Raw genomic sequence first — 57,671 nt, 5'->3', positions numbered from 1 at the left:
CGGATAGCTAAAACCAGTGTGGGTTATTCATTTCCATTGCAGGCGGATGCTTTCTCTCTGGAGTATAAGGCGACACCGGTGGCCAAAAGACGCAAACCGTGTTTTCGTTAATGAGAAGAAACCGATGAGCTCCTCAGTCTTACGACCATGTCGATGATAATTTGAAATTTGGATAACCGAAATAGGTCGGTGGTGTGTATGAGAGGTGTAGAAATTGCTACGCTTTTTAGTGCCTTGGCACTTTTACATAGGAAACCTCGGAGTGGCTCCTAGCTATGGTAGGATTTCTTCCATTTCGAAAGCCGATTTAACTAAAATCTTACCATTGTATGTTCTATGGTGAGATTTTCAGTTTCTATGGCAAGGTTCGCAACACCCAGGTGCGGAAAAGAAGAGAAATCTTACCATAGGAGTTTCTATGGTAAGATATTAGCCCAACATCTTGCACGGTACATAGCATAGGGAAATTGGAAGCCGTATACTCGTACTTTTGCTTGTTGAACATTTAAAATTCCAATCAACGGTTTTATGATGGGTTTTCTACATTTGCAGCGCCTAAGTTGACTCGAATCCCTGTGCGGAATGGACAGTCTAGTTCCAAAGATCCCCGATTGGAATCAGATTCGCTCAAATGAGACCGTTTTGCCACTTTCTGATTCCAATCGACCAGCATCTACTTCCAAACATCCGTTAATGGAACCAGATTGAGCCCTTTAAAGAAAATGAACGGCAATCTAGTTCCAAAGCCGCACCTCGCATTCGTCCACACCACACCGCCATGAAGATTGAGTCGCACGCCCTGCCCCGAACCCCGATTTGAAAACCCAAAATGCTGTCGGCGCGATTCGCGCGAACCGAAATCGGTCGTAAGGGGTTCGATGTAGTCCAAACTGCGTGCAAGTTTTACGAAATGATCACTTATAAAGAGCAAACTAGCGCGCACATTGCGAACCATGCCCTGCCCCAACCCGGTATAAACACGATTGGAGTTATCCCACTTTTGTCATAACGGTCCATTCGTATGAAATCACGATGGAACCTCTACATTCTTGTATCCAATAAATGTCTTCCGTTCATGCTATAACCTGTGAGGACTCGTCCCGCAGAAGGCACTTCCTTTCGTTCCGATCAGTCGGAATGGTCCACAATGACTTGCTCGCCAAAACGGTATATAGAAAGAACGTACATACAAAAATCGGAGTACAGATCATAAGCGATCTGTACTCCGATTTTACTTTAGAGGCTTTTGAGGCAGCCCCTTTTTCTCACATTATCGCTGTTCCTTCCCGACGACAGGAAGGACGGTTTTTGCGATTTGATCGTCAAGACTTTCATAGTCGTAGTATTGAATGGTCTCGTACAGATCTGCTCTCGTTTGCATCTCGTCTAAGTGGTCCTTTTGTGTGCCTTTTGCATAAATCTCAGCAAATACTCGTTCGTATGCTTTCGCGGCGACACGCATCGATGTGACCGGATAGATGACCATTGAAAAGCCGAGGTTTTCGAACTGGTCCGCTGTGAAATAGGGCGTCTTCCCGAATTCTGTCATATTGGCGAGCAACGGTACCGAAATATGATCCGCGTAATATTTGAAGTCCTCTTCGTTTACGAGGGCTTCAGGGAAGATGGCATCTGCGCCTGCATCGACGTATGCACGAATGCGTTCGAGTGCCTCTTCTTTTCCTTCAACAGCTTTTGCGTCCGTTCTAGCGACGACGATTAAGCTCGGTGCAATTTCTTTTAGTGTTTTGATTTTGGCTGCCATGTCTTCTACACTAACGAGTTGCTTGCCGTTTAAATGTCCACATTTCTTCGGCAACGCTTGGTCTTCGATTTGTACAGCAGCAACCCGAGCTTCGACCATTTCTTTAGCCGCTCTTGCTACGTTAATCACACCACCGTAGCCCGTATCAATATCAACCAATACTGGCAAATCGGTTGCGCGAACGAGCTCTTGTGCACGGTCGGCAATTTCATTTGAGTAGATGAAGCCCACGTCTGGGAGCCCTTGGCTCGCCGTGAAAGCTGCACCTGAAAGATAAAGTGCCTCGAACCCCGTCTTCTTCGCCATGAGCGCACTCATCCCGTCATGAGCGCCTGGCATTTGCAAAATCTTTTCCTGTTGGATGAGTGTCTGGAACCGTTCAGACAATTCTTGTTGACTACTATGATTGTTCACAACCCAACTCATGAAAATTCACTCCTATATCGTAAATTTCTCCATAAACTCATGCACGCCGAGCTTCTCAAACGAAGGATCTTGGAACAGTTGGAAAAGTTCATCCGCTTGCTTTTGTGGGAAGCGGGTGTGAAGTGTTTCTTTATATTTGCTCTCAAGGAACGGAATGCTCTCTTCCCGGCGACGACGATGACCGAGCGGATACTCAATCGCGATGTCTTCTGTTTTCGATCCGTCTTTGAAAATGACTTGAACGGCGTTTGCGATCGAACGTTTCTCTGGATCAAGATAGTCTTTGCTGTATTGTTCGTTTTCGACAGTATACATCTTCTCACGAAGTGCATCAATTTGTGGGTTCGCTGCCACATCATCTTCGTAGTGATCAGCGGTTAGCTCACCGTAAATGAGGCCGATCGCTGTAATGTACTGCAAAGAGTGGTCACGGTCAGCTGGGTTATGAAGTGGACCGGTTTTATCAATAATCCGGATCGCTGATTCGTGTGTTGTGATTTTCACTTCTTGAATGTCATCAATGCGATCTTTGATCTGAGGGTGAAGCTGTACTGCGGCTTCAGCAGACGTTTGCGCGTGAAACTCTGCTGGGAACGATACTTTAAACAAAATGTTCTCCATCACATAGCTCCCAAATGGACGAGCGATCGTTAATGAATTGCCGCTAAACAATACGTCTTGGAAGCCCCATTTTGGTGCGGTTAGCGCACTCGCATAACCCATTTCACCTTTCATCGTCATCAGTCCTAAACGAACGGCACGACTCGTCGCATCACCTGCTGCCATGATTTTCTAGAGCCGGCATTTGGTGCATGACGGTACGTACGTAAGCTGGAATTATCGACCCATGCTTGAGAAACCGCATCAGCAACTTGTGCTTCTGTACCACCGAGCATTGCCGTAGCGACAGCGGTAGACGCTACTTTTACGAGGAGCACGTGGTCCAACCCTTCACGGTTAAAGCTGTTCTCAAGTGCCAATACACCTTGAATTTCATGCGCTTTCACTGTCGCTATTAGCACATCCTCCATCGTAAGTGGCTCTTCGCCTTTTGCCACTCGCGCGCGGCTAATGTAATCCGCAACAGAAAGAATCGCACCTAAGTTATCCGATGGGTGTCCCCACTCCGCTGCTAGCCACGTATCGTTGTAATCAAGCCAACGAACCATCGTTCCAATGTTGAACGCGCCTTGAACTGGGTCTAACTCAAATTGCGTTCCTGGCACGCGAACCCCATTGGGTACTTGCGTTCCTTGAACGATCGGTCCAAGGTGCTTCGTCGCTTCTGGGTAGCGAAGGGAAAGAAACGCACATCCGAGAGAGTCCATGAGCACGAGCTTCGCCGTGTCCATCGCCTCTTCACTTGAAATCTCTCCGTTAACGGCATAATCTGCAATTTGTAACAATACTTCATCTACTAATGGCTTTTCGTTTAGTTTAATATCCATTGATTACTCATCCTTTCAACGATTATGGGTGTAAGTTTCTCGGACCTGTATATTTCACGCGCGGTCGGTATAAACGATTGTTGTCATGTTGCTCAATGACGTGCGCCCCTAAACCGACGGCACGTGCTGCAAAAAACACGGGTGTGTAGAGAGGAATTGGAATGTTAAGCAAATAATAGACAGGTGCTGCGTAATAATCCAAATTCGGGTATAACCCTTTTTCCTCACGCAAAATATCTTCCCCACGCTGACACATCTCAACGAGATCTTCGCGTCCTCGCTCTTTTGCAAGTCGTTTTAACGCTTTTTTCATGAGCGTCGCTCTCGGGTCCATCTTCTTCATATACACGCGATGCCCAAATCCCATGATCCGTTCTTTATTCTTTAATTTGTCATAGAGCAGTTTCTCAAAACCTTCCGTCGTATTGCCTTCAAGCAACATGTGCATGACCGCTTCGTTTGCTCCGCCGTGAAGACTTCCTTTAAGTGAAGCGACAGCGCCAGTAAACGCCCCATACATATCGGCTTGTGTTGAAGCAATCACCCGAGCTGTAAACGTGGAGTTCGGCATTTCATGCTCACTGTACACCATAAGAGACTGGTCAAACACTTCTGCCTCAAGCTTTGTCGGCTCTTTTCCGGTAATCATATACAAGAAGTTGCTGCTAAATGGCAAATTCTCTAACGGTTCCACCGGCTCATTTCCTTCTAGCTTGCGGTAACTATTCGCGACAATATTAGGAATCTTCGCGAGAAGACGAAGTGACTTCTCCTGGTTCGCATTTGTGGAGCGGTCTTCAAGCTTCTCTTCAAAACCGGCTAAAGCAGAAATTCCTGTACGAAGTGCATCCATTGCATTCGTTTCTTTCGGCAAGTACTCATACAATTTCAAGAAATTGTCAGGAAGTGCATACGACTCTTTTAAAGCGCTTTCAAACTCCAGCCGCTCTTGGTCTGTTGGCAACTTCCCGTTAAACAATAGGTACGCCAGTTCAACATACGTAAGCTTTTCTGATAGCTCAATAAGGTCATAGCCTTTAATGACAATCTCTTCTTGTTCTACATCAAGATAAGATACATCGGTTTCTGTTGCGATGACACCGTCTAAACCGGGAATCACTGTTTGTTCCTTCATCGTACTGCACCTCTTTCATCAGAATGAATGTGAAGATGAATTTGTTGCAATCGTCTCTTCAATCGTCTTCAAACTTCTTCGAATATGCGCACGCATGAGATCTTCGACTTCCTTACTGCTTTTCTCTTTAAGAAATTGCAGTATCTCGATGTGTTCTTCCAATGGAGTGTTCAATGCATATGCGGGGTTTTTGTACCCGCTGATGCGCCGATACCGGTCCACTTTATTCTCCAACTGTAGAAGAAAGCGTTTGGCCGTATCGTTATGACTACACTCTTGGATAATTCCATGAAACTCTTCGCTGTGTTTTAAGAAATCTTGCGAACGCGCTCTCTCTACCGCTCGTTTCATGAGTTCGATCGTATCTTCCAACCGATACAGATCATCTTGGCTCATCCGCTCCGATGCTTCCTTTGCGACGAGACCTTCCATCATCTCACGAACGACAAACACTTCTCTCGCCTCTTCAAGCGTAACAGGGGTCACAATCATCCGTCCATTTGCTTGTTTATTCACCAAACCTTCAAGCTCTAGTCGGTACAATGCCTGCCTTAACGGCGTTCTACTAATCTCTAGATCTTTCGCCAGTTGGTCTTCCAATAGATGCTCTGCTGGTTGATACTGGAGTTCAATAATTCGTTCTTTCAACACTTCATAAGCATAATCAGCAGCAGATAAACGCTTAGATGTTTTTTTCACAGCCGATGCTCCTTTGTGTACAACCACCTCAGTTCACTTGCTGAAGTATTATAATATAATTGTATACAAATTTAATTTTCTGTCAACATCTCTTTTCTTCTGTAAAGCACTACAAAAATTCGAGCTTTTCAGCTAAAATTGTACTAACCTTGTTTGTCGATGCTTCGTTACATGTTCAGAAAACTTCAACAACGAAAAGGCGTACATAACAAGAAATCCAATGAACAGACGTAGAAAGGATGTATCCTCATGAGTAAAGACAAAGATTTACGCATCCGCTCCCGCATTATTAGCGAAAGTCCGAATCGTGCGCCAAATCGCGCCATGCTAAGAGCGGTAGGATTCAAAGATGAAGACTTCAAAAAGCCGATGATTGGCGTAGCAAGCGCATGGAGTGAAGTCACTCCTTGTAATGTACATTTGGACAAACTCGCCATTTCTGCGAAGAGTGGTGCCGAGAATGGCGGTGCTCCGCTCATTTTCAATACGATTACAACATCTGATGGAATTGGCATGGGACACGAGGCATGTTCTTCTCCCTGCCAAGTCGTGAGGTAATTGCCGACTCCATTGAAACGGTCATGAATGCAGAGCGTCTAGACGGCCTCGTTGCCATTGGCAGCTGTGACAAAAACACCCCCGCTTGTTTAATGGCGATGGGTCGCATTAATGTCCCTTCCGTATACGTGTACGGTGGAACGATTCAACCTGGGAAGCTGCACGGTAAAGACGTGGATATTGTGTCTGCATTTGAAGCGGTCGGCCAACATCAAGTCGGCAAGATTACCGATGAAGAGTTGCATGAAGTCGAGTGCAGTGCGTGCCAGGTGCAGGTGCATGTGGTGGGATGTACACGGCGAACACGATGGCCTCAGCCGTTGAAGCGATGGGCATGTCCCTGCCTGGTTCTTCATCTACACCTGCGATAGCAGGAGCGAAAGAAGACGAAGCAAAACGCGCCGGCGAAGCGGTAAACTTGTTATTAGAAAAAGGCATTTACCCACGGGACATTATGACGAAAGAAGCGTTCGAAAATGCGATCACAGTCGTCATGGCACTCGGTGGTTCTACAAACGCCTTCCTTCATCTCATCGCGATGGCCCACGCGGTCGATGTGGACCTTGATTATGACGACTTTGAGCGTGTCCGTCAAAATGTCCCTCACATTGCCGATTTGAAACCGAGCGGTCGCTACGTGATGCAAGATTTGAATAACGTCGGCGGGGTTCCTGCGGTTATGAAGCTTTTGCTTGAAGCAGGTCTCTTGCACGGAGACTGCATGACCGTCACTGGAAAGACGTTGGCAGAAAACTTAGCCGAAGTCGAGGCACTGCATGACGGGCAAGACGTCATTATGCCACTCTCTAATCCGAAGAAGAAAACCGGTCCCCTCGTCGTATTAAAAGGAAACCTCGCACCCGAAGGTGCCGTTGCGAAAATGTCGGGGCAATCCATTACACGCTTCCAAGGTCCTGCCAAAGTCTTTAATAACGAAGACAAAGCGACAGAAGCGGTCATGAACAATGAAATCGAAGCTGGAGATGTACTCGTCATTCGTTACGTCGGTCCAAAAGGTGGTCCAGGAATGCCTGAAATGCTTTCCCTTACCGCTATGCTTGTTGGGAAAGGACTTGGTGGGAAAGTCGCTCTCCTTACCGATGGCCGTTTCTCCGGTGGTTCCCACGGCTTTGTGATTGGTCATGTGGCACCTGAAGCGCAAGTCGGTGGCCGATCGGGCTACTAGAAAACGGTGACACAATCACGATTGATAGTGATGAATACCTTTTGCAAATGGAAGTGGATGAAAAAGAACTAGAAACGAGAAGAAGGAATTGGAAAGCACCAGAACTTCGCTACAAAACAGGTGTACTCGCCAAATACGCTGCGCTCGTTTCCTCTGCTTCCAAAGGGGCAATTACTGACGACTTTTCAAAATAACCGATAGAGTAAAATGGCCAACTGGTCATTTTACTCTTTTTCTCTACACGATTTATTCATATTGATTATTGTTTGAATATATTATATTGTGAATATTATACTAGGAGGAGGGGTTCATATGTTTAAGAAATATGCATCAACTTTTGTACTTGCTAGTGCGGCGCTAATTGTAAGCGCTTGCGGGAATGGCGATGATTCTGCTGGCGGAGAAGTGGACGACCTATTCGTAACCATAGCAGCCGGCGGGACATCTGGTGTTTACTATCCAATTGCTGGAGCAATGGCAAGTGTTTATGAAACGCGGGGCACGATGTTTCCGTTCAAGCAACTGGAGCTTCTGTTGAAAATGTTAACTTATTGCAAAGTGATCAAGCGGAATTAGCAATCGTAATGGCCGACACCGTAGAACAGGCTTATGAGGGATTTGGGGCCTACGATGGTGAAGATCCACAAGACAACCTCGTCGCCATCGCTGGTTTGTACCCGAATGTTGTACAAGTCATCACGACGACAGATTCTGGCATTGATACGTTTGCTGACCTTGAAGGTCAACGAGTCGCTGTTGGCGATGCAAACTCCGGTGTGGAATTAAATGCGCGAATGATGTTTGAAGCACATGACATGACGTATGATGACATTTCTGCGGATTACTTGCCTTACGGTGAAGCCATTGATCAAATGCGTAATGGAATGCTTGACGCTGCTTTCGTCACAAGCGGTGTGCCAAACTCTGCAGCGATGGATCTTGCAAGTACCCATGACGTTACCGTCGTTCCAATTGAAGATGACGCCATGACTTACCTTCAAGACAACTACCCATTCTTTATTGAAGATACTGTGCCAGCAGGTACGTATGATAACGAAGAAGACATCCAAACACCTTCAATTACGAACTTACTTATTCCTAACCCTGAACTTTCAGAAGATGAAGTTTATGAATTGACACAACTTTTTTACGAAAATTTAGAACAAATTCAAAGTTCTCATGATGCAGCTCAAGATATTGAGATTGAAAACTTCCAAGAAGGGGTTAATATCCCATTACATCCAGGTGCAGAACGATACTTCCAAGAAGAAGGTTTGCTCGATTAACGTCAAACGTCCTCTTATCATCGTCTCGTTGGTCGTTGTACTTTTTAGTGGGGTCGGTATGTTTCTTTTCACAAATAATAGTACCCTCACTTTATATCACCCGCGTACCGATGAGGTGTTTATGGAAATTCCCGTTCAACCTGGAGACGAATTCACGTTACGTTGGATTCATTCCGTAGAGAAAACCCCATGGGAAGAAACATTGCTCATAAAAACGGATGGCTCCTTCTCATTAATCGAATCACGTTTTCAATCGTACGGTGCAGGCACGGCTGCATACGGTCGTGGTGATACGCGTGTTGAAGACGGATATATCGTGACAACCCATAATGAGGAGGATACGTACGAAACATACAATTGGTACCATTCTCACGATGCGCAATTTGCTTTGCACAAAAACGGTTCGTCCATTGTTCACTGGGCGGACCTTCCTCATCATGAACCGATTGAAATGGCAATCGAAGCTAAAGGAACGAGGTGACGTACGATTGACAAGCACTTTTAAAGAACAACCACTTGACGATCAGCAACAAGAAATTCTCGAAAAGTACGATAGTGAATCAAGATTTCGAAGTTTTAAGAATAAATGGCTCGTCTTAATCGTAACCATTATTGCTGTATCTTTCTCTCTCTATCACCTTATTACAGCTTTTACAGGCCCACCTGTATACGTACTTGTCCACCGTGCCCTACACGTTTCAGCGGTGCTCGTACTCATCTTTTTGTTATTTCCAGCAACAAAAAAAGCAAGTCGGCAAAGCTTACCGTGGTATGATTTGTTGCTCGCACTCTTGTCATTTCCATCGACCATTTATTTATTTGTGAACTACACCGAAATTGTAACAAGGGGCGGGCTTCCAACAACGCCAGATGTGATCTTTGGGACACTGTTAATCGTACTCGTCTTTGAAGCTGGCCGACGCGTTACCGGCTGGGCATTGCCTATTCTTGCCTTTCTATTTGTCCTGTACGCATTGTTCGGTAGAGATTTACCAGGGATATTCAGACATAGAGGGTATGATTGGGACGCGATTTCCAATCAGCTGTTTACGACGACCGAGGGCATACTCGGAACAGCAATTGGGGTTTCTGCTACTTATATTGTGCTGTTCATCTTGTTCGGCGCATTTCTAGCCAAGACAGGCATGGGACAGCTATTTAACGACTTGGCACTCGCACTTACTGGGCACGCAAAAGGAGGCCCGGCAAAAGTTTCTGTCGTTGCGAGTGGGTTTTTAGGTAGCATTAACGGCTCGGCGATTGCAAACGTCGTTACAACCGGGGCATTCACCATTCCCCTTATGAAGAAGATCGGCTATAACAAGAACTTTGCAGGTGCAGTCGAGTCTTCCGCATCGGTCGGCGGGCAAATTCTTCCTCCGGTTATGGGGGCTGCTGCCTTTATTATGGCCGAAACCCTTGGTGTACCGTACACCGATATCGTATTGATTGCCATATTACCAGCACTACTTTTTTATATCGGCATTCTCACACAAGTTCACATTCGGGCAACGAAGCTGAATTTATCAGGAATTCCTCGAAGTGAACTGCCGCGCGTCATCGACGTGCTAAAAGAGCGCGGTCATCTCTTACTGCCGATTGTCTTTTTAATCTACATGCTCTTCTTTAGCGGAACAACGGTTATCTTCTCAGCGGCGTGGACGATTATCGTCACAATTATTGTGAGCTTCTTTAGAAAATCGACGCGCATGAGTGTAAAAGACTTTATTGATGCGCTCGAAAACGGGGCACGCACCACAGTATCCGTTGCGATCGCTTGTGCTACGGTAGGAATTATTGTAGGAATTGCTACAATTACTGGGTTCGGTTTAAACCTTGCCAATGCCATTGTATCTATAGGCGGGGAAAGCCTATTCTTAACACTCCTTTTCACAATGGTCGCATGTATTGTGTTAGGGATGGGGATGCCAAGTATACCTGCGTATATTATTACCGCAACGATGGCAGCTCCAGCACTCGTACAACTAGGGATTCCTCCAATTGTTGCTCACATGTTCGTGTTCTACTTTGGAATTTTTGCAAACATTACACCACCAGTTGCCCTTGCCGCATTTGCAGCCGCCGGACTTTCTGGAGGCAGTCCGATGCGGACCGGATTTATGGCAATGAAACTCGCAATTGCAGGTTTATCGTTCCGTTCATGTTTGTGTATAACAATGAAATCCTCATGATCGGTACGACATTTATGGAATCATTCGGGGTCATTATTACATCCATTATCGGAGTGGTTATGCTTGGAATTGCAGCAGAAGGTTATATCTTTGGGCGTCTAAATATTGTGTTTCAAATTCTCATGGCAGGTGGATCGTTACTATTTTTACATCCAGCGCTTATAACAGACGCAATTGCTGTCACGATTCTCTTAGCCATCTTGCTTTTTCAATGGTTTATCAGATCAAAAAAGAAGCCACCGCACTCAGCAGAAGCATAAAAAATAAGCCCGCTGTCAAATTGACAGCGGGCTTATAATATCCGTCTTAGGATTCCGTATAATACGTAAAACCAATCGCACCTTCTCCAGTGTGTGTACTGATGACTGGAGTTGTCGTCTGAATCGAAACGGAATGCTCTTTTAATTTATCGCGTAGTTTATGGGCGAGTTCCAGACCGTTTGCATGTGAGATGCTAACGCCTTTTACCTTTTTGCCTTCGGTATCTTTGTTGAAATGAGAGAGTAACGTTTGTACAACTTGCGCTTGCGTTCTAGCCTTCGTCACTGGCGTATACACCCCGTCTTCTAATGCAGCGATAGGTTTTAATTTCAAGAGAGAGCCAATCCACGCTTTCCCTCTTCCAATTCTTCCGCCTTTTAAAAGATTCTCAAGAGTGCTTACAACAACGAATAATTTTGAGTTGTTTCTAATCTCTTCAATTCTAGCAACAATTTGTTGCATTGGTTTACCTTCTTTAGCAAGCTTCGCTGCCTCAACAACTTGAAACCCGAGTGCACTTGCAATATACGTCGAATCCACGACCTTTACATCAGCATTTGCCTGTTCGGCAGCCATGCTCGCTGCCCGGTACGTCCCACTCATGCCTGATGTCATATGAATCGACAAGATTTGACTGCCGTCTGCGGCTAGTTCTTCGTATTTGTTTATAAATTCACCGATGGACGGCTGTGAGGTTTTTGGTAACTGATCTGCTTTTGCCATCATCGGCAAAAAATCCTCTGGACTTAAATCTACCCCGTCAACAAAGGTTTGGTCATCAATATGAATGGTTAAAGGCACAACCGTAATCTCAAGCTCATCAATGATCTCTTTAGGAAGATCCGTTGTTGAGTCTGTCACAATTTTAATGTTTGTCATTCCTTCCACTCCTACCCTTTAGGACTACTTTCCTTAGTGTAACAGTAACAGGAGGATAGCGGAATATAAATGAGAAAAAAAAGACTTGAGAACATGCAGATGTTCTCAAGTCTTTTCCATTATTTAGTCTTCACAACGACCCTATCATCTTCCATCATGACGACAAGTTGGCTGTAATCTTCTGTGTTTAACATCAAGTCGGCAATACCGTCTTCGACATATTCCTCAATCACTCTTCGAAGAGGTCTTGCACCAAACGCCGGATCGTAGCCGATATTAACGATTTTTTCTTTTGCCTCTTCCATAACCTCTATACGAATCCCTTGTTCGCTTGCGGACTCAATAACATCTTCAAGCATCAAATCTACAATTGAAACGAGATCTTTCTTCTGAAGATCGTTAAATTGAACAATCGCATCAAAGCGGTTTAAGAACTCCGGTTTAAAATAATCTTTTAGGCCGTTGATTAACTGTTCATCGCCTTTCACATCATCTGCACCAAAGCCTACCGTCGTTGTTTTTACGCCGGTACCTGCATTTGTCGTCATAATAATGACCGTATCTTTAAAACTAACGGTTCTTCCCTTGGAATCGGTAAGACGACCATCTTCCATGATTTGAAGGAACATGTGCTGAATGTCTGGATGGGCCTTCTCAATCTCTCTAAGAGGATAATGCTGTATGGCTTTCTCCGCACGCGCTCTGTCAGCTGTCCAGCTTCCTCATAACCGACATAGCCAGGTGGCGAACCGATGAGTTTAGATGCGGCATGCTTCTCCATGTATTCACTCATATCAAAGCGAATCATCGCATCTTTTTCTCCAAACAACTCGACAGCAATTTGTTTCGTCAGCTCGGTTTTACCGACACCTGTCGGTCCCGCAAATAAGAATGAACCAATTGGACGTGTGCCTCGTCGTAAACCGGCTCGGTTTCGACGAATCGCTTTAGATACTTTGCTAACTGCTTGATCTTGCCCGATAACATTTGCGTTTAGCCTGTCCGGCAAATCTCTCATCTTCTGCTGTTCATCCGCTTGCAAGCGACGTACAGGGATGCCAGTTTTTGCTTCAATAAGCTGTTGAATGTCTTCGATATCAACAACTGCTTGTTGCCTAATATCCTCAGCTTTTGATTGTTGCTTATCAATCAGCTGCAATTCTTCAGTGCGAAGCTCTGCTGCACGCTCATAATTCTCATCCGCAGTTGCTTGCTCTTTTTCTTTACGAATTTCTTCGAGACGCTCGGTAATATCGTCTGTGCTTAACTCAGATGTTTTTAGGTTCATCTTCGCACCAGACTCATCCATCAAGTCAATCGCTTTGTCTGGCAGAAAACGATCTTGAATGTAGCGATCAGACAACATGACAGTAGCTTCAATTGCCTCCGGCGAATACGTGACTTCATGGTATTTTTCATAATAAGGCTTTAACCCGTTTAGAATTTTCAAGCTGTCTTCTCTTGTTGGCTCATCAACCATCACCGGCTGAAAACGTCGTTCAAGTGCAGCATCCTTTTCAATTTTGCGGTATTCATTAAGTGTCGTAGCGCCAATTAACTGCATTTCACCGCGAGCGAGCGCTGGCTTAAGGATGTTCCCTGCATCTGAAGAACCTTCTGCAGAACCTGCTCCAACGATTTGATGGATCTCGTCAATGAACAAAATGACGTCATCTCGATTTTTCATTTCTTGAATAAGCTGTTTCATCCGTTCTTCAAATTGTCCACGGACGCCTGTTCCAGCCACAAGCGATGTTACATCCAATAGATAGATCTGTTTGTTTTTTAGCTTTTTCGGAACATCTTCGTTAACGATTCGAAGGGCTAGACCTTCCGCAATCGCTGTTTTCCCTACGCCAGGTTCACCAATGAGTACTGGGTTGTTTTTATTTCTCCGATTTAATGTTTCAATGACTCGCTCGACCTCATAATCTCGGCCAATTACAGGATCAATCTGCCCATTTGAAGCGTCCGTGGTGAGATTTTTCCCTAATTCATCTAATAAACCGCCACCTTGTTTCTCGTCTGTTGTTTCAGAACGAACGTGGTGGTTAGTCGTATCACCATTCATGAAATTCATTGGAGAGGCACCTTGCCCTGAAGGTTGATGCATCTGGTTTCGCAAATCTTGATAACAAGATTGGCAAAGACTCATTTTTCGTTGATTTCCATTAATGTTCATGCGCAATTGTACACGCGCTTGATTCGTTTGACAGTGATCACATTTCATCATTATCCTTCACTCTCCTTTGTATATATCGGTAAGCAAATATTGACTTTGACTATATTTAACCTTTCCATACTTCTATTATAGTTTGACTATCTTTGACTTTCAAGTGTTTTTTTATTTTATTTTGGGAGATGAGCAATAATGAACTATACAGACGATTTATACAGCGGCAATTCTGCTTCAATAATGGATATAAAGCGCGGGAATAAGGAAGTTTCAATAGTACATAAAAAAAGTTGTTCCACGGGGATTAATCCTCGTGGAACAACTTTTAGTAATTATTCAGCGTCTTCTTCGTCTTCTTCAGAATCTTCATCTGCATCTTCTTCAGAATCTTCATCGTGCAACTCTTCTTCGTGCTCAGCACCTGATTCTACATCTTCATCGTTCTTCAAATCAGCATCTTCGTTTTGGAAGTTTCCTGCAAGAACATCGTCAAGATTAAGTTGTACGAGACGGTCATCGTTATCATGTCCGCTTGCGCGACCATCCGTGTTGTGAGTAAGGAGGTACATTGAATCATCTGTAATCATTACGTCACGTACACGATCAAAGCCTGATACGATTTGCGTGATCTCACCTGTTTCAATGTTGTATTCGTTAACACCTAAACCTGCAAGTGCAGTAAAGTACAAGTTCCCATCAAGATAATCTACACCAGATGGTGCCAAGTGTTTTTACCAGCGTGAGCGAGTGGTGATTCCATGCCTTCTTCTTCACCGTCACCCCAGATTACTGGCCAACCGTAGTTGTTTCCACCTTCAATGATGTTTAACTCATCGTGACCTGTTGGTCCATGTTCAGTCGCATACATCGTGCCATCTTCGCCCCAAGTTAGACCTTGTGGGTTACGGTGACCGTACGTATACACGTGAGAATCTTCTTCAAGGTTGCCTTCTGGTACTGAACCATCAAGTTCATACGAAGAATTGAACCAGCATAGCTGTCTTCGTCTTGAGCAATCATCGCGCCTTCAGTATCGCCTTCTTGACCGTGAATCTCATCGACGTCTCCAACACCTACGTAAAGAAGATCGTCTGGGCCAATAGCGATACGGCCACCACTGTGGATCCTGAATCCAGGGATCTCGTCAAGTAGTACGTCTTCTTCAGTCCATACGCCTTCTTCTTCATCAAAAGCGACGCGAGCAACTTTGTTGAAAGCCTCATCTTCATCACCATACGTGTAATAGATGAATGCTTCATTTGTTTCGTCAAAGTCTGGTGCTAGTGCCATACCCATGAGACCAGCTTCAATCTCTGTATATAGCTCATCGCTGAATTCAACAGGGTAGCTTTCCTGAGAATCTTCAGTGACGTGAACGATTTCACCAGTGCTTCTTTCAGTGATGTAGAAAGTACCGTCATTTTCTTCGATGTTCCAAGGTGTTTCTAGATCTTCAGCAAGAACCGTTACACCCTCGTCATTCTCATCTAAGACTGTGCTGCCTTCGTCATCATCGCCTTCGTCATCGTCCATGTCTTCTGTTTCTTCTACAGTGTCTTGATCACTGTCATCTTGTGGCTCATCAGCTGTACCTTCATCATCGGTACCACAAGCTGTGAGTAACAAAAGAAAGCTGCTTGCTACTAACCATTTCTTCATCGTGCTTTACCCCTTTTCTGTACGTCTATGTTGGATTAGCTCGACAATTAATGTACACAGATAGTACTCTATTTATGCGTGAAATTGTATGGTAAACGTCTGTTTAACTTAAAACTAAATACGCGAATTTTCGTCATCTGTTATGCACATTAAAACGTCGACCCAAGCATATATTGCCCGAACTTGAGTCGAAAGTCAATCATTTGTACCTGCCACTTTAATATAGCGAATTCAACTAATTATCTAATCATTTTTGCATATTCTCACTTTGTAAATTATCTTGACTTTAATTGTATTATAAACTCACTTTTATTCATTATATTAACGATTCTAATTTTAAAACTCATTCATTATTCGTTATTTTATGAGAAAACGTTTTTGCTCAGCTACTACGATAAACACCTTAACGATGCCACTTCCTGTCAAAACGAGACTCAAATAAATGGCTTGATAATCTACAGGAACGAACAATATTGGCAATAAAAAGAGTGCCGCTCCAACGAAAACAATCCCTACCTTGCGACTGATCACGCGAACATCTCGTTCTTTGATTATCGAGGCTCTCTTTGGCCAAGAATAATCACGATCGAGAATCGGAAGTAGGTTTCCGATCATCATATACAGCCAAGCAACAAGAACCCCTATGATCGCAACTGGACTTGTGATGATGGCATAGGCAAATAACGTGATGACGACTTGAACACCTACTATAAAAAATGCGATTTGGTTGAGAATATGCGTAAACATTTTCTCATGCTTCCCTTTTATTTGCTTTCTTATAATAATATTTAGAACACTTAAAACCGCAATGATTGTTGGAAAAATGACTGCAATACCGAACTGATGAATCCAAACAGGCTCACCAGTAAACATAATACCGACATGCTGTACACTTTCCCCAAATAGAACGACGACCGTCATGATTATGACTGAACTTGCTAGCCATAAAAAGCTCCACGTTGTATTCATTGTTCATCCCCTTTACTCATTTTTTGTAACCAAAGCATTGCTTCTTGCAACAACGTCATATTCAAGGAATAGATGACATACTGCCCCTTTTTCTCCCGATAGACGAGATTGGCTCCATGAAGAATGTTTAAGTGGTTTGTAATGCTTGGTTTGGACATGTTAAATACGGCTGCGAATTCTCCAGCAGAATGATTACGTTCTCTTAACATTTCGATCATTTGCCGTCTCGTATCGTCTGCCAAAGCTTTAAAAACTGCTGTTGGGTTCACTTTGCAACTCCGCCTTATTTAATTAGTTAATTATCTAATTATATATATCATAATCGTACATAATCAAAAAAGCAACAAAAAGACGCAGATTTCATTTAAAAGCGGATCTGCGCCTAGCCTTGTACATGTTTATTTATAATTCTTTAGCAAGTGCTCTAAACTATTCATCCAGTTTTCTTGAATTTGCTTAACAGCTACCGATTCATTCTTTTGTCGCATCGCTTCAATCATTCGTTCGTGCTCTTGATACGACTTTTCTTTTGGTGAATGATCATTAAAATAATGGTACTCAACCCGTACAATTTTATCTCTTAGCGGAGTTAAAATCTTAATTAATGTGTCGTTTTTTGCAAGGTGCACAATCTCGTTGTGAAATGCCAAGTCAGCTTCCAGCGCTTCGATGGATTGTTTACGCTGAAGTGCTCGCTCATACTCAGCATTTAAATCAACAAGCATTTTGATGTCTGTTTGGTTGCAATGCTTCACTGTTTCTCGAACAGCTAACGCTTCTAATGATGCAACGATCGTATAGGCTTCCCTCACTTCTTCAAGGTCAATCGGTGCAACCATTGTGTAACTATTTGGCTTGCTTACAATAAAAGCTTCATCTTCTAAGCGCAATATCGCTTCCCTCACAGGGGTGCGACTTATGCCGAGTAATTCTGAGAGCTCTGCGTCACGAACACGCCTTTCAGGTGCCAATTCTCCAGTGATAATTGCCTTTTTAATCATTTCATACGCATGCAAACGCATCGAGCTTCGTTCGATTTTTTTCATATGACCACCTTTACAGCACATATATTAATATGTAATATATCAATTATACTCTAAAAATTCAAGATTCCAGGTGATACGATGAGTGCAAAAACGATTAATGTGTTGCTGTTGTTCACAATTATTTGTATTTCATTGTCAGCTATTTTTGTACGGCTTTCTGATGCGCCTTCTACCGTGATGGTAATGTATCGGATGCTTCTCGGTAGCATGCTCATTATCCCGTTCGTCTTCAAAGAGCGGCACAGTTTCACAAAAATATCGGGCATGGACTGGTTGAGATTATCATTTGCCGGCCTGTTCCTTGCAGGTCACTTTGGTTTATGGTTTGAATCATTGAATCATACGACCGTAGCTAGTTCAACACTCATCTTATGTTTACAGCCTGCAATTGCCCTTATTGGTGGCCTCTTATTCTTTAAAGAACGGATCCATAAATCGACGATCGTTACATTAAGTATCGCCTTTATCGGCGTCATCATTGTCGCAGGTGGCAATGTAAACCTCGGACCTGGTGTGATGTACGGAAACTTGTTATCTTTCTTAAGTGTGTTTTCGGTCGTTTTGTATTTACTTATCGGACAACGAACGGTAAAATCCGTAAATCACTGGGTTTACAGCTTTATCGTCTTCATGTTTGCCGCACTGTTTATGGTTGGTTTTAACCTTGTACAAAATATTTCGTTTACCGGATATACGAGTCATGATTGGCTCATCTTTTTATTGCTCGCCATCTTTCCTACAGGTGCCCATTTAATCTACAATTTGTTACTAAACTACGTAAACACAACGACTGTGTCCATTAGCACACTCGGTGAGCCCATTGGTGCATCGACACTTGCCGCCATTTTCCTCGGCGAAATGTTCACTACCGTTGAGCTGATCGGGGGGATTCTAATCATCACCGGCATTTATCTCTTTCTACGAAGTCAGAGTAGCATGTACAAAATCAAAGAACCAAGCTAGCCTTATGCTTATGAAGGTCAACGCACATCACGTCGATCTTCATAAGCTCGTGTCACCTATTTAACGGTTGCATATCCCATGATAATGAGATCTGAATACGACCCATCAGGCATTTTAATTGCATTAACTTTGCGACCTTCTTGATTAAATCCGTGTTTAATATACAGGTGGATCGCTCCTATATTTCGAGAGAATACTTCTAGACTAATTTTCTCGATGGTCAAATGCTTTGCTGCCCATTGTTTTAACATTTTGAGCAACTCATCACCGACACCTTGATTGCGCCAATCTTTATGCACACTCATTCCGAGTGTACCGTCGTGCTGATTGCGCTTATTGTTCCCACCATGAAAGTCCAAAAAACCAATTACTCGATCATTATGAATTGCGACGAGCGCTAAGGCATTTTTCTGATTGTAAAGTCGATCTAAGAAACGTTCTTGATCGGTGTATGAATTTGTAAACTCATCTTCAGCTGTGAGCAAATACGGAGCTTCTTTAAATATTCCTCGCAGAAAGTCGGTAATTTGTTCAGCATATTCAACAGTCGCTGTTTGGATGAGAATGGGCTTTTGATTTTTCGCTTTCGATTGATGTTCTAGAATAGCTGCCACACGAGTTCCTCCCTTGATGTTTCTAACGATGTAATTCGAGGAGCCAATTGCAAAATCCTTCCCCTTTCTTTAATCTTCAGACAAACAACGGTTCAATGTGACAAAACAAACCATTGAGCAGAGTAACGAAAAATAGCCCTACCGTCTCTTTGACGACAGTAGGGCTATGAGTATAAGTGGTTAACGATGTCTTCCGCTTCCACGTTTAAATTGGCTGCTATTGCCACGCTGCTTCTTCGCTGGCCGCCGCCACCGCCGCCTCGATTCTTTTGTCCACTACCGCGAGGGCCGTTAAATCTGCCTCCGCCTTTACCTTTTGAAGGTGCTGGCTTCCCACGTTTTTTCTGAACAACTGGACGCTCACCTGTCAGCGTCTTCATCGGTTCCTTTGTCTCATTTTGTAATGAGGCAAGTGCTGCAGCAACAACCGTTACTGGATCATGCTGCTCTAGGAGTTCCGAAGCCGTAGACTCAAGGCCTTCGTATTCTTTCTTCTCGATGATTGAAACAAGCTCTTCAGCAAGTCTTTGCTGGCGAATATGAGACGCCTGCTCTTTGGAAGGAACGTCCATAAGACGAATCTTGCCTTTCGTTTCTCGCTGAATCATTTCAAGATGACTCATTTCAACTGGCGCAGCAAACGTGAAGGCTTTTCCAGATTGACCAGCTCTACCCGTTCTACCGATACGGTGTACGTAACTTTCCGCTTCTTGTGGAATATCAAAGTTAAATACGTGAGTAACGCCGCTCACATCAATACCTCTTGCAGCAACATCAGTCGCAACGAGGAACTTGACCGCTCCTTGTTTAAATCTTCTAAGCACATTCGTACGTTGTGCTTGTTTTTAAGTCACCGTGAATTCCCGCAGCAGCAAACCCCTTGTTGCTCAAGCGCTTCTGACAATTCATCAACTCTACGCTTCGTGCGTCCAAAGATGATCGCAAGCTCTGGGTCTTCTAATTCAATCAGTCGGCTAAGCGCCAACAGCTTATGCTTCTCTGGTACTTTAATCGCATACTGCTCAATGTTTGAAACCGTCATCGTTTTCGCTTTAACCGATACAGTTTGCGGATCACGCATGAAACGATCGGCTACCTTGCGAAGTCTTGTCGGCATTGTTGCAGAGAACAATAATGTTTGACGCTCATCTGGAACTTCTTCTAGGATCGTTTCAATATCCTCTACAAAACCCATGCTAAGCATTTCATCCGCTTCATCGAGAACAATCGTTTCAATCGATGCCGGGCGAATTGTTTTTCTTCGTGTATGGTCCATATAACGACCCGGTGTCGCCACGACAATTTGCGGTCGTGACTTCAATTCACGAATTTGTTTCCCTATATCTGCACCGCCATAAACCGCAACGGTTTTTACTTTCTTATTACGTCCCAAACGGGTCAGCTCGTCTGCTACTTGAACAGCAAGTTCACGAGTTGGTGCAAGTACGAGTGCTTGTACGTTTGGATTATCTGTATCAATTTTTTCAAGCATCGGAAGACCGAATGCTGTCGTTTTACCTGTTCCTGTTTGAGCTTGACCGATTACGTCGTGACCTTCTCTTGCTACAGGTAGTACTTTTTCCTGAATTGGTGTGGCTTCTTCGAAACCCATTTTTTCAATGCTCTCGAGTAACTCCAGAGGCAAATCTAGTTCATTAAACTTCATTCAAAAAATGCTCCTTTACATCTCTTTTCTCTATTTACTTCATTAGGAATGTATGATGCAAAAGCGCTCGAAGACTTCCAATTCCAAAACGGAACGAACCTAATCACGATCATTTCACTAAACCTAAGTCTAGCTCACTTTTGCACAATAGAAAGGAGTATATTCCATATGGAATATACCCCTCTATTCCTGAGTATTCAGTTCTTCTTAAAGACCTACTACGTTAGCAGCTTGTGGTCCGCGGTCGCCTTCAACGATTTCAAATTCAACGTCTTGACCTTCTTCAAGAGTCTTGAAACCTTCAGCTTGGATCGCAGAGAAGTGTACGAATACGTCGTCTCCGTCTTCACGCTCGATGAAACCGAAACCTTTTTCAGCGTTAAACCATTTTACTTTACCAGTCATGCTTGTGGCCTCCTTTGATTAGGCGGTTCAAAAAGGTCTTCCTTCTTGAACAAAAAAATGAGTAAAAATAATTGAAAAGATGGTGGTACCTTTTTGCGTCCTAAACTGTATAGCAGAGGCCGAAAAAATAAATACACCGTACATTCAATCACTTTCGACATTCTGAGTATAGCACGTGGCTTTCCCAAGATCAAGTAGCTGTAAAAGAAAATTTCAGTTCAGTCGTTCGTAACAAGCGCCCGTGTTGTTTCTATTGTAAGCGTATCGGCATTCATTGTCACTTTGGCACCAATCGGAATTGTCGTTTTATACGTGCCATGTCCTGACATGATGTTAGTTATTGTCGGTTTTCCGATTGGAGTGAAGAATGATTCAATTAATTGATTAAAAGACACCTCATAGGACGGATAGCAGCGACTACACCTTCCGATTAAAAACCCTTCACATTCATCTAGCTTCCCAGCTTCTTCTAACTGTTGAAGCCCCCGGTAAACACGCCCAGTTGAATCGTTTATTTCTTCAATGAAGAGAATCTTCCCCGCGCATCCCACTCATAAGGCGTACCTAACCCGCCAAGAAGCGAGGTTAAATTGCCTCCGATGATGTCTCCTGACGCGATGCCTGGCACGAGAGACCTCATTGAAGACGCAGGTGGATTCTCAACTCGAAACGGTTCATTTACTTCAGACACGGCTGTGAAAAACCGGTCAAAATTAAACGCCGGTGTGGACAGTTTAAAGTCAATGAGCATCAGCGAGTGTAGGGATTCTACATTTGCGAACTCGTATAAAGCATTAAGTAGAATCGTAACATCACTATATCCAGTTACAATTTTTGGATTCCCTTGAATCAAATTGTAGTCCAAATACTTGAGCATTCCGATGACACCACCCACCTCGAACCGGGAGGATCATCTTCACTTCATTATTTACGACCATATTCATGAAATCTTCAGCACGAGACTCATCGTCCCCTGCAAGAAACCCATTCTCTTCATAAGTATGTTCTCCTATAATGACTCGAAGCCCTAAACTCTCCAAGTATGCGATGCGCTCATCAATAACTTCTCTACTTAAAGGGCTTCCTACAGAAACAACCCCTACCGTGTCTCCAGCCTCTAATCGTTCAGGTCGAATTGCCAATCAAACCACCTACTATCTATTCGTCGTGGATACACTATATGTTAAGGGTGTAGCACTCATGCACTTTCATTTTCAATTCCGATGAAAACCGCTACACTATTAGTAAGAAATAGAAAGGGTGACACGATGATTGACATTGATATCGAGCGCGTCCAAGCTAAAATTTCATCTTTTTATAATAAACCGTGCTATATCCATTTTGAAATGACGAGTGGTGCTTATGCGGCCTACAGACACGGGCATAGTGCATCCGGTTATATACGAAACTCCCGTGTACAACTATTGGAAGGAAAAATTACTGGTGAAGGTCCATTTCGAGTTGGACTTAAAACCGAAGACGGCTGGATTTATGCTGACGGATTGACAAAAAAGGATGAAGACGGCGAAGGTACATTATTATTGTATGGGTTTGACCCTGAAGGAAAAATGCAGATTGCTTTACAACTTAGTGACACACCCTTCCAATAAAGGAGAACGATTGCTGTGAAAAAGTTTACGCACCTCTTACTTATCTTCCCCCATCCAGACGATGAGACATTTTCGGCTGCAGGAACGGTTCAGCTTTATAAAAACACGTATCAAGCAACCATTACTTGTGCTTCTCTCACCGCTGGCGAGATGGGCAGAAACTTCGGAACACCACCAATGGCAAACCGCGAGACGTTGCAAGAATACGCAAGGAAGAGCTTGAAGATGCCTGCCGTATTATGGGTGTCGATCGCTTGCATCATCTCGGATTTCGCGATAAAACGTTAGAATTTGAACAAACGGAATTTCTCGCTAATACATTACGGGATCTCATTGAGAAGGAACAGCCAGACCTTGTCATTACATTTGACCCAGAATTAAGCATCCATCCTGATCATAATGCAACCGGGCGAGCAGTCATCCAGCCGTTGGCAGCATGCCAAAGTCAGCCCGGCCACAATTGTATACGAAAGCCATTACTGCTGATGCTGTAGATATTATCGGTGAACCTCATATTATTTATGATATTTCTGATTATATGCCACTGAAAAAACAAGCCATCGCAGCCCACCGCTCACAAGCGTTAGAAGTCAATGCCATTACGAAGCAGAAACTAAAAGAAGGCGCAGATGATCCAGAGGCTTGGATACGTTACGAACAGTTTTGGTGCATACATTCGAAGACGAGTGAGCAGCAAAATGACAAAACCCCATCACGTTCGCTTGCGCACCGAGTTGAGCGAACCAAACTTGCGGGAAACCCCAACAACAAAATCTACAAAGAAGTTTGAGTGCATAGCTACTCTCTCCCGCGGTTGAGGTGGGATTTTCTTTGGACGCCAGAATGTAGGGATTACATCGTCATTTAATTCGACTTGACTGTTATGACAAAAGACGTCTACACTTCAGCGGGGCAGGAAGCATGGTTCGCAATGTGCGCGCAAGTTCCCCCCATCTGCGCTCTAGTTTGCGCTTTTCACTGATTTTAGCGCCGAGTTCGCCAAATGCCTGCGCAGTTTGTTCCAACTGGAGCGCAGAATAGACTAAACCTAACACCTTACGACCTGTCGGCCCCCAGCGTGGCCGAACCGAAATCTAACTCGATTCGGCGCGACTCGCGCCGACAGAATATTGGGTTTTCAACTCAAGGTTTGTGGCAGGGAGTGAGGCTCAATGAACATCGCTTTGGAACTAGATTGTCGTTCAATTTCTTTAAAGTGCTGAATCTGATTCCATAAACGGACGTTTGGAACTAGATGTCGATCGATTGGAATCAGAAAGAGTCAAAATGGTTACATAAGAGTGAATCTGATTCCAATCGGTGATTTTTTGGAACCAGTTCTTCCGCTCCGCGATCAAAACCCCAACTTTGTCGGTTCCTCGTTAACCGAAACGAACGGTCCGTTCTCTGCGAGGATACGGGCAACATGGCACGTTGCGTATTTGCATGATTCCATCGTAGAATCGGTGATAGGAAATTTTTTACAATCAACAATCAAAAGTACTCGTATACGTCTTCCACTTTTCCTTTCTAACGCCCTCTCCATTAACTATGCTAGCTACCGTGCAAGGCGCAGGGCGGAAATCTTACCATTTTGTAGTGTCTACAGCGTGGTTACACTCCCACCTATATCGAACACCGTCAAAACCGATGCTCCTTTGTGGAACATCCGGTTTTAAACTAGCTCATTTAGATTTGTTTAATTTAAGCTTTTTTTAACGTCTCCATAATACTGGAAAATACTTCATCCCAAACTTGCTCGTTCTCTCTGTACATCGCCGTGAGTTGTTGGATGGCTTTTTTTCTCTCATCATTAAATGTCGGTGACTCTTTATCTGGCAACTGAGCCATCAATTCATCTACTCTCCGCTGAACGGGTTCCGCTCTTGGTCCCCACTTGCAAAACTCATTGCCTTGTTCATCAAGAAAGATAAAGATAGGGATGGACTTGATTTGCCATTGGTTAGGTACTGATCCATCAGCTCGAGGTTTTGGTCTCTTTGAAGAATAGAAAGTTTCATGTTGGTGCTCTCACCAATTTTCATGAGAATCGGCATGTTCACCATTGCATCTCCGCACCAATCTTCTGTAATGACAATCGTGCGTAACCCTCGGTCAGCCATCATTTCAAGATCGGCACTCTCATTGATTGCAAACCGCTCGTAAATGTGTTGTAAATTCTCTTTATGAGATTGCATCGATTGTATATACGTTTCTATAGACATACCTTGTTCGTACCACTCGTTTAGATTCAACACGAATCATTCCTTTCTTTGTTGTATAACTGTAGCATGGTTTGAGCGTTGCTTCCACGTATTGATATTGCTAGAGTGTTGATAGAGAGGAGAGAATTGGTGTGGAATATGTATGGTATGCCAGTTATGGTTCAAATTTACATCATGATCGTTTTCTATGTTATATCGAAGGAGGCACACCTGAAGGTTCAGAAAAAACGGAAATAGGATGCACAGACCCGACGCATCCAGTGAAGAGCGAAAAAGAGATGTTGCCTTATCCTTTATACTTCGCAAAACAATCACCTCGTTGGCAAAACGAAGGCGTTGCCTTTATAGGAACAAAACCTGTTGCAAACACCGAAACGTATAGTCGCAAGTACTTAATTACAAAAGAACAATTTCTCGAAGTCGTACAACAAGAAAATAACGGCATTGATGTAACGATTGATTTAAATCAAGTGATGGAAAACGGGTCACACACATTCGACCCTTCTGCATGGTACGGGGTTGTTGTGTATACAGGTATGTTTGCTGGCTATCCGGTGTTTACCTTTACATCACCAGAAGTTGCTCAGTCTGAACATCGCCCACCGTCTGTACCCTATCTCACGATGATTATCCGTGGTCTTCTTGCGATGATGCCAGCAGAACAAGTATTGGACTATCTTTCCACAAACCAAGAAGTAGCGTTACGTTACTCAAAAGATGACTTATGGCAAATCATCGAACAGTCGAACAGGCACTTCACCTAAATAATCATACCCATCGATGCTCGGCTTAACTTTGATGCCGAGCATCATGACTCCACTTGTTTTTGCATAGTTGAGCGCCTCGGCAAATTCTGGATCAATATGTTCGGCTGGTCGAATTTCATGAATGTCTTCTCGCTGAGCGACAAAAAGCAAAATGGCTCGTCCATCTTCACTGCGAGCAATATCGGATAAACCTTCCACATGTTTTCTACCTCTTTTTGTAACCGCGTCAGGAAAATAACCGATCCCCTCTTTAGCAAGCGTGACACTCTTCACCTCTAAAAGTGCCGAGCCACGATGACTGTGTAGTAAGAAATCCCACCTTGAGTGACCATACGTATATTCCTTTTTTTGAATCGTCCACGCGCTCAAACTTGATGCAATTCCCTTTTCAATCACACGTGCGGCGATATCATTTGCACGAGCAGCTTCCAATGAAACAAACCCTTTGTCTCGTCGCTCGACAAGCACAGCCGTCCAACGCGTTTTGCGGTTTGGGTTTTGACTAAATCGTAAGAACACCGTTGCGTCTTGGACGAGAAGGCCTTCAAGACGACCAGGATCTGGCACATGAGCCCGGACGGTTTCCCCGTCCGCTAACGTAGCAAAAAGAATAAACCGATTTGGGCGTTCTACAAATGTCGCCTCATATAACGTTTCTTCAAATGGGATTAACACGTGCACCCCTCACTCTCTAAACTCTTTTCGCAATGCTTCTCTCGTCTCATTTAAGTAATCTACCGATTCATCATAATTGATCGCAGCTACTCCTGTAAAAAGAATATCAATAACGTTTAGTTGAGCAATCCTGGAAGATGAAGCTGATGAGCGAATTTCCGCTTCTGAAGAAGAGGTATATAACGGAATATCAACGAGATCACTTAGAGAATTTGAGCCATATCGAGTGAGAGCAATCGTCGTTGCTCCCCGTTTTTTGGCGTTTTGAATCGCATGTAAAATGTGTCGCGTTTCGCCGGAATAAGAAATTGCAAAAGCAACATCCTCACTCGTTAACGTCACAGATGATGTGATTTGCATATGCATATCTTGGTACGCTGTGCACGGTTTGTTAATTCGGATAAATTTCTGCTGGGCATCTTGAGCGATAAGCTGCGACGCTGCTGCTCCATAAAACTCAATACGTTCTGCACGATGCAACGCCTGAATCGCTTTTGATATCGCTTGTTCGTCCAGAATGTGCAACGTCTCTTTAATAGAGAATATGTTGTTTTCGGAGATGTTTCGCATCAGTACTTCTGCTCCATCATCCGCTCGAATCTCTTGATACGTTATCGTATTGGATTGATCTCTCATCTGTAAATCGCCAGCAATCCGGACTTTCAATTCTTGGAACCCTTCTAAACCAATTCCTTTACACATCCGAATAATCGCCGCTTGACTTGAACCACTCGCATCAGCCAATTGTTTTACAGACATCGTAATCACTTTTTCAGGATGTTCTAAAATGTACCTCGCTGCATTTCGCTCTGCACGCTTTATTGACGGCATTGCTTCACGAATTCGGACGAGACCTCCGTTATGCGCCATTTTTCTACCACCTTCTTCTCGTTTGTCTTAAGAAACGATTGTTATTTGCTCAAAAATCTTTTCGTATTGTTCGTCTGTTCTCGTTTGTCCGATGTTCATGTCAGCAGCAGCAACAGCGCCAGCTAAAACTGGGTACACAGGTCGTGTTAATGTTGTATCGGGTAACTTTTCCTTAAGCAAGTCCCTAAAAGCTCGCGCCATAACCGCTCACTTTTGTACACACTGCCGGCAATGACGATTTGGTCGGGGGGATGTTGAAACAAACGTTCTGCCATGACGACCATAGCTTCTGCGTTTTTGTGTGCGGCTCGCGAACAATCCGCTCGGCTTCAGGTTGGCCATCTACCGCTAGGTTGCACACTTGTTCACTTAAAGGCGCAATTCGCTCTCTCGTTTTTCCTGGCTCGTAAATAAGCGAGATGAGCTCGTTTGCTCGCTCTACTTGAAAATGTGCCAATACAGCTTCTGATAAGGGAGACGGCACTCGTTTCAGATCAAATTCATTCATGCAGTGCAGCACCGCTTGACGACCGAGCTCAAAGCCACTGCCCGCATCTTCAAGCAAGTACCCCCAACCGCCCAAACGATCACGATCGCCGTATTCATTCACACCGAAAACGATGGATCCCGTGCCGGCAATCGATGCGATGCCTGGTTGTCCATACGTTCCACTATACAATGCCGTAACCGCATCGTGGTCTACATAAATGGTAGGCTCGACAGAAAAGTGGTGACGAATGGCTTCTTTAAACACCGTTTTCGCTGGTTCACGGTCTCCTCCTGCCATTCCTGCGAACACGAACCGCACCTCTTCATACGCATGTTCTGCTTGCACTTTTAACTTCGTGAGCAAAGCTTCAATTCGAGACTGTACGACTTCCTCGCTTAGGCTGTTCGGGTTTGTTGCCGATACTAACGCCTCAGCCTGTACATTACCATTCCCATCGACTAATAAAGCTGCCGTCTTTGTACCACCACCGTCAATTGCAATCAATGAGTGCAACATATAGAAATTCCTCCAATCATGTTCTAGAACGTATGAATGCGGGTAAACTAAAACTAAAAAGGTTGTGAAAATATGAAGGCATTAGGTGTTCAACGTTTCGGAAGTAAAGATGAACTGACGGAGTTGGAAGTTACACATCCGACAGTTAACGAAGATGCTGTCATCGTGGAACAGTATGCGACATCGGTAAACCCTTTAGACTTTAAGCTTCGCGAAGGTAAAAAACCAGACCTTGATTTCCCTGTTGTGCTTGGCTCAGACATCTCAGGAATTATTGTAGAAAAAGGAGAAAATGTCACGAATTTTTCCATTGGTGATCGCGTCTTTGGCGTGACTGCAAAAAGTCCCGGTAGCACTTACGCAGCATACGTTTCAGTGCCTCAAGATCAAATTTTCAGATCTCCAGTTAATGCGGGCTTTCTCGAAGCGGCTGCGTTGCCACTTGCTGGTGTGACTGCACTGCAAAACTTGCAAGATCGAATGCAACTAACAGATAAAGATCGGCTGCTTGTTATTGGAGGTGCTGGAGGTGTAGGTTTATTCGCGATCCAAATTGCGAAGCACCTAGGTGCAACAGTAACCGCCGTTGGCAGCAGTGATTCTCAACAACTCATGAAAGACGCCGGAGCAGATGAAGTTATCGATTATGAACAGCAACCCGTCCATACGCTAAGTAAAACCTTTACCGCCATTTTCGATTGCGTCGGCGGTTCAAGCCAAGACGAGCTCTTTCCTTTACTAGAACGAGACGGCTGTTTACTTTCGATTGCCCGTGACCCTAGCGAACAATTGGCGAAGAAACACACGGTCACTGCAGCCTTTACAGCAATCTCACCGAGCCAAAGTCTTCTATCTAAACTGTGTGCACTGTATGAAAGTGAAACGCTAACTGTACACATCTCTGAGACGTTCCCGTTTACAGAACGAGGCGTCCAAGATGCGCACGAAAAAATCGAGAAAGGTCATACGAAAGGAAAACTCGTCATGAAGATTCAAGAAGACGAGGAACGCTGATCGGCATGCAATTTTGCATACGCCCCACCTAACTGCAACAACTGTTCATGCGTACCTTTCTCGATGATCCGCCCTTCATCAAAGATCACGATCATGTCCGCTTCGCGTATCGTGTTTAGACGATGAGCGATGACAAAGCTTGTTCGGCCTTCCATTAAGACAGCGAGTGCTTGTTGAATTTTCAATTCAGTAACGGTATCAATGCTACTCGTCGCTTCATCAAGGATTAACAGCTTCGGGTTGCGGAGCAAAGCTCTTGCAATTGCGAGTAGTTGTTTTTGACCTTGACTAATGCCACCGCCGCCTTTGAGGACGGTCTCGTAGCCATTGGATAGTTTTTCGATAAATCGATGAGCATTCGCTTCTTTTGCCGCTCGGCACACTGCATCATCGCTCGCTTCAAGGTTCCCATAACGAATATTTTCCATTATTGTCCCCTCGAATAAATGAGTGTCTTGCAATACAACTGCTAAATGCTCACGTAAATCCTCGCGCTTGATCGACCGGATTGGTTGATTGTCTAACAAAATATCGCCATCATCTGGATCATAAAAGCGGGTAAGTAAATTCATCATTGTCGTTTTTCCAGCACCGGTTTTCCCGACAAAAGCAACCGTCTTTCCCGGAGTTACGTGAAAACTTACATCTTGAATCGTTGGCGTATCTGTGTATGAGAAGCTCACATTCTGAAACTCAACCTCTCCTTGAACGTTCCAATCGATATCTCGATGGTTCGTTTCATCTTCTCGTTCGCGCTTTGTCCCCATCACTTCAAACACACGCTCCGCTCCTGCAATTGCAGAAAGCAAGAGGTTGAATTGATTGGCAAGGTCATTTAGAGGACGTGTGAATTGTCTAGAGTACTCAATGAATATAACGATTACACCAACGGTTATGAGATTGTTTACCGCCATCATTCCACCTGCCGCCGCAATGATGGCGAAGCTAAAGCTGTTGAGTGCATTCATATATTTCGGGATTAAACCAGAGTACACTTGTGCCCAAAAGCCCGATTGTTTTAGCTGGTCGTTTTGTTCACGAAATGAGTCGATCATACGCTCTTCTTGAGAGAACGTTTTCGTTATGGAATGGCCTGATATCGCCTCTTCACTAAACGCATTGAGCGCACCCAAGCGGTTTTGTTGTGCTTTAAAAAGCTTTCTCGTTCGTTTCGTAATCCAACGAATTCCAAACCACATTAACGGAATGACACTCATCGACACGAGCGTGAGTAGCGGGCTCAACCAGAGCATGACAACAAGTATACCGACGAGTGTGATAACACTCGTAAACACTTGAATAATAGAAGAGTTGAGCGTGTTGCTCACGTTTTCCATGTCATTGTTTACTCGGCTCATCAAATCGCCTTGCTCACTACTGTCAAAATAAGAAATCGGCAGTTCATTCATATGACCCATGAGTTGCGTACGCATTTGATAAACGGTGCTTTGCGACACACGAACCATCCAAAAATGTTGCAACCATACTGTTAGAGAATGCAAAAGGTAGATCGTGAGCAAACCGAGTAGCATATACATAAAGCCGTTCATTTCTCCGGTGCTAATAAACAGATCAATCGTCATTCCGACAAGGAAAGGCCCCGCAAGTGCCAACAAGGAACTTAGCGTCACCATGACGAGCACGATTGTGAGAGGGGCACGGTGTACTTGCAAGTATTTCCACAACTTCATTAACGTTTGCGACAAGTTTGTAGGTTTTTTTTGCTTACCTTGACGCTTGCTTGGATCGAGCATCGCTTTTAACTTTTTCAAGTCGTAAGAGAATGGGGCTTTCATTTGATTTTTCATTGGGTATGCCCCGTTCATGCTGAGATTCATAGATTTCTCTGTAAATAGCGGAACGGTTTAAAAGGTCTTCGTGAGTACCTGACGATTCAATTTCACCGTTGTTCAGCAAAATCACCTGGTCCATTGCCTTTGTCGTCGATACCTTTTGCGTGACGATAACTGTCGTACACCCATATGCCTCAATCGCTTTCAAAAGGTTCATCTCCGTCGTAGCGTCGAGCGCACTCGTGCTGTCATCGAGCAACAAAATCGACGGCTTTCTTAATAGCGCCCTTGCAATCGTCAACCTTTGCTTTTGACCACCGGATAGATTAACCCCTCGCTGCCCAATCAATGTATCTAATCCTTCTGGTAAACCGATGACGGTTTCATAAATTTGTGCCGCCTGAAGTGCCTTTGCGATTTGCTCATCATCGGCATGTTTATGCCCAAATGAAACGACGTCGCGAATCGTTCCCGAAAGCAACGTGACAGCTTGGGGAACATAACCGATCTGTTCTCGGTAGTTTTTGAGCGGGTATGTATCAATAGAAGATTGATCGATATAAATCTGCCCATCATCAGGTTCATACAAACGAGCGATGAGTTGCATGAGCGTCGTTTTCCCAGAACCGGTAGCACCTAAAATGGCAACACTACTTTTTGGTTCGAACGAAAGATCGATATTCCGCAAAACCTGATTTGGAGAGCTGTTATAGGAAAAGGATACATTCGCCATACGAATGTCACCCACGATCGCTTTGTCATCGACACGCTTATCGTTTTCAAACTCATCCACTTTTGATTCTAATACTTCAAAAATCCGGTCTGAAGATGCTTTTGCACGGGATAAATTCATAATTATCATTGAAAATACACCTAGTGCCATCGCCGTACGTGTACTGTAGTTAATGATGGCAACGACTTCCCCAGTCGTCGCATTTCCAGTATTAATGTTCACATTACCGAGCCACAACACACCGATAATACCGATATTCATCAACAATAAAATGACCGGCATTGTCACTTCAACATATCGAAATGCAAATGTCGTTCGGTCTCTTAACTGCTCAGCCGCTCGCTGAAATCGCTCGCCCTCAAACTTACGTCTTACGAAAGCTTTCACGAGACGTACAGCAGTCAAATTCTCATGAACAATACCGTTAAGTACATCCAGTTGTTTTTGTACACCACGGAACAAGCGACCTGCCCGCACAAACAACCAGACAAGAAAAACGAAAAGAATTGGAACAGTGACGAGTAATACGATCGCAATGCGCCAATTAATGACAAAGGCCATGACGACTCCACCAATAACTAGCGCAGGGCTCTTGCCATAATCCGCATTGACATGAGTAGTGTGTTTTGGATTTGGGTAACGTCATTTGTTAACCTTGTCGTCAATGAAGCATTGGAAAATACAGAAAGGTTCGCAAAAGAAAACTGTTGAATCTTCGCAAACAGATCATCTCTAATTTGCCAACCGACACTTTGACTCACATGTGCCGCAAAAAACGAGTTAAATACCCCAGCAACTAATGAGATGAAGGAGAGGCCAATCATTAATAGGCCCCACCTCCACACAGGGTCCGAATCCCCTGCGATAATACCTTCATCAATAATAATGGAAATAATCAGCGGTTGTGCCAATTCAATCGCAAGTTCAATAAACATCATCACGAGTGCCGCGACGATAACGATTGTGTAAGGTCTAAGATAGGTTAAAAGCTTTCTCATAAGTGCCCCCGTGTTGATCTATATAGAATGAACTTAAGATTTTCCTAATTGCACAGTTTGTTGTTGTTTTCCACTGCAGGCGGAGGCTTGCACTCCAGAGCATAAGTGCAACATCGGTGGCGAAACATCTGCCACCGTGTTTTCTTTACACTCCAGAGCATAAGTGGGAAATCGGTTCTGCCTCCTGGCTACGGTGTGAAGAAAGAAGTCCAAATGCCAATATATTCATATTTGTGACGCTTGAGAAAGAAAAATCATTATTTTAAACGTGAATGAGCACATAAATGGTGTCAACTGTCACAAATATTGCGATTTGTGACAGTTGCGTGCCGAAAGTGCCCGGTTTGAGGCTGGATTGTCACATACGTGACCGGCCATTACATGCTTGCACCAGGTGGTGAGCCTCGGTCACGACTTTTAATCTTCGGCAAACGTTTTTCGTGTTGCCCCAACCCTTGCAGTGACGAACAACGATTGGCAACGAGATGAATTTTTCACCACGCAATATGCAAGCACTCACCCGCAAATACCCATCTCGGTCATCTGATTCAATGAGATTCTTTAGTTCAACTTATCTAGCTGTTAATGAAATAAATCAATAACAATACGATTAGAATACCCTGGTGTTTCGTACTTTACATCTTCTTGATTTGTTTGCAATTTTGCGACGAACCTACCGTCTTCGATTCCATATTCTACTTGGTCTAGAATTGGATTGTCCGGTGGGGTTATAATCCTTCGCCGTCAACGAGTCGCTCCCCAAGTGCTGCATATGGAATTTCGATCGTTATCTCTCCACCGCCGGTGTCTATGTTTGGCCGGATCGTTTTATTTAAGTCAAACACGACACGTGTATATCCTGATTGTACTCCAAAACGAATGTTTTCGATGATATTTTGAGCGACAACAACTTCTCGACTCGTCTCTTGCCTCAGAAACGAAGCACTCGCACTCGTCACACCTTCACCTACACCTGTGATCTTATTTCGATTAATCGTGGCAACCTCTTCGTCAATCGCCCAGTCAACCAAACGCCAGTGCGGGGTAAATGACCGGCCTCTGCGGTCGACCGCGTGCACAGAAATTGGAGACTCCTCTCCGACTGCAAGATTCAGGTCTAATGGCAAAATTCCTAGTACCATTTGGCGCTCATACTTGTTTACACCTTCAGGGTAAGGTCCGTACAACAAGTATTGATTACGAACATTTTCAACCCAATCATTCAAATCGTCTTCCCACGTTGCCTTCATTTCTTCCACGTTAGCACCTGAGCGTAAAAGGTCTCTTACTTCAGTAGAACCGATGAGTTCATTATAGTTGTCATTCACTTCATACTTTTCAGGATCTTGATCACGCATGGCAGTGGCTAATTCTAATCCTAATTCTACTACATCAATCTGCTGTTCGTCTTCAATATGGACTTGAACACCACCAATTAGTTCTCCTTCATATACACCAAACATTGGCGTGTAATACGTTGGTCTAAATTGAACGCCAGGAATGTCTCTTGAACGCATCTCTTCGGTTAAATCCTCCGCATTAATCCACGGGCCCGACAAGTTCAAAGGGCCGAGTCGTACCTAACCCTTCAGAAAGGTTCGAATTTGCAACGAGAATTGTTCCAGTATAAAGCGTGGCGGAATCCGGTGTTGGAATATTTGGAGACGTCATCACCCAAGGTAATCCTGTATCCTCAAAGTGCATATCACGTTCCCAGCCTTTCATCTCAGCCACACGCAAATCAACACCTAAAGCGTGCTCATGATTCCACATAACCGCTAACTCACCAGCGGTCATCCCGTGCCGAACCGGCAACAAATATCTTCCCATAAAGCTCACCGTATCAGCTGTTCGAAGCGGTCCCTCAACTCTCTCTCCGCCAATTGCATTCGGTCGGTCAAGGACAATGACAGGCATGCGTTCTTCTGCAGCCGCTTCCATCAAAAAGCCGAGCGTATAAATATACGTATACACGTTAGAGCCGATATCTTGAATATCAAAAACGAGTACATCGACATCTTCTAGCATGTCTTCGGTCGGTTTCCACGTAGGTCCATACAAGCTGTACACAGGCAATCCGGTGCGTTCATCAATATAAGACTCAATATATTCACCCGCTTCTACATTGCCGCGAATACCATGTTCAGGGCCGTACATCGCCGTCATATTAATATCCTCATGCTCATAGAAAAGGTCGGCAGTACTGTCAAGATTCCGGTCAACCCCTGTCATATTCGTCACAAGACCAACCCTTTGGTCTTTTACCCAGTCTAAATGTTCATCTAGGAACACTTCCACACCTGGAATGACTGTCTCGTCTTTCTTACCTTCTGTATGTTCCAACGCGGGCGTTACAAAGAACAAAAGAAATGCAGCTACGAATACGAACCAAGACCATTTTTTCATCTTCATCACCTTTCTTTACTTCATAGGATTTTTGTATGTTCTCACGATGTCCACACAAGTCACCTCCTTTCAAATGTTTGGCTATCCTTTAATCGCCCCTGCTGTGAGACCACGGATAAAATGTTTGGATGCAAAAAGATAGAACAACAGCGGCGGAACAACAGCAACTGTTAGAGCAGCAAACGCTGTTGGCCAATCGGATTGATATTGACCGAAGAACTGCGAGATTCCAAGGGGCAACGTCGCCCACTGATCACTATTAATAAACACGAGTGGGAAAAAGAACTCATTCCATATCGGTATAAAATTGTAGATCGCGACCGTGGCAATCGCAGGTCGGAGCAACGGCACCCAGATGGAAAAGAGAATTCTAGAATCTCCAGCACCGTCCATCCGCGCTGACTCCTCTAGCTCGCTCGGAAACTCAGCCATAAACCCAGTCAGAATAAAGACAGCAATCGGAATGGTCATCGCTGTATAGATCGCAATGAGTGCAAACAACGTGTCAAACATCCCGAGTGTGCTAATCACTTCAAAAATATTCACCGTCGCCAAACGGGTCGGCAACATCGCACCGATAATAAAGTAAAAATAGATCCAACGGTTGCCGAAGAACTTGTATCTTGAAAGCGGATAACTCGCCATAATAGCGACAAGCAGCATGAGAAAGAGCGAGATGCCCGTCACGACGATACTGTTTCTAAAATACGTAAAGAAACCACCAAGTTCAAAAACCGTTCGATACCCTTCCAAGTTCAATCCAGCTGGAAGCCCGAATGGATTGACGAGCACTTCCATGTTCGTTTTAAACGACGTCACGATCATGAGAAATAACGGGTAGATGACGATGAACGACGCTACGCATAACAAGGCGTACACGAATACGTTCATTAACTTCGCATTTTTTCCTTGTACCATCACATTTCCCCCCGCTTTCTTCGATGATTAATATAGAGCATGCCGATGACAAACGTAGAGATCATAAAAAAACGTCATCGTAGCAATAGCAGCCCCTAGCCCCATTTGCGGCACTTGACCACCTACACCACCAAAAGCGGTTCGATAGAAGAGGGTTCCGAGTAAGTCGACGGCATAATTCGGGCCGCCTGTTGAACCGACCATCGCATAAATAAGATCAAACTGATTAAAAACCCCCATCAACGTCATAATCGTCACGATACCAACAATCGGTATGATCGCGGGAAAAATAATATGTCGAAAGATGTTCCAACCTTTCGCCCCATCAAGACGCGCGGCCTCGAAACGGTCTTCTGGAATGCTTTGAATGCCGGCAATAAACAACATGACCATCAAGCCTGTGTATTGCCAAGCGTTAACGACTGCCACCGTCGGAAGGGCAGTCGCTTCATTACCAAGCCAAGCAGTTGCCCACGCCTCTAAGCCAATCACTTCTAGAAACTGATTAAGTACCCCGATGTTTGGATTCAATATTAATGTCCAAATAAACCCAATCATAAGTATGGAAATTGTTACAGGAATAAAGATAATCGTCCGAAACAGTCCAGTCAGCTTCAATCCTCTCGTTAATGCCAACGCTAAAAGCAGTGCAGTCACATTTTGAAACACCATCGTATAAAGGAAAAATTCTAACGTATTCGTAATCGCATTAATAAACCGGTCAGCGTATGGGGATTCAAATAACAGCCTTTGGAAGTTATCAAGTCCGATGAAAGTCATGTCTCCAATACCGGTATACTCATACAAGGCAACTCGCATCGACATAAGTAACGGAATTAACATGAACGCTGAGTAGATGACAAATGCCGGTACAAGATATAGCAGCACACGTTTTCTAAATCTCATGGCGACTCCATCCTCTTTATGATTAATTGGTCGATCTTGGTTCGTTCATAAGAAAACGATGCCACAGCAAACACTATTCACATGCTTGTCGACTGGGCATCGTCTCACTTATCGCTATTGCATCGGTTCGTACCAGGAACTTAACCCTTCTTGCATTCGTTCTGCAGCTTCTTCAGGTGTAATGTCTCCTTGCAATAAAGGACCGATATTCTCAATATGCAATGTAGACATTGCGGGTTCTCCACTATTAAACACATCAAACCCTACGCCTACCGCATAGTTCTCATCGGCACTTCCCCCTGCTTCAAGCCACTTTTGATTTACGGGATCTTCAAGTTCATCAACAGGAACATCCCCGACTGGAAATTGCCCGGGCAATAAATCTGCAAGCAGCCCTTGCGCATCTTCGGAGACGAGCCAATCTAAGAACAGTTTCGCTTCTTCAACATGTTCAGAATCTTGGTTAATGCCGATCGCAGCGCCACCGTTCATTGACACCCATCTCGTGTCTTCGCCTTCAGCCATCGGTGCTTGGAACATGTTCATCGTAAAATCAATCGGTTCACCAGCAAGATCTGTTAATGCCCACGATCCCGTCACCCAAATTGCCGCATTTTCGGCCATGAACATTTGCATCGCATCAATGTACAATGCCAGACATATTATCAGGCATATACGGGGCCCAGTTCGTAAGATTCTCTAAAAAATCTACATATTCTGGATCAGTAAGCGCATGCTCACCTGCAATTAACCTTCTCGCCACTCTTCTCCACCGACGAAACTAGAATAAAAGCCGTTCGCAATAATTTCATCGACGACCCAATCATCAGCTGTACCAATCGCGAGCGGCGTCACTCCTTCATTTTCAATTGCTTCGAGCACTTCAAAGAATTCATCCCACGTCTCGGGCTCTTCCAACCCGAACTCTTCAAACATATCTTCATTGTACAAAAATCCGTACGAGACATAATTAAACGGGACGCCGTACAAATCCTCATTTTCAGCTTGATAAATTCCCAATTGAGATTCCGTAATATTCGCTATATTCGGAATGTCATTTTCGTCTAACACTTCCAAATGCCCTGCATTATAAATGTTCTCACCGAGTGCAAACGGCCTGACAAAAAAGAGGTCAGCAGCTGTTTCAGTGCTTAACTGCGTGTTAAGCGCCGTATCATATTCAGGCGCAGTTGTCGGTTGAAAATCAATGGCAATGTTCGGATGCTCCTGTTGAAACTCTTCATTAATACGATTAAATTCTTCGGTTTCTCCATTTCTCCAACTGAACAATTCAAGAACAACTTCCCCATCTTCGCTATCTGTAGCCGCCTCTTCTTCACTCTCACCGCCACACCCCGTTAAGATGAGAGCAATGCCCACCCAACCTGCTAACGACCATTTGTAATTCATTGAATCGCCTCATTTCATTGGTTTATAGTTCATCGCCATCTGAACCGCTCCACTTACTGGCTCATCGACGAGTGGTACAACACGAAAGTCAATTCCTTCTTTCACAAGCTTCTCTCTTATCAGGCGTCGAAGCGCTTTCGTACTGGATTTTGTTAGCAACGAACCTGCCAGAATAATTTGTTGATCTGGCGGTCGATACTCACCCGCGTCAATCAGCACCCCGACCGTTTTTACAAACTCATCCGCTTGCCAATTGAGAATTTGACTAGCGGCTTCGTCTCCTTGTTCTTCTGCGATAAAAAGTAAAGGTGCCAAGTCTTTGGGGACCGTTTTAGGGTAACGTATACATGCTTCATACATCGCTTCAACGGAGTCGTAACCGAGCTGCTCTAAAACGAGCGCTGTTAGTAATGTCGGCTTCTCCCGCTTGTCCCATGCTCGAATGACTGTCCGAAATACTTCTGTAGATAACTCCAATCCACCCCCATAATCACCAAAGGCATACCCATGCCCGCCTAAATAATGAAGCTCATGGAATGAATCAACGGCAAAAGCATTCACAGCTGTGCCGCATACGATGACGATCCCTTTTCCTGTTGCACTGCCTGCTTGTAAAGCGATTTCTGTATCACTGACGACATGAAACGTTGATAAATGTTTTTCTTGCAAATTCGTCGTAATTTGAGTGATGTCTTCAGAACGATCTGCTCCAGCCAACCCGAAACACGTGTGTGTTAGTTGATGGCTGTCAATCTTGGCCGCCTCACAAGCTTGAGAGACAGCCTCTGAATTTCTGCAAACGCTTCGGGATTCGTTTGGTAGTTTGAGCCCCCAGCTCGCCCTCACCTACTCTTTTCCCGGACTGATTAACAACCCAGGCAGTTGTCTTCGTGCCTCCACCGTCCACACCCATAAAGTAACGAATATAAACCCCTCCCGAGATTGAGTCTTTAAAATAATCAGAATCCTGCTATGATAAAACGAGAGCCTAATAAGAAGGAGATTATGAACCATGTCATTTTTAGATTCTAAGTTTTATCGAGTTGCTGATTTCTTATCTTTTATTGTATTTATAAATCTTATATGGGTAGCGAGCCTGTTTACAATCGTCCTATTTCTGCCTTGTACGTTTGCATTATTTCGAGCTTCTCGGGCGATGATCGTTGATAGTGATAATCGTGCCATCTACCCGTTCGTAAAAACGATAAAGCAGTATTTTTGGAAAGCGAATGTGTACGGCTTGCCGTTTTTGATGACAGCGTTTAGTTTGTTTTACTATGTAGTCGCCTTCACGTCAGTTAATGCGACATGGTCGGTATACTTGTTAGCACTAACCGTCACTGCAATCGTTCTTTACACGTTGTTTCTCGCCCATTTCCTACCGATTGCATCTCACGTTAGACCAACTGCGCTAACGTCAAACGTGCAACGAGCCTTTTGGTTAATCTTTTACAAACCGCTCCAATCGTTGTTGCTCATTGTTACAATTGCCATCGTTTCTTTCATTAGCTTACAGTTCTTGCTTCTCTTTATTTTGGCGACTGGAGGCACCTTGGCGTACTACTCTACAAGGAGCGTTTTGAAGAAATTAGAGACCCTTAATGATGAGCATCCTGAAACCGCAAATACGTTGCATATTCAAGAAAGTAGCTAAATACAAAAGCTTAGCTCAAGTATAGCATTGCGATATAAGCTGTCAATTAGCGATAGTATTTTAAAATAAAAATTCATAAAAACCCTCGGTGATTATGACAATTTCACCAAGGCTTCGACAACTTTCTCATAATATTCATGCGGATGAGGCACAAATCTTCCGGATGTTGCATTTCCATCAATGAATAAGTCCACACATTGCTGTAATGAAATCCACTCGACGCCTTCCACTTCTTCTGCGTCAAACCGAATGTTATCTCTCTCGACTGGATCGAGCTGTTTTACATACACATGACAATGCTCCCGGTCGAAACGCCCGCCAGCGAGTGGGGCTTCGACGTGTAACACGCCAATTGTTGTGAGCTCGCTGAAGTCCAACTTGAGGCCAAGCTCTTCTTCAATTTCTCGCACGCCATCTTTCGGAGACTCTCCTGCTTCTAAATGGCCTGCTGCACTAATATCTAGTAACCCAGGATAATCTTCTTTACCCGGCGAGCGTTTTTGAAACAACACGTACACCACATCGTTTAGCATCGTTGTGAACCAACAATGAAACGTCTGATGCCATAAGCTTGCTCATGAATATCACGACGGGAGCAACCCCTTGGTGTTGCAACTGTTTATCAAACACATCAATGTACTCCACACTTATCCACTCCACTACATTTTCATCTATCGTACCATGTATTAATGAATTTAGTAGAGGAGGATAGCTAAACCGAGCGCAGGTATTGTAGCAAGTACAGGTCCAACAATTCCTGTAGCAAAAATATGCTTGTATGCATCTTTGTGAGTTAAGCCTGCAACAACTAAAAACGTAATGACCCCTCCGTTGTGAGGTAATGCATCAAACCCTCCTGCAGCTATAGTAGCAACACGGTGAACAATGTCAGGATCAAGGCCAAGCTGCATGAACGTTTCTGATAATGCTTCCATTGCGATCGCCAAACCACCTGATGCTGAGCCCGTAATTCCTGCAAGAATTGTAGTGGCTAAGTATAAAGAAATTAACGGACTTCCCGGCATCGTCGTTAACCATTCTGTAATAATAGCAAAGCCTGCGGACGCAGCAATGACTGCTCCAAACCCAACATCTGCACTCGTATTCACAATTGGCAACACGGTGTTTGTCGCACCTGTATTAATCGTCTTAATTTTCTGATCTAAAAGCTTCCAAAACAACACGATGCCGCTCACAACAGAGATGACTAAGGCAAATATAATCTCGACTTGAAAGATGTTTAATAGAACGAGCAATACGACCGGAGGAAGAATGGCGACGATAAAATGGGGCTCTTTATTTTTAATTGTCGCTTTTTGATCATCCTCTACCCTCTCTAAATTTTTCATGTTGCGGTATGTCTCTCCACGTTTTTCGGACTTTCTCAACGCATACCTCAAATAAATACTATTTAAAAAAATTGTAGCAATGGCAACCACAATGCCAATTAAAGGTGCCGCCATCACGGTTGTACCTAAATATTCCGTCGGAATAATGTTTGGTACAGACGGCGCTCCAGGAAGCATTGTCATCGTAAACGTTGCTGCCCCAAAAAAGAAAGCAGCAATGAACAGATGCCACGGAATATCAAGTTCTTTAAATAGTGGTTTTGCAATCGGGAGCATGGCAAAGATCACTACATGAACAGCGATGCCGCCATACGTTAATGCCGCGGAAATGGCTACGATCGCTAAAAGCACTCGCATTTTGCTGTTCTTACCAATGATTCGTAGAATACCTCTTGCCATCACCGCCGCAGCACCGCTATCTTCCATTACTTTACCGAACATAGCGGCAAACAAGAATATGAAGAAGAAGTTTTTCGTGAAATTAATAAATCCGCTCATGTACGTCTCTTGAAGTGATTCCAACAATGGCATTCCCGTTAATACAATGACAACAACACTCGCAACTGGAGCGATAACAATGATACTAAACCCTCTAAGAGCTAAAAAGATTAGTAAGCCTAGCGCTAGAAAAATCGCAAAAACTTCAAGATTCATCACGTGTCCCCGCTCCCCATTAGCCTTTTACAAATGTGGTGTAACTCCACCTGAAACAGACAAAATTTCACCAGTAATATAATCAGCCTGGTCACTAGCGAGAAAATAAGCTGCATTGGCAATATCTTCTGCTTTCCCAAACCGTTTTAATAACGTTCTCTCCCGATATTTATTGAGCATCTTCTCATCCATACGATCGAGCACACTCGTTTCTATTAATGCAGGAGCAATGCAGTTCACATTAATATACGGGCTAAATTCGATCGCTGCCGTCTTCGTAAAAGAAGCGACCGCTGCTTTGGCAGCCCCGTAATCTGCAAACATCGCTTCTCCAGCAAAGTTGATTGAGGAAATATTAACGATCTTTCCGTGCTTTCTTTCTAACATTTGGGGAACAACTTGTTGAATCGCTAACACACTCCCCTTCACATTTAAGTCAAATGTTTCTGTCCATCTTTTGTAATTCATATCGAGAATTGACTCGTCCATTTTCTTCGCACGAATACCACCTACGACATTAATCAAAATATCAATGTGACCGAAGTGTTCATAGGCCGCTTCTGTCACACGCTTCACATCATAAAGATCTAACATATTTCCCCGTATTGCCAGTATTTGATTTGCATCTTCTCCTAACGCTTCCACTGTTTGATCGAGCCGTTTCTCAGAAATATCGGTGAGTACGACGTTCACCTTTTCATCAAAGAATCGTTTCGAGATCGCCCTTCCCATTGGTCCCCCTGCTCCCGTAATTAAAGCTACCCGTTCCATTGGTAACCTCCACCTTTCTTAGTAAGCGCTTTCATTTAATTAATAAGCAATATTTGTGCCAAAAAATATTGCACAATAATACCTGTGTATCCCTCAAAATTTCTTATTTTCGAGAAAAATTCTCGTTTATGCTTCTTAAATTTAGTAATTTAACATTCTTGGCTTTATTTAGTTGCTCTATAATAGAACAAAAAGGCAAGAAAAGCCGAATGCTTTGCAAGTAGGCTGTCGTTCATTTCTGTAAAGAGCGCTCGATCTGCTTCCATAAAGTGTCTGTTTGGAAGCAGACGTCCAACGATTGGAAGCAAAATGAACTCAAAGCAGCATAAGAGGGTGATTCTGTTTCCAATCCAAGCACTTTGGAAACAAAAAACGTTTTCAGAAATATAAGCTTAATATTACATAGGTTTTTGGGAATATAAACCCCGAACCTCTGGACGGAGACAACCCATTACCTTACGGAGATTACTTTATAGAAATAGTGGATTAAACAACAAAGTATGCTGCATTCAGCCCAAAATATTGCTAGTCTCCATATGGCGTACGAATAACTATTCTAATCTATACAATAAAAAGAGATTGTAATCGTTATTAAGCGGGTAGCTGAGAGAGTAATAGACTCAGTTACCGCTTAAGGAGATATTAGAATGAGTGACGATAACCATTTAACGACTAAAGATCCGTACTCATGGGTTACGAAAATTCGTATTGCTCTTTTTACTATAGGTGTGATCGTTTTGATCCTCTTTTCATTCGAAATCATACCTGGAAGCTTAGCAGTAACCATAGTTGCTATCATGCTCTCGGTTATTATCGTTACGTTTATTATTACGGCAATTCACAAAAAATCTTCATCATGAAGACTTTTTAGTAGACCGATTTACTGCGAACAGAACATTATTCAGTCCACGGCCAAAATAAGAATTTACTTTTTGAAGAAAGAAATACACTCTCTCTTGCGCTTTCCGTTACGGAAGCGGTTACGCTTTAGTTAAGGAGGCGATACGTCATGTATTCCATTCGAGAATTCAGCAAAAGAACAGGAGTGTCGGCGAGAACGTTGCGTTTTTATGAGGAATGGGAAGTGTGACTTCCTGAGAAGCGAAATGCTAGCGGCCATCGGGTTTATGGCTTACAACAACTAGCCGAGCTTCAACAGATTCAATCGTTAAAATTTGTTGGGTACTCTCTTCAAGAAATTAAACGGTATTTGCATGCTGGGAATCAATCAATAGAAGCTTGGCTTACGTCGTTGCCAACGCAAAAGCAAATGTTACTCGAAAAACGAAGCGAGATTGACCGAGCCGTTTCTGCTGTTGAACACGTGCATTCACTTTTAGGCGAAGGAACCGAAGTCACGTGGACGATGGTCAGTGCGTTACTTCAAGAGATGGAGCACGAAGAAGAGCGGCTGGAATGGATGAGGGAGTACTTGTCTGAGGAGGTTGTGACTACATACACTGCCATGACTGAACAAGAGCGTGCACATGTAAACCGTGAATTGCTACTCATCCTGTCTGATGTGAAACAATTAATGAAAGACAAGGTGGCGCCTGAATCTAAGCGAGCACAACAAATCCCGATCCGATTGACTGAGCTGATGATGCAGCCTGTGCCGAAAGAGGAATGGGAAGCGTATGCGGACGAGCTAGAGCGCGTGCTAGCGTCGGATGAGGCGGATGATTTTCGTTTCCCGAGCTTTTGGTCCCCTGAAGAAGAGCGGTATGTTGAGAAGATCACAAAAGCCTTGGAGCAATAAAACGCTCCAAAACAGTAGACAGCTATTGTTTCCATCGAGCCAGGCGCGAAATGAAAAAACATACGTGCCTGGCTTTTTCACATGCTACTCCCGCCTCTTTACTATATAATTTTCACTGCGAAATTTTCTCATCAAATTCTAATGTTTCTCTCATCCTTCTATTATTTTTGTTGGCTAAGATGAACCTATACAAAATCTTAGGAGGAATAAAAAATGAAAAAACTACTCATTGCAACAAGCTGTGTCGGTGCTCTAACAATTTCGGCAGTCGGAATGTCTCTGTATTCAGCAAATGCAGACACACCGACCTCTACGACAACGACAAGTGAACCGACGAACGTTGAAGTTGAAGAACAACCACAGAATTCTTTAAGTGATGATCTGTTCTTGCATTCTGACTATATTGAAGTGCGCGAGGCGATTGACATTGCGATGAATGAAGTGGATGGCGTTGTTGAGGAAGTAACGCTTGAGCGTGACCGCGGTGGTTTAGAATATGAAATCGAACTTTCTCACGATACAGACGTAACGATTAATGCCCAAACCGGTGAGATCATCGATATTGAATATGATTGATGTTCGTCTAGAGCCTAATCGGATATAATGACTTAAAAGGAGAGCTCATTCACTCACATTTATCTTAGAAGATAAGTGTGAGTGATTTTGAACTTTCGCTCAGTGGTAGGAGGATACCGAGATGAACATTCTAGTCATTGAAGATGAAAAACGATTAGCAAGGCTCTTAACACTAGAACTGATGCACGAAGGTTACGAGGCAGAAGCTATATATGACGGGGAATCTGGGCTGGACATGGCGATAAATGGTAAATGGGATCTTATCTTACTTGATGTGATGTTGCCGGGTTTAAGTGGCTTAGAAGTATTACGTCGATACCGTCGTCTTAACTCGACGACGCCGATCATCATGCTCACAGCTAGAAATGAAGTACCCGATCGAGTGAGCGGCTTAGATCTTGGTGCCAACGATTATCTTTCGAAACCATTTGAAACGGAAGAACTGCTCGCCCGCATTCGCGTTCAATTACGAAGCCAACCAACTTCTGAGGAACAAAAGGAGAACGCTGTGCTTGAGTTTGAGGGCCTTCGGCTCGATCCAAGAACCCGTGAGGTGTACCGCGAAGACACTCATATTGAACTTACCCGCAGAGAGTTTGATCTGCTCCAATACTTACTCGCAAATCAAGGGCAAGTATTAGAGAGGGAACAACTCATTCAAACCGTATGGGGGTATGATTATTATGGAGATACGAATGTTGTGGACGTCTACATTCGGTATTTACGCAAAAAAATAGATGCCGATCACTCACCATTAATTCATACGGTTCGAGGCATCGGCTATGTCTTGAAAAAGGCTTCCGTATGAAATTAAGAACGAAGTTACAAGTTGCAGCAGCGATTACACTTGTACTTTTTGTCGCCTTGACGAATACGATCGTTTATCACGTATATGAGACAATTAGTGCTGAATCTGAATTGGAGCGCGTTCAAGGTCAATCCGAATCCATTGCTGAGCTTGTAAGCTCGGCGATTGAGAATGATCTTCCCGTCCAACAAATACTCAGTGAAACGTACGTGCCAAATGATGGATGGTACGAATTATTAATCAGAACGATGAAACCGTAACGACCATCACGCGTGAGCAACGCTTTCTCCAGTTTCCAACTCGTTACACAAACCAATACGAAGCAAATACACAAATGACGGATGAAGACGAGCGCTTCGCATTTGTATACACACCGATTGTTTGGGAAGATGGCACGATCGTGACGCTTGAAGTTTCAGAGCGTCTCGTCGGCATGGAAGAAAATATGGCGTTACTTGGCTGATTTTAATTGTCGCCTCATTGCTTGCCTAATCCCTGCCATCCTTGGCGGTTGGTTGCTTGGCGCGATCATTCTCCGCCCGATTCATTCATTAATTCATCGGATGAACTCAATTCAGGAAAAAGGAAGTTTGCAAACCATTGATGAAGAGCGCAGACGACGTGATGAACTCCAACAATTGATTGACGGGTTTAATGCAATGATTGAACGTTTGCGTGTGCAATTTGAGAAGCAAGATCAATTCGTCTCAGACGCTTCTCATGAACTCCGCACTCCGCTAACGATTATTGATGGTTATGCCTCTATGCTAAAACGTTGGGGGAAAACAAAACCAGATATGCTCGATGAGGCGATTGAAGCGATTACTTCAGAAAGTACAAGAATGAAACAATTGGCTGAACAGTTATTGTTACTCGTAAAAGATGAAGAGCATCTCACGGTGAATAAAGCGGACATTAACGTAGTAACGGTCGTGCAACACTCGGTTCTGGCGATGGAAGTAGCGACAGAACGTGATGTTCGCTTTACGTCCAGCGACGAGTTACTGATCGCGAATGCCGACGAACAAATGCTGCAACAACTCACTTATATTCTTTTAGATAATGCTTTTAAATATAGTGAAGATCACGTTGATGTTCGAGTAGTCAAGGCAGAGAAAAACGTCGAACTCACTGTAACGGATTACGGTAACGGCATTACCCCATCTGAACAAACGAAGATCTTTGATCGTTTTTATCGAATTGAAAAGTCACGCTCACGAGCAGGCGGCGGAAGCGGGCTCGGTTTGGCGATCGCTTCAAAACTCGTCTCATTGCATAACGGTACGATTGGAGTGGATAGCATCCCCCGTGAACAGACGACATTTACAGTTACTCTCCCAATGAAAGGATGAGCGGCGTGAAGAAACTATTGATCATTACAAGTTGTTTGGCAGTCATTGCTGGAAGTGCAACCTTGATTTCACTTTTCACCGCAAACGCAAACAACACGATACTCGACGAGCAAGAAATTTCGAGAACGATCGAATCAATGTATCCTGGCACTGTACAATCAATTGAACTCACTCACGAAAACAATGACCCGCGTTATGAAGTTGAGATTGAGAACCGTCATGGCACTTACGATGCGGTTGTTGATGCCACAAGCGGTGATATGCTTCACTTAGAGCAATCCGAAGCAATAGAGCTTGAATCCCCTAACGATCAGGAAACCGAAAAGAATGAAGATGTATTAATTAGCCCCGAACGAGCTGAAGAAATTGCTCTAGCTGAAGTGGAAGACGGGTATGTAGATGACCTCGAGCTCGAACGAGAAGATGGGCGTGTGTATTATGAAATCGAATTAGAAACGAGCCAAGGAGAAGTCGACATGGAAATTGATGCCTACACCGGTGAGATTGTGATTATGAGCTTTGATTAGATCGTTTGCTCAAGAAATTGCTGGAATGCCCCTTCTTCTTCAATGAATGGAAAGTGACCACTTTTTTCAAAGGTAGTCAACTGAGCGTTAGCAAGCATATGTGAAGCTTCTTTCGTATGACGGTGTGGGCATTGCGTATCATACCTACCTGAAAATAAATACGCTGGCACTTTAACCGTTGGAAGCGCTGGACGAATATCAAACTTCTTTACAGTTTCGATAAAATATTGAAGCCTTTCATGGTGGATTCCACCATCTTTCGGACGTGCCATCATCGTATGGTACGTTTCTTTATTGTAGAGAGAAAACTCTGTCCACGTTTTTTGAAGGGCTTGCCTCTCTTCTATATCCGTTGCTGTTTTTTACTTCTCCATGATTTCCTTAATCGTACTTGCACGAGGGTTACGTGTGCTATAAATGCTATCTTCATCATCTAAATAAGCAAACGACGGGGTAAGACCTCCGGCGATAATCTTTGTGAGGCTGGATGGTTTTTCTACTGCATATTGGAGCGCAAGCATGCCACCAGCAGACGTGCCCGCAAAAGCCCAAGCCGAGTATCCAAGTGAAGTTCGAATCGCTTCAAGATCTTGAATGGCCGTCTCCATGCTATACTCTTCCCGATCGTTAATTGACGGTGATTCGTGACACCCACGCAGGTTAATGAGAATAACTCGATAATGTTCGCATAATTTTTGGGTAAAGAAATCTCCATTCCCTCGAAACGATTGATAGAGGTGAGTAACGGCGATCGGCTGCCCCTTTCCCTCTGTAAACACTTCAAACGTCCCCCGAGTTGTTTGTATTCGACTTCTTTTCATTTTGATCTCCTCACCTACCCTTTAAGTACATAAAACATATCACCAAGAACAAGAGGTGTCCACGTTTCACCCCCTACATGTTAGGGAATATCTACCAAAGAAGCTTCTTAAGGAGGCGTTCATTGGATGAGAAAAAGGCTGACGTTTGTCTTTCCAATCGTACCATTTCTCATGATGGCTGCTTGTTCTGACGAAACGAACGAACCAATCCAGAATGAAGAAGCCGTTGATATTGAGCCTGAACGAGAACAACAAGAAGATTTGGAAAATGAAGATACTGAAGCAGAAGAAACTGAAATAGAGGAAGCTGATCATTCAGAATCCGAACGAGAAGACGGACCGATTCACGATGAAATGTTCGTTGATGCTCCTTTTCTTCTTCACACAGATGTAAATTTTCTAGATAATGTTTCTAATGAAGTTATGATGGTAGACATTGAGCGTACAGAGGAAGAGATTGCTCGAGCGGATCAATTTTTACTGTCATTACAACAAAGTGACACGACTCAAAATGACATATTTTCGGCAATTGATGAAACGAGTATGGATGAAGGAAATGCTTTGTTATACTTCTCGTTTGATGGTCCCATGAGTATGGCTTCTACCGAAAGTGCCATCTTTTTAGATAAGTTGCACTATACAGCGGATATGTATGGCATCGAGACGTTGTTCTTTTTTGAGGACGGAGAACCTGGGGCGATGTTTGGGGAACTTGCAGAAATGGAAGCAGAAGACGTTGAAGTCACTCCGAATCGAGGGTATTACGTCTACGAACAAGACGGTGATTCAACATTTGCACGCATTGCCGATATCGAAGACATTGATGAGAATCAAGACTTCAATGAGACACTCGAAGCGATGCAGACCGTCACGGCTCACGAGGAACATTTCCAGCCAGGCATTTCAAACCTCGTTACAATCCATGACGCTTGGACGGACGATGAAGGCACCGCTCAAGTCCATTACGCGGTGACCGATGCTGAAAGCTGGAACGACGAAGATGAGAATGTATTTTTCAAAGCATTACAGCTCACCGCTCTGGATTTCGGGGCTGAGCGATTACGGTTGGTCGATGAAGAAAACGAAGAAATTATCGACTACCGACTGTTGGAAGAGTAGAAGCGAGAGATCCTTTAAGGTCTCTCGCTTTCTTTCGTTTTTTTGGCAAATACGGCTGTTTGACTGTTTAGCGGAGCGACGATGATTGGCCACCAAAATGGTGTGCCCATCCAACCATGTTGTTTCTCTCCGTTTTGTCGCAATAGTATAATGGCAGGTTCTGTTTGCGCCAAACGCTTTGCTGTACCAAGTTCACTGTTGTGACCACTCGGAGTGTCTGGCGCATCTTCAACATTTCCTTCTGAATCAAAACGCCGTATGTTCCTGTTTTTCCGTACAATTACCCATACGTGACCAGTGCTCATGTGCCGAAGTAATGCCTTTTGTTCATCTGGGTCCCAGGAAAATCCTGGCTGCATATGAATCGTGTGTCCAATTTCGTCGATAAGCTTCTCGACAATGTTGATGGGAAGACGCTCGGGTTGCTGTACGTGCACGAGCTGTTGATCGAGCCAGTCGATTGATTTTTTCAGATGGGTTTTATAGCCTGTCTGAAACCCAACAGGCAAAAAGCGCTTATGAGGTTTGATGACATTTAAATCAGACAACAGCAATTTATTCGGGCTGCATGGAATAATTTTGTTTTCGTCATCTTTTTGGATGAATATAACTTGCTGATCGTCTCCTCCTGATTCGATCGACACACGCAGTGCTTGATCAAATTCATGCACTCGTTTCATCATTTCGTAAATGTTTCTCGACGTATAAAACCTCGTCACGGATACGTCTTCAGGATCTCTCGCTCCGTAAAGCCTTGAATGTTGAAGAACGGTATCTTGTTGGTAACGGTTCGGATTTCTTCCATAATAAAAGCCAATCAGTTGATTAATCGTGACGCCTCGGTCAAGAATTTGACCGCCGATAAAGATGTTCATTGGGGATGAAAGACGAAGCTGTCCGGTGTGGTCAAGTAATAAAGATACGTCTTGTTCCGAATTCACAACCGAGGTGAGTACATACTCGTCTTGCAAAGCTTTCTGTACATCTGTGATCACCGTTTGTAAACTAGGAATGTCGCCAATGAGCGTTTCTTTCACATTTTCAAATGATGCTTGGACAAGTTCTTGCCACTTGCGTGGCTCCTCATCGATGAGTTTGTGCAGCTGATTCTCAATATGTTGGACAATGGTTGCTTGCCAAACATGCGCCGCCTTGCCTCGTTCTGTGTGCATCATAAACGCATATTTCTGTGGCTTTTCGCCTTTGTTTTTCTGTTGAATTCTACGTATCGTTGCCCCGACTAAAAAATGGAGAAAGGCTTGCCGAAGTCCGGCCACATTTCGACTCGTAAGCAATGTTTCTTTTTTAACCCTTCGCAGGTCTTGTTTTTTCAGTGTCGTAAGTTCTGCTTCTTGAATCTCTTGGAAGTAACGATCAGCATGTTCACTTTCAAAAAATGTTTCTCCGCCTACGTATTGTTTGAACGTAGGGACGAGTTCGGTGAACGCGGGTCGTACCGGGGCAAAAACTTTATGGTCATGGATTTTTCGTTCATCCGGTTGTAAATATAATGAATACGGTGTCGCGGTCACTTGGAGATACGCAGACACCGGGCACTTCTTTCGCAATTGATCAATCTTTAGAGAGATGACTCGCACATCGGTCACATTTTTGCGCTCATCCCGCTCATACGAGACACTGGCAAGATCTGCCTCGTCGTCTACAAACAACACATTCCGCTCTGAAAGACTCGGATAAGTAGTGAACATCGCCTCTTGAATGCGATCCATATTCTTCGTTTCTTTCTTTACGATAAAAATGAGTTTTTTAGAGAGGTCGTAGTTTCGAAGGTTCGGTGGCATGCGCATAATATCAAACACCCGTACCTGATCTCTTTCAATTAGATGTGCGTACTCTTTAGACAACCGTTCATACGTTTGCTTGGCAAGCGCATTGGACGCTTTTGTAAAGATTATAGCCACGTCCATCCCTTGATCAAAGCTCCGACCGATTACACCGATAAATGCCCTCGTTTTACCTGATTGGATTTTCCCGAGCAACATTCCTGGTCGTTGATGAGACGTGCTCTCTTTCATAAGTTTGTCACTCGTTCTTTCAATTACTTTCTGAAGATCTTCGCTATATTCGTTCGTACGTTTTAAGTATTCATAAATTGTCATCGGGCACGGCTCCTGGTCGTTAGATTCCTCCGGTAGCATAACATAAGAACACGTGTTTGGCTATGCGCATATACGGTATGTGAAATTATCAGAATGAGAAACACGTGCCCCCTCGTTACTGGAGGAGGCCGTTTCACTACTTACGTTCCGCAATACGTTTGATACGGCGCTTTCGTATCCGCAGGAGGTGCACTATATTCATGTTGTTCTGTCGTGTAGGCAAACGGGGTTCGTAGCTGGGAGACGAGTTTTTCTGCAACGGAGAAATCATTGTGTGTAACGGCAGCTGCAATCGCTTCCTCAACTCGATGATTTCTTGGAATGATCGCCGGGTTGTGTGTTTTCATTCTCTCCTGTACTTGGTCTTTTGAATCTCCTTGACGAGCGAGCCTCTCCTGCCACGACCGGTACCAATCATCAAACTCACTGAGCCATATAACCCTGTCTCTTCAAGTCTTCCAAGCGTTAGATTTCGAAATGTGTTCGTGAAATCTGTTGATCGTTTTTGCATCATTTCTAGCAGATGACCGATAATTTGTCCGTCTTCTGGCTCCTCGTCACGAAGACCGATCTTCCCTCTCATCCCTTTGAGCATGTGGGCATGATACGCGTGTTGGAACTCATGGATGGCATCTGTCGCTAGCTCAACAGCTTCGTTTTCATCATCATGGAGGAGTGGCACGAGCGTCTCCGCAAATCGCGCTAAATTCCAATTGGCAATGTACGGTTGATTGCTATACCGGTATCTTCCCCCCGTATCAATGGAACTAAATGACGTTTCAGGATCATACACATCCATAAAAGCACAAGGACCATAATCAATCGTTTCCCCGCTGATCGTCATGTTGTCTGTATTCATGACCCCATGAATAAAACCAACCTGTTGCCACTTCGCAATCAGTGCCGCTTGGTTTTGAACGACGTGATCTAAAAGATACAAGTATTCGTTATTCTGGTCTTTCGCTTCAGGAACATGTCGTTCAATTGCATAATCAGCCAGCTGTTGAAGAAGCTCGTGATCTTTTAACCCGCGCGCATATTCAAACGTGCCAACACGCAAATGGCTCGCTGCAATCCGCGTAAGTACGGCTCCTTGCAGCTCGGTCTCCCGGTACACAGGTTCACCCGTTGTGACGACAGCCAAACTTCTCGTTGTCGGTATGCCGAGTCCGTGCATCGCCTCACTTATCATGTACTCACGAAGCATCGGACCCGTTGCTGCAAGGCCGTCTCCCCCTCGTGAATATGAAGTTCGTCCAGACCCTTTTAACTGCACATCGAAGCGTCTACCGTCTGGAGTCATCTGCTCCCCAATCAGCATCGCCCGGCCATCACCAAGCATTGTGAAATTCCCAAATTGATGCCCAGCATACGCTTGTGCAATGAGTGCAGCACCGCTTGGCTGTTCACTCCCTGATAAAACACGGGCGCCTTCGTCACTATTAAGTTCATCAACATCTAGCCCGAGCTCTTTTGCTAACGTTCGATTAAACAGCTGAATTTCCGGTTGGCTCACTTGACGTGTTCGTAAGTGTTCGAAGAACACACTTGGTAACGATGTGTACGTATTGTCGAAGTTCCAACCCCCAGCTACTCGAGTCTCCACCATGAGATTCTCCTTTCCATTCTTAACGTCATCCTAACATATCGGACCGTCGCCTTTGAAGAAGAGCCCGTCGATGGATACAGACGACTGTAAATATAAAGTGTTGAAGTTTCGTTTCCACCGTCTTGCATAGACACGGAACCAGGTGACGTTCTATGCCTTCCTACAACATGACCTCTGAAACGTAAGTTAAGAAAGATCGGGGCTATACACAGTTGTTTGTATTCTTTATCGATATGGGTTGAATATACCGTCAACATTATTAATGTGAGTCTTCTTATTGATGATGAAATCCACGGAATATCTACTTCCAAAAACCATCTATTGGAAACAGATTCACTCATACGTGGCCACTTTCGCATCGCTTTGGTTCCAATCGATGGACATCTCGTTCCAAACAACCATTTATGAAAGTGGATCTAGCGCTTTAAGAAATAACCGTCTATTTCCAAAGCTTTGTTCACATTCTTGCTCACAAAAGCAACATCCATAGCCCGATATGATTTCTTGGTCCACTAACGAGCGAATGGCGCCCGCTCAGGCACCATTCTGTTCATTCTATGACTCAATGAAAGACGCTGTAAAGTCTAATGCATCAACTTCTGTTAACGTTTCAGTCAACACGTAATGCAATACATAATCGTAGTCACCGACTTCAAATGAATGAACAACATATGGATCTCCACCTTCTTGTTCATTTTCTTCAATGAACACGGTTGTTCCGGCAATCTCCTCTTCGAAAGCATCGTTACCTTCAGCAGCAATTTCAGGACCGACTTCTACGCGTATATCTGGTGTCGTATCATACACACCGTATAAATACTGAACACCACTCGTGTCTTCTAACTCTTCAATTTCTTCATCACTATACGACTCTCCATCCACCGTCTCTGAATAGCCTGCTTCGACAACCCCTCTTCCTTCGGCAGAAGAAATGTAGGCAACGTCTAGCTGATCAGATTCTGGGAATGACACATTCATTTCCAGTATGTTCTGAATATGGCTGTTTGCATCAGCAACCGAATCATACATTTCTGGATTTTCGAGATCTACATCTGGTTCTAATTCTTCATCATCAGCGACTGGCGCACAAGCCGCGAGCAGTAAGCTACTTCCAATTCCAGCAATCCCTACGTGTAACCGCATCTCCATCTCCACCATTCCAACAAGGTTTGTTCTTCTATACCCGCTTCTGGTGGTGGTTAACCGTTGAGCTCATCCACGATGGCTCAACGGTTCATCGGATTTTTAATGATTTAAAATGCGGGAATCGCCGTTTCTGAGTAATTATCTTCTAGAAACTGTCGTACTTCATCGCTCATCATTGCTTCTTTTAGTTTTTGGATCGGTTCGGAATCCGCATTGTCTTCTCTAGCTACAAGCGTAATGGCAAATTCATTTTCTGTACCTTCTGTAATGAGACCATCCGCTGCAGGAGTGAGGCCTAGAGGCTCTGCATATGCAGGCGTCATAACGACGGCGTCCGCATCGTCGTACATTCTTGCTAGCATTAACAAATCAACTTCTTCAAAATTATAATCATTAGGATTTTCAGCAATGTGCGTTTGTGTATAGTATCGTTCATCTGTATCTTCTAGTTCAATGACCCCGTGTTGCTCGAGCAACTGTAAAGAGCGATCAATGTTTGAAATGTCATTGGCGATCGCAATCGTTGCCCCTTCAGGAATATCTTCCATCTGTTCATATTCCTCTGCGTATACACCATAATTAGCAAAATAGATCGATTCTATTGGTGTAAGTTCACCATCGTTGTTAAGATTGTATTCCTCCATAAACGGCACATGTTGGAAAAAATTCGCATCCACTTCTTCATTATGAAGGGCATCGTTAGGCTGGACGTTATCGCCAAGCACGACGATATCAAGGTTTATCCGTCCTCTTCAAGCTGGGACTGGGCTAATTCTAAAATCTCCGTCATCGGTGGAATGAGCGTTGCAACTTCTAATGTAATTTCCTCAACTTCTCCCTCTTGCGATTCGGTCGTTTCTTCTTCCTCAGCTGTCCCACATGCAGATAGAACAAGCACAAGTACGGAAAGTAAAGGTAGCAGCTTTCTCATGATGTTTTCTCTCCTTATCGTTTATCTATTTTTCTTGCTACGTATGTTCCTGTAAATTGAATGCTCTGTACAAGGATGACCATAATGACAATCATGTAAAGCATAAGATCGGTTTGGAATTGTTGATACCCATAGCGAATGGCAAAATCACCAACGCCCCCTCCACCAACGACACCCATAATTGTGGAGTAGGAGATAAAACTAATGGTAGACGTCGTTAAACCGAGTACCAGGCCAGAACGTGCTTCAACGAACAAAAAGCGGAATACAACTTCTTTTACAGAAGCGCCCATCGCCAATGCCGCATCAATGACCCCTTTAGGAATATCTAATAAAGATTGTTCAACGAGCCTTGAGTAGTGAGCAAATGCGATGATTGAGAGCGGAACCGTTGCCGCTGCCGTCCCTATTGCTGTACCCATAATCAACCTAGTAAAAGGAATTAAAAAAACGACGAGTAATAAAAACGGAAACGAACGGATCACATTGACGATGAGGTTAAGTATAGAAAAAATCCATCGGTTTTCTAATAGCTGTCCTTTGCGACACAAATAGAGAAGTGTGCCGACCGGAAGCCCTACAAGTACCGCGGCTAAAATTGAAGCCCCAACCATAATAAACGTTTCCCCAATCGCCTGCCAGATCTCTCCTTGATACCGAAGAATAATTTCAGGCATCGTCTGTCAGCTCCTCTACGAAACGTTCAGGACTTCGGTCACTCGCTTGAATGCCTGTCTTGACGATCGGTATTGTTTTATAAATCGCCCCTTCGGACATGACAGAAACACGGTCACAAACGCTTTTTATGACATCCATCTCATGACTAACAATGACGACCGTCACCCCGAGAGTTTGGTTTATATTTTCCAAAACCCCGAGAATTTCTTTTGTCGTATGGGGATCTAACGACGATGTCGGTTCATCACAAAGCAACACATCTGGTTGATTTGCGAGTGCTCTTGCAATCGCCACCCGCTGTTTTTGTCCGCCGCTTAGTTGTGCAGGATACTTTTCACGTTGCTCCGTTAGGCCAACAAAAGCGAGACATTCTTCCACTCTCGACCGCTCGGCCTCCTTTGAAACCCGAGCCAATTTTAAGGCAATGGCGACATTTTCATAAACGGATTTATTGGCGACGAGATTGAAATGCTGAAAAATCATACCAATCCCTTTTCGAGACGCGCGCAACTTGCGTTTTGACAGCTCGGTTAAATCTTCATCGTTGACAAAGACCTTACTCATCGGGAATTTCCAATTGATTCATAAGCCGCAGGACTGTAGATTTCCCCGCACCACTCGCTCCAATTATCCCGTATACTTCTCCTCGATCAATTGATACATTCACGCGGCTAACTGCTGTGAACGTTCCATAGCTTTTTGATACATTTTCTAATCGAATCACAAAAAATTCACTCCATCTACTCTAGGGTGAATGCAACTTTTCTATTATAGTATATGTTTTCTCTCATGTCATTTGTCTGATAGACCCGTCAGGAAATCTTACAGACACAACCCCTCATAATCATGTTCGACGCTCGTTTGCGTTTGAATTCATTCTAATAGGTAAGCGATATCATCAACAACAGAGCTCGTCTGAAAGTAAGGAGAACCGCTGGCTTCCCTCTGTTGATTGGTTCTATATAGGATGAACTTAACATTTTCCTAATTACCAGTTTGTTGTTGCTTTCCACTTCAGGCGGATGCTTGCACTCCAGAGCATAAGGGCAACATCGGCGGCCAAAAGACAGCCACCGTGTTTTCTTTACACTCCAGAGCATAAGGCAACATCGGCGGCCAAAAGACAGCCACCG

58 protein-coding genes and 10 pseudogenes are annotated in these 57,671 nt (G+C 44.0%); 24 read left to right on the top strand and 44 right to left on the bottom strand.

Translation table 11 applies throughout. The annotated features are described in order from the left end of the window. Positions 1–1,270 precede the first annotated feature (1,270 nt). The 4 genes and pseudogenes from prpB to JCM19037_RS09325 all read right to left on the bottom strand — a co-directional run bounded on the left by prpB (position 1,271) and on the right by JCM19037_RS09325 (position 5,473). On the bottom strand, positions 1,271–2,191 hold the full coding sequence (prpB, locus tag JCM19037_RS09340; RefSeq protein ID WP_042400261.1) for a methylisocitrate lyase: 921 nt from the start codon (positions 2,189–2,191) through the stop codon (positions 1,271–1,273). Between the two features lie 12 nt (positions 2,192–2,203). Next, positions 2,204–3,639, bottom strand: a pseudogene (locus JCM19037_RS09335) (bifunctional 2-methylcitrate dehydratase/aconitate hydratase). A 22-nt stretch (positions 3,640–3,661) separates the two neighbouring features. Next, a complete protein-coding gene (gene mmgD, locus JCM19037_RS09330) occupies positions 3,662–4,774 on the bottom strand; it encodes a citrate synthase (RefSeq protein WP_042400258.1) in 1,113 nt (370 codons plus the stop codon). A gap of 18 nt (positions 4,775–4,792) precedes the next feature. After that, positions 4,793–5,473, bottom strand: coding sequence for a GntR family transcriptional regulator (locus JCM19037_RS09325; protein ID WP_042400257.1), 681 nt, complete (start codon positions 5,471–5,473; stop codon positions 4,793–4,795). 249 nt (positions 5,474–5,722) lie between these two features. On the opposite strand from JCM19037_RS09325, the pseudogene ilvD reads away from it, so the two are divergent. The 6 genes and pseudogenes from ilvD to JCM19037_RS29325 all read left to right on the top strand — a co-directional run bounded on the left by ilvD (position 5,723) and on the right by JCM19037_RS29325 (position 10,955). Next, positions 5,723–7,411 (top strand): annotated as a pseudogene (ilvD, locus tag JCM19037_RS09320) (dihydroxy-acid dehydratase). Between the two features lie 118 nt (positions 7,412–7,529). Then, positions 7,530–7,793: a hypothetical protein gene (locus JCM19037_RS27120; RefSeq protein ID WP_238544637.1), complete on the top strand. Its 264-nt coding sequence runs from the start codon at positions 7,530–7,532 to the stop codon at positions 7,791–7,793. Beyond that, positions 7,769–8,503 carry a TAXI family TRAP transporter solute-binding subunit gene (locus JCM19037_RS09315; protein ID WP_238544636.1) on the top strand — a complete coding sequence of 245 codons (735 nt, stop codon included), beginning with the start codon at positions 7,769–7,771 and terminating at the stop codon, positions 8,501–8,503. Before JCM19037_RS27120 ends, JCM19037_RS09315 begins: the two co-directional genes overlap by 25 nt. A 58-nt stretch (positions 8,504–8,561) precedes the next feature. Then, positions 8,562–8,984, top strand: a complete 423-nt coding sequence (locus tag JCM19037_RS24195) for a DUF1850 domain-containing protein (RefSeq protein ID WP_193744716.1) — start codon at positions 8,562–8,564, stop codon at positions 8,982–8,984. 7 nt (positions 8,985–8,991) lie between these two features. Beyond that, a complete protein-coding gene (locus JCM19037_RS09305; protein ID WP_307189773.1) occupies positions 8,992–10,695 on the top strand; it encodes a TRAP transporter permease in 1,704 nt (567 codons plus the stop codon). After that, positions 10,665–10,955 (top strand): hypothetical protein, encoded by a 291-nt coding sequence (locus JCM19037_RS29325; protein ID WP_307189772.1) that lies wholly within the window; start codon positions 10,665–10,667, stop codon positions 10,953–10,955. The genes JCM19037_RS09305 and JCM19037_RS29325 overlap by 31 nt, the downstream gene beginning before the upstream one ends. Positions 10,956–11,001: 46 nt before the next feature. Here the strand turns inward: JCM19037_RS29325 and JCM19037_RS09300 are convergent, their stop codons facing one another. The 7 genes and pseudogenes from JCM19037_RS09300 to JCM19037_RS09275 form a co-directional block, all read right to left on the bottom strand. After that, positions 11,002–11,835: a DegV family protein gene (locus tag JCM19037_RS09300; protein WP_042400253.1), complete on the bottom strand. Its 834-nt coding sequence runs from the start codon at positions 11,833–11,835 to the stop codon at positions 11,002–11,004. A gap of 119 nt (positions 11,836–11,954) precedes the next feature. Continuing rightward, positions 11,955–14,065, bottom strand: a pseudogene (locus tag JCM19037_RS09295) (AAA family ATPase). A gap of 278 nt (positions 14,066–14,343) precedes the next feature. Beyond that, positions 14,344–14,736, bottom strand: a complete 393-nt coding sequence (locus tag JCM19037_RS22595; RefSeq protein ID WP_052363744.1) for a hypothetical protein — start codon at positions 14,734–14,736, stop codon at positions 14,344–14,346. Next, a pseudogene (locus JCM19037_RS09290) lies at positions 14,718–15,544 on the bottom strand (sorbosone dehydrogenase family protein). The gene JCM19037_RS22595 and the pseudogene JCM19037_RS09290 overlap by 19 nt, the downstream one beginning before the upstream one ends. Positions 15,545–16,027: 483 nt before the next feature. Further along, positions 16,028–16,639 (bottom strand): hypothetical protein, encoded by a 612-nt coding sequence (locus JCM19037_RS09285; protein ID WP_042400249.1) that lies wholly within the window; start codon positions 16,637–16,639, stop codon positions 16,028–16,030. Beyond that, entirely contained in the window at positions 16,636–16,908 is a 273-nt protein-coding gene (locus JCM19037_RS09280; protein WP_042400248.1) for an autorepressor SdpR family transcription factor, read from the bottom strand. Before JCM19037_RS09280 ends, JCM19037_RS09285 begins: the two co-directional genes overlap by 4 nt. Positions 16,909–17,037: 129 nt before the next feature. Continuing rightward, positions 17,038–17,685, bottom strand: a complete 648-nt coding sequence (locus JCM19037_RS09275) for a GntR family transcriptional regulator (RefSeq protein WP_042400246.1) — start codon at positions 17,683–17,685, stop codon at positions 17,038–17,040. 78 nt (positions 17,686–17,763) lie between these two features. On the opposite strand from JCM19037_RS09275, the gene JCM19037_RS09270 reads away from it, so the two are divergent. Continuing rightward, positions 17,764–18,648, top strand: coding sequence for a DMT family transporter (locus JCM19037_RS09270; protein ID WP_042400243.1), 885 nt, complete (start codon positions 17,764–17,766; stop codon positions 18,646–18,648). A 56-nt stretch (positions 18,649–18,704) separates the two neighbouring features. Here the strand turns inward: JCM19037_RS09270 and JCM19037_RS09265 are convergent, their stop codons facing one another. The 6 genes and pseudogenes from JCM19037_RS09265 to JCM19037_RS09250 all read right to left on the bottom strand — a co-directional run bounded on the left by JCM19037_RS09265 (position 18,705) and on the right by JCM19037_RS09250 (position 22,475). After that, a complete protein-coding gene (locus JCM19037_RS09265; protein WP_042400241.1) occupies positions 18,705–19,262 on the bottom strand; it encodes a GNAT family N-acetyltransferase in 558 nt (185 codons plus the stop codon). 164 nt (positions 19,263–19,426) lie between these two features. After that, entirely contained in the window at positions 19,427–20,086 is a 660-nt protein-coding gene (locus JCM19037_RS27115; protein WP_238544635.1) for a C-terminal helicase domain-containing protein, read from the bottom strand. Positions 20,087–20,112: 26 nt separating this feature from the next. Further along, positions 20,113–20,928, bottom strand: coding sequence for a DEAD/DEAH box helicase (locus JCM19037_RS27110; protein ID WP_238544634.1), 816 nt, complete (start codon positions 20,926–20,928; stop codon positions 20,113–20,115). Positions 20,929–21,135: 207 nt separating this feature from the next. Next, positions 21,136–21,333 carry a cold shock domain-containing protein gene (locus JCM19037_RS09255; protein ID WP_042360841.1) on the bottom strand — a complete coding sequence of 66 codons (198 nt, stop codon included), beginning with the start codon at positions 21,331–21,333 and terminating at the stop codon, positions 21,136–21,138. A 218-nt stretch (positions 21,334–21,551) separates the two neighbouring features. Beyond that, positions 21,552–21,884 (bottom strand): hypothetical protein, encoded by a 333-nt coding sequence (locus JCM19037_RS29320; protein WP_307189771.1) that lies wholly within the window; start codon positions 21,882–21,884, stop codon positions 21,552–21,554. After that, positions 21,845–22,475 (bottom strand): annotated as a pseudogene (locus tag JCM19037_RS09250) (LD-carboxypeptidase). Before JCM19037_RS09250 ends, JCM19037_RS29320 begins: the two are co-directional and overlap by 40 nt. 126 nt (positions 22,476–22,601) lie before the next feature. Between JCM19037_RS09250 and JCM19037_RS09245 the strand changes: the two are divergent. From JCM19037_RS09245 to JCM19037_RS22580, 4 genes are read left to right on the top strand one after another with little or no spacing between them, the layout of a single operon-like run. Further along, positions 22,602–22,943 (top strand): DUF1806 family protein, encoded by a 342-nt coding sequence (locus JCM19037_RS09245; protein WP_042400238.1) that lies wholly within the window; start codon positions 22,602–22,604, stop codon positions 22,941–22,943. Between the two features lie 15 nt (positions 22,944–22,958). Beyond that, positions 22,959–23,231: a PIG-L family deacetylase gene (locus JCM19037_RS27105; protein ID WP_052363741.1), complete on the top strand. Its 273-nt coding sequence runs from the start codon at positions 22,959–22,961 to the stop codon at positions 23,229–23,231. Next, positions 23,183–23,437: a PIG-L family deacetylase gene (locus tag JCM19037_RS30005; protein WP_373900654.1), complete on the top strand. Its 255-nt coding sequence runs from the start codon at positions 23,183–23,185 to the stop codon at positions 23,435–23,437. Before JCM19037_RS27105 ends, JCM19037_RS30005 begins: the two co-directional genes overlap by 49 nt. Continuing rightward, positions 23,380–23,733, top strand: a complete 354-nt coding sequence (locus tag JCM19037_RS22580; RefSeq protein WP_052363740.1) for a hypothetical protein — start codon at positions 23,380–23,382, stop codon at positions 23,731–23,733. Before JCM19037_RS30005 ends, JCM19037_RS22580 begins: the two co-directional genes overlap by 58 nt. A 914-nt stretch (positions 23,734–24,647) precedes the next feature. Here the strand turns inward: JCM19037_RS22580 and JCM19037_RS29315 are convergent. Both JCM19037_RS29315 and JCM19037_RS09235 read right to left on the bottom strand, forming a co-directional pair. Beyond that, positions 24,648–24,875: a hypothetical protein gene (locus tag JCM19037_RS29315; RefSeq protein WP_307189777.1), complete on the bottom strand. Its 228-nt coding sequence runs from the start codon at positions 24,873–24,875 to the stop codon at positions 24,648–24,650. Continuing rightward, complete coding sequence (locus tag JCM19037_RS09235) at positions 24,803–25,201, bottom strand: thioredoxin family protein (protein WP_307189770.1); 399 nt, start codon at positions 25,199–25,201, stop codon at positions 24,803–24,805. The genes JCM19037_RS29315 and JCM19037_RS09235 overlap by 73 nt, the downstream gene beginning before the upstream one ends. Positions 25,202–25,299: 98 nt before the next feature. On the opposite strand from JCM19037_RS09235, the gene JCM19037_RS09230 reads away from it, so the two are divergent. Next, positions 25,300–25,932, top strand: a complete 633-nt coding sequence (locus JCM19037_RS09230) for a hypothetical protein (RefSeq protein WP_238544633.1) — start codon at positions 25,300–25,302, stop codon at positions 25,930–25,932. Here the strand turns inward: JCM19037_RS09230 and sfsA are convergent. Genes sfsA through JCM19037_RS09215 form a run of 4 tightly spaced genes read right to left on the bottom strand, consistent with a single transcriptional unit; the run spans position 25,891 to position 28,486 of the window. Then, entirely contained in the window at positions 25,891–26,610 is a 720-nt protein-coding gene (gene sfsA / locus JCM19037_RS09225; protein ID WP_042400233.1) for a DNA/RNA nuclease SfsA, read from the bottom strand. The genes JCM19037_RS09230 and sfsA overlap by 42 nt on opposite strands. Before the next feature lie 9 nt (positions 26,611–26,619). After that, positions 26,620–27,480 carry a MurR/RpiR family transcriptional regulator gene (locus JCM19037_RS09220; protein WP_042400230.1) on the bottom strand — a complete coding sequence of 287 codons (861 nt, stop codon included), beginning with the start codon at positions 27,478–27,480 and terminating at the stop codon, positions 26,620–26,622. Between the two features lie 27 nt (positions 27,481–27,507). Next, positions 27,508–27,660, bottom strand: coding sequence for a hypothetical protein (locus JCM19037_RS25700; protein ID WP_193744715.1), 153 nt, complete (start codon positions 27,658–27,660; stop codon positions 27,508–27,510). A gap of 4 nt (positions 27,661–27,664) precedes the next feature. Next, a complete protein-coding gene (locus JCM19037_RS09215) occupies positions 27,665–28,486 on the bottom strand; it encodes an N-acetylglucosamine kinase (RefSeq protein WP_052363739.1) in 822 nt (273 codons plus the stop codon). Between the two features lie 72 nt (positions 28,487–28,558). On the opposite strand from JCM19037_RS09215, the gene JCM19037_RS09210 reads away from it, so the two are divergent. Next, the gene (locus JCM19037_RS09210) at positions 28,559–29,500 is read left to right on the top strand and encodes an NADP-dependent oxidoreductase (protein ID WP_042400228.1); all 942 of its coding nucleotides are present in this window, start codon (positions 28,559–28,561) and stop codon (positions 29,498–29,500) included. Here JCM19037_RS09210 and JCM19037_RS09205 read toward each other — a convergent pair. From JCM19037_RS09205 to JCM19037_RS09170, 8 genes and pseudogenes are all read right to left on the bottom strand, one after another. Then, positions 29,479–31,308 carry an ABC transporter ATP-binding protein gene (locus JCM19037_RS09205; protein ID WP_042400225.1) on the bottom strand — a complete coding sequence of 610 codons (1,830 nt, stop codon included), beginning with the start codon at positions 31,306–31,308 and terminating at the stop codon, positions 29,479–29,481. The genes JCM19037_RS09210 and JCM19037_RS09205 overlap by 22 nt on opposite strands. 10 nt (positions 31,309–31,318) lie before the next feature. Further along, positions 31,319–33,024, bottom strand: a pseudogene (locus JCM19037_RS09200) (ABC transporter ATP-binding protein); the annotation flags it as partial. A gap of 728 nt (positions 33,025–33,752) precedes the next feature. Continuing rightward, entirely contained in the window at positions 33,753–34,541 is a 789-nt protein-coding gene (locus JCM19037_RS30000) for an exo-beta-N-acetylmuramidase NamZ domain-containing protein (RefSeq protein WP_052363738.1), read from the bottom strand. A 22-nt stretch (positions 34,542–34,563) separates the two neighbouring features. After that, positions 34,564–35,430: an exo-beta-N-acetylmuramidase NamZ domain-containing protein gene (locus JCM19037_RS29995; protein WP_052363737.1), complete on the bottom strand. Its 867-nt coding sequence runs from the start codon at positions 35,428–35,430 to the stop codon at positions 34,564–34,566. An 81-nt stretch (positions 35,431–35,511) separates the two neighbouring features. Further along, positions 35,512–36,348, bottom strand: a complete 837-nt coding sequence (locus JCM19037_RS09190; protein WP_042400223.1) for a carbohydrate ABC transporter permease — start codon at positions 36,346–36,348, stop codon at positions 35,512–35,514. A 27-nt stretch (positions 36,349–36,375) separates the two neighbouring features. Continuing rightward, positions 36,376–37,254 carry a carbohydrate ABC transporter permease gene (locus JCM19037_RS09185; RefSeq protein WP_042400219.1) on the bottom strand — a complete coding sequence of 293 codons (879 nt, stop codon included), beginning with the start codon at positions 37,252–37,254 and terminating at the stop codon, positions 36,376–36,378. A gap of 396 nt (positions 37,255–37,650) precedes the next feature. Beyond that, a pseudogene (locus JCM19037_RS09175) lies at positions 37,651–38,664 on the bottom strand (ABC transporter substrate-binding protein); the annotation flags it as partial. A 9-nt stretch (positions 38,665–38,673) separates the two neighbouring features. Further along, the gene (locus tag JCM19037_RS09170) at positions 38,674–39,510 is read right to left on the bottom strand and encodes an N-acetylglucosamine kinase (protein ID WP_081829180.1); all 837 of its coding nucleotides are present in this window, start codon (positions 39,508–39,510) and stop codon (positions 38,674–38,676) included. Between the two features lie 166 nt (positions 39,511–39,676). Between JCM19037_RS09170 and JCM19037_RS09165 the strand changes: the two genes are divergently transcribed. Next, positions 39,677–40,318 carry a DUF624 domain-containing protein gene (locus JCM19037_RS09165; protein WP_042400209.1) on the top strand — a complete coding sequence of 214 codons (642 nt, stop codon included), beginning with the start codon at positions 39,677–39,679 and terminating at the stop codon, positions 40,316–40,318. 92 nt (positions 40,319–40,410) lie between these two features. Here the strand turns inward: JCM19037_RS09165 and JCM19037_RS09160 are convergent, their stop codons facing one another. The 4 genes from JCM19037_RS09160 to JCM19037_RS09150 are packed head-to-tail and all read right to left on the bottom strand — an operon-like array spanning position 40,411 to position 43,092. Further along, positions 40,411–40,827 carry an NUDIX domain-containing protein gene (locus JCM19037_RS09160; protein ID WP_052363736.1) on the bottom strand — a complete coding sequence of 139 codons (417 nt, stop codon included), beginning with the start codon at positions 40,825–40,827 and terminating at the stop codon, positions 40,411–40,413. Beyond that, the gene (locus tag JCM19037_RS25695) at positions 40,802–40,963 is read right to left on the bottom strand and encodes a hypothetical protein (RefSeq protein WP_193744713.1); all 162 of its coding nucleotides are present in this window, start codon (positions 40,961–40,963) and stop codon (positions 40,802–40,804) included. The genes JCM19037_RS09160 and JCM19037_RS25695 overlap by 26 nt, the downstream gene beginning before the upstream one ends. A 50-nt stretch (positions 40,964–41,013) precedes the next feature. Further along, positions 41,014–42,321: a GntP family permease gene (locus tag JCM19037_RS09155; RefSeq protein WP_042400358.1), complete on the bottom strand. Its 1,308-nt coding sequence runs from the start codon at positions 42,319–42,321 to the stop codon at positions 41,014–41,016. Between the two features lie 27 nt (positions 42,322–42,348). Next, positions 42,349–43,092 (bottom strand): SDR family NAD(P)-dependent oxidoreductase, encoded by a 744-nt coding sequence (locus JCM19037_RS09150; RefSeq protein WP_042400205.1) that lies wholly within the window; start codon positions 43,090–43,092, stop codon positions 42,349–42,351. 647 nt (positions 43,093–43,739) lie between these two features. On the opposite strand from JCM19037_RS09150, the gene JCM19037_RS09145 reads away from it, so the two are divergent. The 9 genes and pseudogenes from JCM19037_RS09145 to JCM19037_RS09110 all read left to right on the top strand — a co-directional run bounded on the left by JCM19037_RS09145 (position 43,740) and on the right by JCM19037_RS09110 (position 48,114). Next, positions 43,740–43,952, top strand: a complete 213-nt coding sequence (locus JCM19037_RS09145) for a hypothetical protein (protein ID WP_042400204.1) — start codon at positions 43,740–43,742, stop codon at positions 43,950–43,952. Positions 43,953–44,101: 149 nt separating this feature from the next. Beyond that, positions 44,102–44,296, top strand: a pseudogene (locus JCM19037_RS29990) (MerR family transcriptional regulator); the annotation flags it as partial. Between the two features lie 48 nt (positions 44,297–44,344). Beyond that, entirely contained in the window at positions 44,345–44,851 is a 507-nt protein-coding gene (locus tag JCM19037_RS09140) for a TipAS antibiotic-recognition domain-containing protein (RefSeq protein WP_193744712.1), read from the top strand. A gap of 213 nt (positions 44,852–45,064) precedes the next feature. Then, positions 45,065–45,427, top strand: a complete 363-nt coding sequence (locus JCM19037_RS09135) for a PepSY domain-containing protein (RefSeq protein ID WP_042400201.1) — start codon at positions 45,065–45,067, stop codon at positions 45,425–45,427. 121 nt (positions 45,428–45,548) lie between these two features. Next, positions 45,549–46,235, top strand: coding sequence for a response regulator transcription factor (locus JCM19037_RS09130; protein ID WP_042400198.1), 687 nt, complete (start codon positions 45,549–45,551; stop codon positions 46,233–46,235). Beyond that, entirely contained in the window at positions 46,232–46,495 is a 264-nt protein-coding gene (locus JCM19037_RS09125) for a hypothetical protein (protein ID WP_042400196.1), read from the top strand. The genes JCM19037_RS09130 and JCM19037_RS09125 overlap by 4 nt, the downstream gene beginning before the upstream one ends. Beyond that, a complete protein-coding gene (locus tag JCM19037_RS09120) occupies positions 46,459–46,698 on the top strand; it encodes a hypothetical protein (protein WP_042400192.1) in 240 nt (79 codons plus the stop codon). The genes JCM19037_RS09125 and JCM19037_RS09120 overlap by 37 nt, the downstream gene beginning before the upstream one ends. Next, complete coding sequence (locus JCM19037_RS09115; RefSeq protein ID WP_042400189.1) at positions 46,691–47,587, top strand: HAMP domain-containing sensor histidine kinase; 897 nt, start codon at positions 46,691–46,693, stop codon at positions 47,585–47,587. The genes JCM19037_RS09120 and JCM19037_RS09115 overlap by 8 nt, the downstream gene beginning before the upstream one ends. Positions 47,588–47,592: 5 nt before the next feature. Next, positions 47,593–48,114, top strand: a complete 522-nt coding sequence (locus JCM19037_RS09110) for a PepSY domain-containing protein (protein WP_052363734.1) — start codon at positions 47,593–47,595, stop codon at positions 48,112–48,114. Here the strand turns inward: JCM19037_RS09110 and JCM19037_RS24180 are convergent. Both JCM19037_RS24180 and JCM19037_RS24175 read right to left on the bottom strand, forming a co-directional pair. Further along, complete coding sequence (locus tag JCM19037_RS24180; RefSeq protein ID WP_081829175.1) at positions 48,111–48,389, bottom strand: alpha/beta fold hydrolase; 279 nt, start codon at positions 48,387–48,389, stop codon at positions 48,111–48,113. The two genes, JCM19037_RS09110 and JCM19037_RS24180, sit on opposite strands and share 4 nt — an antisense overlap. Positions 48,390–48,476: 87 nt before the next feature. Further along, complete coding sequence (locus tag JCM19037_RS24175; RefSeq protein WP_081829174.1) at positions 48,477–48,935, bottom strand: alpha/beta fold hydrolase; 459 nt, start codon at positions 48,933–48,935, stop codon at positions 48,477–48,479. A 126-nt stretch (positions 48,936–49,061) separates the two neighbouring features. Between JCM19037_RS24175 and JCM19037_RS09100 the strand changes: the two genes are divergently transcribed. After that, the gene (locus JCM19037_RS09100; RefSeq protein ID WP_042400185.1) at positions 49,062–50,054 is read left to right on the top strand and encodes a hypothetical protein; all 993 of its coding nucleotides are present in this window, start codon (positions 49,062–49,064) and stop codon (positions 50,052–50,054) included. A gap of 14 nt (positions 50,055–50,068) precedes the next feature. Here the strand turns inward: JCM19037_RS09100 and JCM19037_RS09095 are convergent, their stop codons facing one another. From JCM19037_RS09095 to JCM19037_RS29310, 7 genes and pseudogenes are all read right to left on the bottom strand, one after another. Next, positions 50,069–52,174, bottom strand: a complete 2,106-nt coding sequence (locus JCM19037_RS09095; RefSeq protein WP_042400183.1) for a Z1 domain-containing protein — start codon at positions 52,172–52,174, stop codon at positions 50,069–50,071. Between the two features lie 140 nt (positions 52,175–52,314). After that, a pseudogene (locus JCM19037_RS09090) lies at positions 52,315–53,783 on the bottom strand (YdiU family protein). Positions 53,784–54,338: 555 nt separating this feature from the next. After that, positions 54,339–54,926, bottom strand: a complete 588-nt coding sequence (locus JCM19037_RS09085; RefSeq protein ID WP_042400182.1) for a hypothetical protein — start codon at positions 54,924–54,926, stop codon at positions 54,339–54,341. Positions 54,927–55,036: 110 nt separating this feature from the next. After that, positions 55,037–55,860 (bottom strand): annotated as a pseudogene (locus tag JCM19037_RS09080) (MetQ/NlpA family ABC transporter substrate-binding protein). A gap of 14 nt (positions 55,861–55,874) precedes the next feature. Then, positions 55,875–56,537 carry a methionine ABC transporter permease gene (locus JCM19037_RS09075; RefSeq protein ID WP_042400180.1) on the bottom strand — a complete coding sequence of 221 codons (663 nt, stop codon included), beginning with the start codon at positions 56,535–56,537 and terminating at the stop codon, positions 55,875–55,877. Then, positions 56,530–57,102 carry an ATP-binding cassette domain-containing protein gene (locus tag JCM19037_RS09070; protein ID WP_052363733.1) on the bottom strand — a complete coding sequence of 191 codons (573 nt, stop codon included), beginning with the start codon at positions 57,100–57,102 and terminating at the stop codon, positions 56,530–56,532. The genes JCM19037_RS09075 and JCM19037_RS09070 overlap by 8 nt, the downstream gene beginning before the upstream one ends. Beyond that, positions 57,095–57,262 (bottom strand): ATP-binding cassette domain-containing protein, encoded by a 168-nt coding sequence (locus tag JCM19037_RS29310; RefSeq protein WP_307189769.1) that lies wholly within the window; start codon positions 57,260–57,262, stop codon positions 57,095–57,097. Before JCM19037_RS29310 ends, JCM19037_RS09070 begins: the two co-directional genes overlap by 8 nt. Positions 57,263–57,671 lie beyond the last annotated feature (409 nt).

The organism is Geomicrobium sp. JCM 19037 (assembly GCF_000698105.1).
Lineage (GTDB): Bacteria > Bacillota > Bacilli > Bacillales > Marinococcaceae > Geomicrobium_A.
Note: the sequence above shows the minus strand (reverse complement) of the source record. Positions and strands in the feature narration are given on the sequence as shown.

What these genes read in the sequence shown, in the direction of transcription:
- JCM19037_RS29325 (WP_307189772.1), top strand. Translation starts at nt 10,665, where the DNA reads ATGTTTGTGTATAACAATGAAATCCTCATGATCGGTACGACATTTATG.
- JCM19037_RS09075 (WP_042400180.1), bottom strand. Translation starts at nt 56,537, where the DNA reads ATGCCTGAAATTATTCTTCGGTATCAAGGAGAGATCTGGCAGGCGATT.
- JCM19037_RS30000 (WP_052363738.1), bottom strand. Translation starts at nt 34,541, where the DNA reads ATGCGTTCAAGAGACATTCCTGGCGTTCAATTTAGACCAACGTATTAC.
- JCM19037_RS09220 (WP_042400230.1), bottom strand. Translation starts at nt 27,480, where the DNA reads ATGGCGCATAACGGAGGTCTCGTCCGAATTCGTGAAGCAATGCCGTCA.
- JCM19037_RS30005 (WP_373900654.1), top strand. Translation starts at nt 23,183, where the DNA reads ATGGGTGTCGATCGCTTGCATCATCTCGGATTTCGCGATAAAACGTTA.
- JCM19037_RS24175 (WP_081829174.1), bottom strand. Translation starts at nt 48,935, where the DNA reads ATGAAAAGAAGTCGAATACAAACAACTCGGGGGACGTTTGAAGTGTTT.
- JCM19037_RS09130 (WP_042400198.1), top strand. Translation starts at nt 45,549, where the DNA reads ATGAACATTCTAGTCATTGAAGATGAAAAACGATTAGCAAGGCTCTTA.
- prpB (WP_042400261.1), bottom strand. Translation starts at nt 2,191, where the DNA reads ATGAGTTGGGTTGTGAACAATCATAGTAGTCAACAAGAATTGTCTGAA.
- JCM19037_RS09270 (WP_042400243.1), top strand. Translation starts at nt 17,764, where the DNA reads ATGAGTGCAAAAACGATTAATGTGTTGCTGTTGTTCACAATTATTTGT.
- JCM19037_RS09205 (WP_042400225.1), bottom strand. Translation starts at nt 31,308, where the DNA reads ATGAAAAATCAAATGAAAGCCCCATTCTCTTACGACTTGAAAAAGTTA.
- JCM19037_RS09185 (WP_042400219.1), bottom strand. Translation starts at nt 37,254, where the DNA reads ATGAGATTTAGAAAACGTGTGCTGCTATATCTTGTACCGGCATTTGTC.
- JCM19037_RS09145 (WP_042400204.1), top strand. Translation starts at nt 43,740, where the DNA reads ATGAGTGACGATAACCATTTAACGACTAAAGATCCGTACTCATGGGTT.
- JCM19037_RS09275 (WP_042400246.1), bottom strand. Translation starts at nt 17,685, where the DNA reads ATGAAAAAAATCGAACGAAGCTCGATGCGTTTGCATGCGTATGAAATG.
- mmgD (WP_042400258.1), bottom strand. Translation starts at nt 4,774, where the DNA reads ATGAAGGAACAAACAGTGATTCCCGGTTTAGACGGTGTCATCGCAACA.
- JCM19037_RS24195 (WP_193744716.1), top strand. Translation starts at nt 8,562, where the DNA reads ATGTTTCTTTTCACAAATAATAGTACCCTCACTTTATATCACCCGCGT.
- JCM19037_RS29995 (WP_052363737.1), bottom strand. Translation starts at nt 35,430, where the DNA reads ATGAAAAAATGGTCTTGGTTCGTATTCGTAGCTGCATTTCTTTTGTTC.
- JCM19037_RS09125 (WP_042400196.1), top strand. Translation starts at nt 46,232, where the DNA reads ATGAAATTAAGAACGAAGTTACAAGTTGCAGCAGCGATTACACTTGTA.
- JCM19037_RS09165 (WP_042400209.1), top strand. Translation starts at nt 39,677, where the DNA reads ATGTCATTTTTAGATTCTAAGTTTTATCGAGTTGCTGATTTCTTATCT.
- JCM19037_RS27120 (WP_238544637.1), top strand. Translation starts at nt 7,530, where the DNA reads ATGTTTAAGAAATATGCATCAACTTTTGTACTTGCTAGTGCGGCGCTA.
- JCM19037_RS09255 (WP_042360841.1), bottom strand. Translation starts at nt 21,333, where the DNA reads ATGACTGGTAAAGTAAAATGGTTTAACGCTGAAAAAGGTTTCGGTTTC.
- JCM19037_RS24180 (WP_081829175.1), bottom strand. Translation starts at nt 48,389, where the DNA reads ATGATGGCACGTCCGAAAGATGGTGGAATCCACCATGAAAGGCTTCAA.
- JCM19037_RS09155 (WP_042400358.1), bottom strand. Translation starts at nt 42,321, where the DNA reads ATGAATCTTGAAGTTTTTGCGATTTTTCTAGCGCTAGGCTTACTAATC.
- JCM19037_RS09120 (WP_042400192.1), top strand. Translation starts at nt 46,459, where the DNA reads ATGGTACGAATTATTAATCAGAACGATGAAACCGTAACGACCATCACG.
- JCM19037_RS22580 (WP_052363740.1), top strand. Translation starts at nt 23,380, where the DNA reads ATGCCAAAGTCAGCCCGGCCACAATTGTATACGAAAGCCATTACTGCT.
- JCM19037_RS09100 (WP_042400185.1), top strand. Translation starts at nt 49,062, where the DNA reads ATGAGAAAAAGGCTGACGTTTGTCTTTCCAATCGTACCATTTCTCATG.
- JCM19037_RS09285 (WP_042400249.1), bottom strand. Translation starts at nt 16,639, where the DNA reads ATGAATACAACGTGGAGCTTTTTATGGCTAGCAAGTTCAGTCATAATC.
- JCM19037_RS09245 (WP_042400238.1), top strand. Translation starts at nt 22,602, where the DNA reads ATGATTGACATTGATATCGAGCGCGTCCAAGCTAAAATTTCATCTTTT.
- JCM19037_RS09070 (WP_052363733.1), bottom strand. Translation starts at nt 57,102, where the DNA reads ATGAGTAAGGTCTTTGTCAACGATGAAGATTTAACCGAGCTGTCAAAA.
- JCM19037_RS09095 (WP_042400183.1), bottom strand. Translation starts at nt 52,174, where the DNA reads ATGACAATTTATGAATACTTAAAACGTACGAACGAATATAGCGAAGAT.
- JCM19037_RS09210 (WP_042400228.1), top strand. Translation starts at nt 28,559, where the DNA reads ATGAAGGCATTAGGTGTTCAACGTTTCGGAAGTAAAGATGAACTGACG.
- JCM19037_RS09300 (WP_042400253.1), bottom strand. Translation starts at nt 11,835, where the DNA reads ATGACAAACATTAAAATTGTGACAGACTCAACAACGGATCTTCCTAAA.
- JCM19037_RS09190 (WP_042400223.1), bottom strand. Translation starts at nt 36,348, where the DNA reads ATGGTACAAGGAAAAAATGCGAAGTTAATGAACGTATTCGTGTACGCC.
- JCM19037_RS09215 (WP_052363739.1), bottom strand. Translation starts at nt 28,486, where the DNA reads ATGTTGCACTCATTGATTGCAATTGACGGTGGTGGTACAAAGACGGCA.
- JCM19037_RS09135 (WP_042400201.1), top strand. Translation starts at nt 45,065, where the DNA reads ATGAAAAAACTACTCATTGCAACAAGCTGTGTCGGTGCTCTAACAATT.
- JCM19037_RS27110 (WP_238544634.1), bottom strand. Translation starts at nt 20,928, where the DNA reads ATGAAGTTTAATGAACTAGATTTGCCTCTGGAGTTACTCGAGAGCATT.
- JCM19037_RS09085 (WP_042400182.1), bottom strand. Translation starts at nt 54,926, where the DNA reads ATGCGGTTACACGTAGGGATTGCTGGAATTGGAAGTAGCTTACTGCTC.
- JCM19037_RS09150 (WP_042400205.1), bottom strand. Translation starts at nt 43,092, where the DNA reads ATGGAACGGGTAGCTTTAATTACGGGAGCAGGGGGACCAATGGGAAGG.